Below are 57,671 nucleotides of genomic sequence, written 5' to 3'. Positions count from 1 at the left end.
AATTATACAAGCACCAACAGTAGCTGAATAGCTTTTTGCTAACTCAGCTTTTATTTTTGCATCTTTTAGCCCATGTATAATGGACTGTGTTGGATCAATCATACGCTCTGAAGGAATACCTATTTTTTGAAGCTCGTCGTAAACAGCGTGAATACTAGTTAAAGCTAAATGAGCCTCTCCAGATTGATATTTAACTACATGAAAATCGATAACTCTATTTATTTCATCTTTACTCCACAGCATATTTTCATAATCCAACACTTGCGGACTTTCTTTTATACCGATATCATGGAACACATTTGTAATAAAAGAGCGGTCTACTAAATCGATGGAAATGTTATGTGGTTGAATACTTTGATGATACATGATAGAAAGAATTGAAGATGCGACAGTTGTCTCGTCTTGCTGTAAGTATGTACTTGGAATTCGTAATTGTTCTCTTATTTCTTTTGCCATATAATAAGGTAAAGCACCTGAGAAAAAGATGACATCACAAGGCTTTAAACACTTTAATAGTTCAGAAGATTCCGCCGGATAAAGGTAAATATATGGATCAATTTCTATTCCTTCTAATTTTTGAGCAATAGGAAAAAGGTTGTCCATAAATTCCTTTGAACCGACAACTGCAATTTTTATCATCATTTTCTCTAACTCCTTATCATTAATTAACGACTATTTAACGTCAACTATATCAAATGTATAAAACTATTGTAAACAGGAAGGGGTTTCTATTTAATGAAAATTACAGCTATTCATCTTTACGCAATTCGTTTACCGCTTCGCAATCCGTTTGTTATTAGTTATGGCTCTTATTCTGATATGCCCTCTATTATCGTCAAAATGGAAACAGATGAAGGTATTATTGGTTACGGTGAAGGCGTTGCTGATGATCACGTCACAGGTGAATCGTGGGAAAGTACTTTCCATACTTTAAAACATACGCTAACCCCTGCTCTAATCGGGCAAAATCCAATGAATATCGAAAAAATACACGACATGATGGACAATACAATTTACGGTGTTCCAACAGCGAAAGCCACAATTGATATTGCTTGTTTTGATATAATGGGCAAAAAACTAAATCAACCTGTATATCAATTAATTGGCGGGCGCTACCATGAAGAATTCCCTGTCACTCACGTTTTAAGTATTGCCGATCCAGAAAACATGGCTGAAGAAGCTGCTTCTATGATTCAAAAAGGTTACCAATCTTTCAAAATGAAAGTTGGTACGAATGTAAAAGAAGATGTGAAACGTATTGAAGCTGTACGAGAACGTGTAGGAAATGACATCGCTATTCGCGTTGATGTAAACCAAGGCTGGAAAAATAGCGCAAACACATTAACAGCACTTCGTTCATTAGGACATTTAAACATTGACTGGATTGAACAACCTGTTATCGCGGACGATATTGATGCCATGGCTCATATCCGTTCTAAGACAGACCTCCCGCTTATGATTGATGAAGGATTAAAAAGTTCTCGTGAAATGCGTCAAATTATTAAATTAGAAGCTGCTGATAAAGTAAATATAAAACTAATGAAATGCGGCGGCATATATCCAGCTGTAAAGCTCGCTCATCAAGCAGAAATGGCAGGCATTGAATGCCAAGTGGGATCAATGGTCGAATCATCTGTTGCCTCTTCCGCAGGATTCCATGTCGCTTTCTCAAAAAAAATCATTACGAGCGTAGAGCTAACAGGGCCATTAAAATTCACAAAAGACATCGGAAACTTACATTACGACGTACCATTCATTCGCTTAAACGAAAAGCCTGGACTCGGCATTGAAATAAACGAAGATACACTACAAGAACTAACCGTCTTTCAAGACGTTGTACGCTAAAGGAGGACTATCATATGACGGTTCTATACGAAGGAACATTAAAACAAAATAACGAATCATTTCACGTTACATTACTATCACTAGAGCACATCGAACAAATTTTATCACTACAAAACATCGTAGTTGAAGCACTAGAAGATAAAAGTCGTTTACAACCACTCTCACAAGAAGAATTTCAATACATTCTAGAAGGAAACGGCATGATGATCGGTGCTTTTATCGAAAACGAACTCATCGCATTTCGCGCTCTACTCGTCCCTCCTATCGACGATGAACATTTAGGGCTTGATATTGGTCTATCAGAAAGTGAACTGCACCGCGTCATCTATCAAGAAATCTCAAACGTTCATCCGAACTGCCGAGGAAATGGTATGCAAAAAATATTAGCAAACGTCATCATGGACGAATTGCAAAAAGAAGACAGCAAATATGATTACGTATGCTGCACCGTTGCTCCTTTTAACATCCCGAGTTTGAAGGATAAGTTTGCGCAAGGGATGGCGATTGCTGCGCTGAAGGAGAAGTATGGTGGTAATCTGCGGTATGTTTTTGTGAAGGAATTGCGCAGAGATAAGGAAAACGATTGGACAGATGTTCAAAGTATTCTAATGAGTGATGCTAGTGGACAGCAGGCTTTGCTTTCGGAGGGGTATCTTGGGTATGAGATGGAGAAAACAGCAGATACTTTCATTGTGAAGTTTGGGCGATAATCTATATACTCGAAAAGAGGAGATGTCTGCTGTGACCTCTTCTCTTTTCGATTTGTTGAACAATCCTGTGGTAAATGAAATTATATCAACGATTTTTCGAATATATCTATCATAACTTACAATATATCAACGATTTTTAAAATATATCTATCAAAACTCACAATATATCAACGATTCGACAAGAAATATCGATTTACAGACAAAAATCGATATCCCTTCCTAAACCGTCATCTTCCAACTAGATAACGCTAACCAATTCTCCATTTCTTTATAATCAGGCATTATCTTCCCGACAAGACGCCAGAAAGATCGATCATGATTTAAATGAACCATATGACACATTTCATGAACAACTACATAGTCAATTACTCGCTGTGGTGCCATTGCTAGCTTCCAATTGAATGTTAGTTGTAAATTCGAATCGCAAGTACCCCAAGTACGACTACTATCTGTAATACGAATAGAATGTGGTTTTGTTTTGAAATTACTTTGATGCGCTTTAATACTCTTCTCTACTAAAGATTTACACTGCTTATAGTAAAATCGTTTTAAAGCTTGTTGTATTTTCTCATCCTTAAGCTCTTTCACATAAATATGTAACTTATCCCCTTCAAAAATCGCATTGTCTTGCTCAATGCTTGCATCTTGGGAAATCTGTATCGGATACGTATTCCCTAAATACAAAAAGCCCTCTCCTTGATCATAATCCTTTTCCTGTGGTCCATGCGCTCGCTCCGCCATTTCCTTACGTGTTGTCTGAATCCAATCCCACTTCTCCTCTAGCAACTGGACTAAGTATTCAACAGGTGTTCCTTTCGGAGCTTGCACTTCCACATTTCCGTATGAATCTACAAAAAGACGCACGGACTTTTTCTTCTTATAAGTTATATGAAAATTAATTGTCTCACCTAAATATGTATGTACCATTTCATCACCTAGCATAGTATTTTTACAAATAAAAAAGAGTAGGATACAAACGTCCTACTCTATCTATTATATCATTTACTGCTTTAGCAAGCTTATTACCCTCTATACTTTACACCTAATCCCTTAATGAAATTCCTTGCGTATCTATCGCCGCACTCTTTGTAATTTTTATGGCCTTTCTTTCTTAATAGAGCGCCTAACTCTCCTTTTGTTACCGTAACGCCTACGCTATCTAATATATCAAGTACATCCTCACTCGTTAAAGATAGTGCGATTTTCATTTTCTTTAGAAGAAGGTTATTGGCACTCTCCTTGCTCTGTACAGGTGCAGGCTGCCCTGGTTTCGGATCTTGCTTTCCTCTTTTTAAAGTAATAAATCCATTTAAAAATGCCTCTAACATCATCATATCGCATGTTTTTACGTACTCATCTTCAACTACCTCATCATTTTCAGCTTCATGCTGAGGAGCTCTCTTTATTTTTGTAAGCATATCAACTACGTCTTCTTTCGTTACTTCCATCCCGCCAAGTTTAAAGATTTCTACCATATCTATATCTTTTATATCTAAAGCGTATCTTACTCTTTTTAATATATCGTTGTTGCTCATTGCCATTGGGTTTCCTCCTGAAATGTTGATTATAGTAATGCTTTTAGCATGTGTAAATTAATGTCGTTAAGTTACTACTTTAACATTTTAGGCGGAGGTTTTGTAGTCTTAACCAAATTTATGATTATAGAGGCTATACTACAATCCAAGCAATAATTTGATTCTATAGAAGGGTTACAGTAACTTTTCGGTTCATTTTTTCTTAGTTCATTAGATCTACATTCTATTTTATATTTGTTAACTATAAAAGCAGTGCATTGATTCCTCAAATACACTGCTCGTCTCTTACATTGTTATATTTCTTCTATACAAACTAGAGTTTATGGGTTTCGATGAATTTTATCCATATAGGAGACTATTGCATATCATAAATTAGCCACTTTCCGTCAACTTTCTTCAAATCAATAGTAATATTGTCAGGATTAGGGCCGTATAAAGGTTTTGGAGAGATATCTATCGTAACTTTTAATTTTGCTCTATCTCCAACTTTTCTTTCTTCTATATTCAATATATCTATTGACGCATTTTTTGGAATTCCAATACGTTTTCCAGCTTCTACATCCCAAGGGAGACTCGGATGTATATACTCACCTGCTTTGTTTAAATCTCTTGATTCAAGAGCTTTAAAAAAGCCTTTTACTGTTTCTTGTGGACTATTATTTTGAATTAGAACGTTAACTAATATAACTATAAACACAATCCCAATTATCCACACGTACCAAGGAGATTTTTTTGCAATTCTTATTAATTTTATGTTTTTATCATTTCTATTTTGGGGCGTAATATCGTTATGGAATTCTCCATTATCAAATAGTTCTTCTGATTCATCCAAATTTATTCTCTCTGTACCACAACTAGTACAGTACTTATTTGTTTTCAATAATTTCTTATTACATGCTGTACAATTCATTATTTTATTTCTCCCTGCCCTATTATTAAAATCAAATCCCCAAAGTTTCACATATTAATTTTCTATTATTTTCAATTTTTTTGATGTAGTAGCATTAAAATTACCTGATGAATCCAATTCTGTATGATAAATGTACGTTTTGACTCTAAAATTTTTATGTGGAAACTTTTTATTTACAGCACTTACCACTAAATTGTTAATTTCATTTCCGATTTTCACAGCTTCTTCTACCGTAGACTTATTATCAACTCGAACTTTTATCGGAAAATCCGCTGTATAATACATATTTGGATTATCATACAGCGTTGCTTGAAATAAAAATGGGGCTAATCCGGTTTGTTCAATAAGTAAATCCTTCGTATCATAAACTTTTATATTTGCAATATTCTTTCCTACTTCCGATCCTGCCTCTGCATCAAAGGGTTCTAATTTCTCGTTAGCAACACTTGTTTCATTTCCTACCGCCTTACCCTTATAATTCATTTCAATAAATTTCACATTACCATCCCGGTCACAATCCAACCAAACAGTACCTTCTTTATTTTTGAAAGCCCCATCCACACTTACAGATATGCTACCGCCCCCAGTTCCTGAAAACTTCTCAATCTGCACACTTTCCGCATCATTTCCTCGAACATCATATTTTGCATACCCTTCCGCCTCAGTGCCTTCTGATTCAATTTTAGTACCTAACATAATATCAAGACCTAATAATTTGAAGGCATCCTTATACTTCAAATCTTTTGGCTCTAATAATTCAATCTTAATATGATTAATAATTTTCCCATCACTTTCAAATGTATATTTAGCATAATTATCTACATATAACCATCTAGTTTCCTCTTTTGTTCTTGGGGATGAAAGCGTTCTCTCTAAATCTTCAAGTCGATAAGTTTTTTTTAGGTACATTGCTATTCCACTTAAATTTGAAGTCGAAATATCATTGCTCTCATTCGTCATAATTTTCTTCTCATCTTGCTTAACATTTTGGCTTACTTCTTTTGTTGGTACTGATTCTGTTGATTTTTGACAACCCGATGTAATTAATCCTGCTGTAAGTAAAGCTATTAATACTTTCTTCATAATTTCCCTCCAATTAAAATAAAAAAATTCTGGTAGCTCCTATAAGAAAAAATCTTCAAATCAGAAGAAAATTCCACAGTACTCTAAAATTATTATCGAATATTTAAAAATAACTATTATTCAAAAGATCTTCATACCAATACTAAATAATTAACTTTATAAATTATGTCGAAAGAAGTCGAAAAACAATATTTTTATAATCGGAAATTTAGATTTAATTTTTCCGCTGTTAAATTAATTAATTTGAACATAAAATAGGACCTCCTTACATGCACTCTGCATGTAAGGAGGTCCTATTTAGATAAAAATCATACATTTTCTTAACTTGATGGCCATGCTCAAATAAAGAGATTTTTTATTTCTGTCTATTATTCAGATTACATTTCATACCTCGATAGAGCCTAATGTACTCTACTCCAGCTCTTGTCATTTTTCTCCTTACGAGTATTCGTTAGTTCATTATATTCTCAAAGACTTCTTTTTTCAGCAAGCAGACTGTATCAACAAAAAAAGTTACATTCACAAAAAACTCAAAACTAAATAAAATAACTACCCACAAATTAATACAATCCATTTCCCTCTATCTTCAAAGTATTACACCGTCTCACTATCCTGAGCCACACCAACACTATCCTCAAACTTATCCAACAAAGCACGCACCTCATCAGTCGATTTCGTACTCATCAATTGATTTCTCAATTCAGCAGCTCCTGGGAAGCCTTTTACATAAATTTTGAAGAAGCGGTGAAGCCCTGTGATTGAGCGTGGCAGTACTTCTGCATATTGATCTTGTAAATCAAGTTGTAGTCTTAAAAGATCTAGATGTTCTTTACTGCTATGTTCCCTTGGCTCTTTTTCAAACGCAAATGGATTTTTGAAGATGCCTCGTCCGATCATTACGCCATCAATGCCGTATTTTTCAGCAAGTTCCAGCCCCATTTTACGATCAAGGATGTCTCCATTGATTGTTAGTAGCGTATTTGGTGCGATACGGTCACGTAATTTTTTAATTTCCGGAATTAGTTCCCAATGCGCATCTACTTGGCTCATTTCTTCTCTTGTGCGTAAGTGAATAGAAAGGTTTGCAATATCTTGTTTGAAAATGTGCGTTAACCAATCTTCCCACTCGCTTAACTCTTTAAAGCCAAGTCGTGTTTTTACGCTGACAGGTAGTCCGCCCGCTTTTGCTGCTTGGATAAGTTCTGCCGCAACGTCTGGACGTAGAATAAGGCCACTACCTTTTCCTCTTGATGCAACGTTCGGTACTGGGCAACCCATGTTAATATCGATGCCTTTAAATCCTAGTTCTGCCATACCAATACTCATTTGACGGAAGTATTCGGGATTGTCTCCCCAAATATGTGCCACCATCGGCTGTTCGTCTTCTGTAAAAATTAAACGGCCACGTACACTTTTCATACCTTCTGGATGACAATAGCTATCCGAGTTTGTAAACTCTGTGAAGAATACGTCCGGACGACCTGCTTCACTTACTACGTGACGGAAAACAACGTCTGTCACATCTTCCATTGGTGCAAGTACGAAAAATGGTCGTGGTAATTCACGCCAAAAATTATCTATCATTTCAAATTCAAATCCTCTCACTATGAATACAATTTCAAAATCTCAATTTATAATTTGTGAAAATCAGCAATATTTATTTTAACTAAAATCGCTTATGAATGGTATTTTTGTAAACCAAAAAGCAGGTGGTATAGATTTCCCCTATATCAACTGCTTTCCTATTATACCAACTTAAGCCAAGCCACACACTCCACATGCGTCGTATGCGGGAACATATCAACAGGTTGTACTTCCTGCGTTTTATATCCGCCTTCTTCTAGTACTTTTAAATCACGTGCTAATGTTGCTGGGTTACACGATACGTATACGACGCGGTTTGGCTTCATGTCGATGATTGTATTTAGTAATGCTTCGTCACAGCCTTTACGCGGTGGGTCTACGACCATTGTGTCGGCGATTACGCCTTCTTTGTACCATTTTGGAATGACTACTTCTGCTTCTCCTACGCCAAATTCAGCGTTTGTCATGTTGTTTAGTGCTGCGTTTCGGTTTGCGTCTTCGATTGCTTCTGGGACGATTTCAACGCCGTACACTTTTTTCGCTTTTTGCGCTAGGAATAACGAGATTGATCCGATTCCGCAATAGGCATCGATTACTGTTTCGTTACCATTTAATTTTGCGTATTCTAACGTTTTATCGTAAAGCACTTTCGTTTGCTCTGGGTTTACTTGATAGAATGAACGTGCTGAAATCGCAAATTTAATGTCACCGATAAAGTCATAAATGTATTCTGATCCGTACAGTACTGTCGTTTTGTCTCCGAAAATTACATTCGTACGCTTCGTATTTACGTTTTGAACAATTGATTTTACTTCTGGGAATTTCGCTGCAATTTCTTCAATAATTGCTTTTTTGTTCGGCAATTCTGCTGTACGCGTAATGAAGACAAGCATAATTTCTCCTGTTACTTGTCCGTAACGAGCCATTACGTGACGAAGTGTTCCTTTGTTACGCTCTTCGTTGTACGCAGTGATACCGTGCTTTTCACAAATACGTTTTACTTCTTGGATTAATGTATCGTTTTCTTCTGCCTGAATTAAGCATGATTCCATATTAATGATGTCATGCGTTCCTTGGCGATAAAAACCAGCTACAAGTCCGCCTTCACGTTCTCCGATTGGTACTTGTGCTTTATTACGGTATACCCACGGATTCTTCATGCCAAGTACAGGATGAACAGGAACATCAGCTAGTCCTCCGATACGCTGCATAACGTCACGTACTTGTTTTTCTTTCGCTTGTAATTGTCCTTCATAAGTTAAGTGCTGAAGCTGACAACCGCCGCACTGATTATATACTGGGCATTCAGCATCTTTACGATATGGGCTTTCTGTATGAAGCTTCATTAAACGACCAAATGCGAAGTTTTTCTTCACTTTAATAATTTTAATTTGCGCTTCTTCACCTGGTAATCCGTTTTTAACGAAAATAGGATAGCCCTTTACTTTCGCAACACCGGCACCATCATGTGTTAAATCTTCAAATACTACATCTATAAACTCGTTTTTCTCAACTGGTGGCGTCATTTTAGTACTCATTTTCCGACCTCTCTTTTTCATAACACTGCGTTACATTTTATCATACTTATATGGTCTTTTTCTATTGGAAGAAAAAAAGCTATTGACGATACTTCTCTGTTAATGTTACGCTACTACTAATTTAATACGGACGATGTTACCTCATATATACTTGATAATATGGATCGAGAGTTTCTACCCGGCAACCTTAAATTGCTGGACTATGGGGAAAACTAATGAATATTAGCCTATGCGCAAAAAAGGACTCATATTGATTAGCTTTCTCTCATAGATGAAAGTGAATCCATATGGGTCTTTTTTTATTTTTATTTTTCTAAAAGGTCAGACATCTTACGTATGACATAAAACCTCATTCCTTTATTTTTAGTAATATAACGAGCGTTTTATGTACAAACTTTATACGAACTTCTGAAAGGGGCAACTACATGCAATATGTAATGAGCATTATCGGTATTATTGCCGTGTTAGGTTTATGTTTTGCTTTGTCAAACAACAAAAGTAAAATCAACTTCCGTGCAATTGCAATTATGATTGGTTTCCAAATTTTAATCGGTTGGTTTATGTTTGCTACAAAGATTGGTCAACAAATCATTATTTTCATTAGTAAAGTTTTCAACAAACTAATTAAACTTGGTACGACAGGTGTCGATTTTCTCTTTAATGGAATTCACAGAGATTTTGTCTTTTTCTTAAACGTATTATTAATTATCGTATTTTTCTCAGCACTACTTTCAATCTTTAGTTATTTAGGTGTTTTACCATTCATCGTTCGCGTTGTCGGCGGTGCTATTTCAAAAATTACTGGTTTACCACGTGTTGAGTCATTCCACGCAGTAAACTCTGTATTCTTCGGTTCAAGTGAAGCGTTAATCGTTATTAAAAACGATTTACAGCATTTCAATAAAAACCGTATGTTTATCATTTGTTGTTCTGCGATGAGCTCCGTTTCTGCTTCTGTTACAGCATCATACGTAATGATGTTAGATGCAAAATACGTACTGGCAGCTCTTCCGCTAAACTTATTCTCAAGCTTAATCGTTTGTTCGTTATTAACACCAGTTGATACGAAGAAAGAAGATGAAGTGATTCAGAAATTTGATAGAACTCTATTCGGAGACAGCTTTATCGGCGCAATGATTAACGGTGCGCTTGATGGTTTAAAAGTAGCTGGTATCGTTGCCGCATTAATGATCGCCTTTATCGGTGTGATGGAAGTTGTAAACTACGTAATTAGTGCAGCTTCAGGCGCAATGGGACATGCTGTTACTTTACAACAAATCTTCGGTTACGTACTTTCTCCATTCGCATTCTTAATGGGTATTCCAACTCAAGATATTATCCCAGCTGGTGGTATTATGGGTACGAAGATTGTTTTAAATGAGTTTGTAGCAATCCTTGATTTAAAAGACACAGCTACAACATTAGCTCCACGTACAGTTGGAATCGTTACAGTATTCTTAATTAGCTTCGCAAGTATTAGCCAAATTGGTGCAATCGTTGGTACAATCCGTGCCCTTTCTGAAAAGCAAGGAAGCGTTGTTTCTAAATTTGGTTGGAAAATGCTATTTGCATCAACACTTGCTTCTATTTTATCTGCGACAATCGCTGGATTGTTTATTTAATAAAAAAACACCTTACTTTAACGAGTAAGGTGTTTTTTTGATGCTTTATGAAATCGAACGGAATTCGACTACTTCCTCGTTACTAATAAGTTTTCCTTCGTGTATGCCTTTTACTGAAATAACCATAACAGATTTATCTTCTCCTTCAAGCTTTCCTAAGGAGAATAAATAGATTAAATTTTCTTTTTGCAACATCCATTGTTTTCCATTCACTCGACCTAATATTCTTTTTTCTGAAGATGGCTTTATTTCTCCCACATACTGACATTCTCCAAAAGAAGTTTTTATTATATTCTTCTCTGTATCAATTACTAGATGCTGGAATAGGTCTAGGTTTCTACTCGAAACAATTTCAATTTCATGGTTACTTTTTTGCTTAAATTGAAGTTTTCCATCACTTGTATTAGATAAACTACTATTCTCAACGGCGTTTCTAAAAAAGTTATATTCTTCTTCTGTAATACCAAAGTTAGGATGATACGGCTTCACCTGTTTATCTATATGCCCTGATATGTAATTTACGTACCACTCCTTATCATTCTTCACATAATCACTCATCTTTTTAGTAATAACCTCTACTTTTTTACGTGTATCACGATCCATCTCTAGTGTCATAATATCCGCCGTCACTTCCGCATTCATAAGATGCGATGGAATATACTCTTCCACGCTATTCGCTTTACTCACTTCACTTTGACAACCAACTATAAATAGCGATATGAAAAAGATATATATTATTTTTTTATATTTCATTTCTATTCTCCACTCCATACATTATTCTTACTTAGTTTTATAGCGGTTTTCATTATAGTATAAAATCTTTATATTTTAATAAAATGCATACCCTTATGCAAAATTGCATATTAATATGTATTCTTCTTACTTTAAAATTAGCTTAAATCACTTTCCAAATTATACAAATAACAAGTTAAAAATGTTATAATTTTCAAAAAACCATTGGAGGATATTATGAAAGCCCACGCAATTTTCGATTTCTTACATTTACTAGTCTTAACGCTGAAAAGCTATTATGTATGGGGAATGCCTATCTATGTCTTCATTATTCCTCTTATCTTTGTAGTCGGTTATATTATTATTAATTCTAATAAGAAACAAAAAAACACATCTATTCAAAGTCACTAATCTATTACCTTAATAGCCTCCTAAAAATCATATTCCCCTCATTTTCTTCAAATGATATGATGAACAAGGGTATATCCCCACCACTCTTATAGCGGTGGGGATTTTAATGTCAATATGCAACATACTACACAATAGAAGGTGATTTTTATGAGAAAATACGCAGCAATTGCTTTATGTACGTCTGCCATTCTAGCAGGCTGCAATACTAGCAATGTAAGCCAAGAACCTAAAAAAGAGAAAAAGGTTCAAGAAGTAGCTATACAAAAAGAGGCTCTACAAGAACAAGGTAAAATTTCTTATACTCCCATCACACACGAATCTACAAACACAAGTATTCATATTACAGACTTAAAAGATTCTTTAAATGAAGTACAATATAAAATTTGGCGCACAGCTGATGGAAAGGAACGTGCTAAATCTTTTTCTTCTAAAGAAAAGGAGAAACAATTTACAATTCCTTTTGACATAAAAGAATTTGAAGGAAAACGCGGTGAGTTCCAAATTGAAGCAACAGGAATGAAAGAAGATGGGAAAACAATCCCGCTTACGAAATCTACTATTACTTTCGAACAAAAGATTCCTGTTCTTATGTATCACGCAATCGATGATTATCATGGTCAAGGTATTAAAGACTTATTCGTATCACCAGCTAACTTTGAAGCACAAATGAAACATTTAAAAGACAATGGTTATACGCTTTTAACGTTTGAACGCTGGGGTGATATAAATAAAGTAAATAAGCCGATTTTCGTTACATTTGATGATGGTATGAAAAATAATATGAATGCATTTCGCGTTTTACAAAAGCTAAAAGATGATACTTTTAAACCGGCAGCAACAGAATATATGATTGTTGATAACGTTGATGTAGAAGGAGCATTGTCTACTTCTGAAATAAAAGAAATGGTTGATTCCGGCATTTTCTCGGTGCAATCTCATACTGCAACACATGCAGACTTACCGAAAATTACAAACTATGAGGAAGAGTTAAAAGGTTCAAAAGAAAAACTAGAAAAAATAACAGGTAAGCCTGTTATCGCGATTGCTTATCCATTCGGTCATGTAGATGATAAGGTTGTTACAGAAACGAAGAAGTATTATCAATTTGCGACGACGACAAAGCCTGGGCAATTCATTACGAAGGGTGAACCTGATGAATTGTTAAAGATGAAGCGCGTTCGTATACACCATACAACGACTGTAGAGCAGTTTGCTTCTTCAATTAAGTAAATATAAGGGCTCAATACATTTTGAGCTCTCTTTTTACTTTATATTTATATATATTTTTAGAATTTTCTTGTATTATATATAGTAAGAAATCTTTCAAATTAAAGGAGATTATACATATGTCATTTGAACAAACGTTAGAGAAATATGCTGCTCTTGCAGTTAATGTTGGTGTTAATATTCAACCTGGACAAACTTTATCAATTAGTGCACCTCTTGAAGCTGTACAATTTGTACGCCTCGTTACAGAAAAAGCATATAAATCTGGTGCAAAACACGTATATGTAGATTGGAATGATGAGACGTTAACACGCTTAAAGTTCGATCTAGCTCCTGAAGAAGCTTTCGCTGAATTTCCATCTTGGAAAGCACATGCTCGTGAAGAATTAGCAAAAGAAGGCGCTGCATTTATGTCTATCTATGCAGAAAACCCTGATTTATTAAAAGGTGTAGAAGCATCGCGTATTGCAACAGCTCATAAAGTAGCTGGAGAAGCAATGAAAGTATACCGTGATTACGTACAAGCAGATAAAGTAAGTTGGTGTGTCATTTCTGTTCCTACGAAAGAATGGGCTGCGAAAGTATTCCCTGACGTAGCGCCAGAAGAACAAGAAGCAAAGTTATGGGATGCTATTTTCAAAGCTACTCGTGCTGATTTAGAAAATCCTGTAGAAGCATGGAAAGAACATGATGAAACATTACATACAAAAGTGGATTACTTAAACGAAAAGCATTATAAAGCTCTTCACTATACAGGTCCTGGAACAGATTTAACAATCGAACTTCCAGAAAAACATGTATGGGCTGGTGCTGGTAGCTTAAATGAAAAGAACGTACCATTTATGGCTAATATTCCAACTGAAGAAGTATTTACAATGCCACTTAAAACAGGTGTAAACGGCCAAGTTTCTAGTACAAAACCGTTAGTATTTGCAGGTAATATTATCGAGAATTTCACGTTAACATTTGAAAACGGGCGTATCGTAGACTATAAAGCTGAAGCTGGTGAAGAAGCTTTAAAACATTTAGTAGAAACAGATGAAGGTTCTCACTTCTTAGGAGAAGTAGCTTTAGTACCTCATGACTCACCAATTTCAAACACAAATGTTTTATTCTACAATACACTATTTGACGAAAATGCATCTTGCCACCTTGCAATCGGAAATGCTTATGCATTTAACTTAGTTGGCGGAAAAACAATGTCTAAAGAAGAACTTGCTGAAAACGGCGCAAACGCTAGTATCACACACAACGACTTCATGATTGGATCAGCTGAGCTTGATATTGACGGTATTACTGCTGATGGCAGACATGAGCCTATCTTCCGTAAAGGTAACTGGGCGTTTTAAATTTATTACCATAAAGAAACACATTGGATAATCCAATGTGTTTCTTTATTTATTTGGTCTCAATTCAAATTTTATCGTTCTATTTTCATGCGTAAACTCCGGTCTATACGTAGCGATATACGTATTTTCTTTCGCTACGTCAAATAGCATGATATCTTGAATTTTTTCATCTGGTGCTAACTTTTTACTAATAAAGCTATCAGGGTTATTATATTCTTTAAATCTTGTACCTTTCTTATCGGTAATCTCAAATTCATAAAATGCAAAAGGTATTTCCTTTTTACTATTATTTTCTACTTTGAAAATAATCCCCAAAATCTCCTCTTTCTTTTTATTCTCATCATAATCCGGATATCCTAATTTAACTGAATCGATAGTTACTTGCAAACCATCTACGTCTACTGTCTCCCCTATTTTATACACTTTATCTTGAACATCTTCTTGTTTACTTTCATTACTATCTTTAGTCTCAGTGCAAGCACTTAAACTAAAAGCTATGCCAAAAATTAAAACAATTTGACTTACCTTTTTTAACATACGCTTTCCTCCACATAAGACAATATTTCATATGTATCATAACAAAACGCTTTACTCTTTCTTGTCATATTTTGTCGTATTAATTGTTAACTGCACAAATAGAAAAAAGCTATCTTCTACAAAAGATAGCTTTCATGATGCCGATGAAACCTTAAGCCCAATGACACCCAAAACAATAAAAAGAATACAAAATGCTTGAAATAAACTAATATGCTCTTTAAAAAAGTACACACTAATGATTGTAATAAGTAATGTTCCAACGCCAGACCAAATAGCATAAGCAATACTTAAATGAATCTTTTTCACAACGATGGCAAACACGCTGAAACAAATCCCATAAAACACGAAAATCAATACACTTGGAACGAGCTTTGTTAAACCATTTGATAGTTTCATCGCAATTGTTCCAGCTACTTCAAAAATAATTGTAACAAGTAATAATAGCCAATATACCATACTAGAATCTCCTTCTCTGTTACCTTATAGAGATTCTAGTATACTACTTATAATCCCAATGAAATATATTTAATTTCTAAATATTCCTCGATGCCGAAATGGCCTCCTTCACGACCGATACCACTTTCTTTAAATCCCCCAAATGGTGCTTGTGCAACTGATGGAAGACCATCGTTTAGACCGATAATACCGTACTCTAACGCTTCACTAATTTGGAATGCTTGGCTAATGTCTTTCGTGAAAATATACGCAGCTAAACCGTATGGTGTATTGTTTGCACGTTCGATTACTTCATCAACTGTTTTAAACTTCGCAACTGGTGCCACTGGCCCAAATGTTTCTTCATTCATACAAAGCATCGTATCATTTGCCAACCCAATTACAGTCGGTTGAATGAAATGTCCCTCTAACTCTGCGACCTTTTGACCACCATATAAAACTGTTCCACCTTTTTGAATAGCATCTTCAATATGTTCTTGTACTTTTGAAACTGCATTCTCATCAATAAGTGGCCCGACAGTCGTTCCGTCACCGAAACCGTCTCCTACTTTCAACTGCCCTACTGCCTTTTGGAACTTCTCTACAAATACTTCGTATACTTCTTCTTGAACGAATACTCGGTTTGTACATATACACGTTTGTCCTGCATTACGGAATTTCGAACCAATCACCGCTTCTACTGCTTTATCTAAATCTGCATCATTCATTACGATAAACGGAGCGTGACCCCCTAACTCAAGCGAAACTTTTTTCATCGTTTGCGCCGCACTAGCCATTAACTCTTTCCCGATTTCCGTTGACCCTGTAAAGGACACTTTTCGAACGCGACTATCTTCCATCCATGTATCAGCAATTGCTTTTGCACTACCTGTTACGATATTGATTACGCCCTTTGGAATATCTGCTTCATGGGCTAATTCAGCTAATTTCAATGCAGTTAATGGCGTTTGACTCGCCGGTTTCACAACGGCTGTACAGCCTGCTGCAAGCGCTGGGGCTACCTTTCTCGTAATCATCGCTGCCGGGAAGTTCCAAGGGGTAATAGCTGCCATAACGCCAACTGGTTGCTTCATAACTAAAATGCGCTTATTCGGATGAGAAGCAGGAATCATTTCACCATATACACGTTTCCCCTCTTCTGCATACCATTCAACAAAACTATTTGCATAATTTACTTCACCAAGCGCTTCTGCAAACGGCTTTCCTTGTTCCTTCGTCATAATCGCTGCGATCTCTTCTTTATTTTTATCAATAAGCATGAACCACTTTTTTAACTTCGTGGCACGATCTGCTGCCGTTAACTTAGACCACGTTTTAAAAGCTTCATGTGCAGCATCAACAGCTTGCTTTGCCTCTGTTACTCCGCCTTTTGGTACAGTTGCAAATATTTCCTTCGTCGCAGGATTATTTACTTCAATTTGTTCTTGTAGTGTAATCCACTCACCATTTATATACATCGCCTTTTTATCTATACTTACGAAAGTCGCCTTTTTATCCAATGTTTTCTTCCTCCTCTATGAACTTCTTAATTTTTCTAGTAGCAGCAGATTGACTAATTTGCAAAAACTCAGCCACTTTATAACTTGATCCATACGTTTTATACGCTTTAAGAATTATATTTCTCTCTACCTCTTCCAGCATTTTATAAAGGCTTTGCCCCGATTGTTCAACTGCAGCCTCTTGCATAGAGAGTGGCAAATCCTCTACCGTTACAACATCATCAACAGTAATAACAATTCTCTCAATTACATTCTCTATTTCTCTATTGTTCCCTTCCCACGGATATCCAACAAACATTTGTAACGTACTCGGCGCTAGTTTCACATCACGTCCGTACTTTTTATTAAAGTGCTGCAAGTAATGATAAATAAGCGGCAAAATATCTTCTGTTCTTTCCCTAAGCGGGGGAATTGCAATTGGAATGACATTCAAACGATAGTATAAATCTTTCCGAAATGTTCCTTGTTTCACCATCTCGCTTAAATCTCTATTTGTTGCCGCCACAATTCGAACATCTACTTTTTTTAATTCTCTTCCGCCTATAGGACGAAATGTTTTTTCTTGCAATACTTGCAAAAGCTTCGCTTGAATTTCAAGCGGCATTTCACCGATTTCATCTAAAAAAAGAGTTCCTTTATGCGCGGATTCTAATAGCCCCTTTTTCCCTTCACGATTCGCACCTGTAAAAGATCCACCTGAATATCCAAAAAGCTCCGATTCAATTAAATTAGTTGGTAATGCCGCACAATTAATTTCATAGAAACTTTCATGCTTACGGTGACTCACTTCATGTAAATGGCGTACTAATCGACTTTTTCCTACTCCAGTCTCGCCTAAAACGAGAACAGTACTATCCACTACAGATACTTTTTTGATTGTATCGACTATTTTTTGCATAGCTAGACTTTTAAAAATAAGTCCTTCATGCTCATATGTTTCTCTTAATTCTTTTTTATATGTTTTTAGCTGATTATCCATTTCCTCTACCTTTTGACGTAATTGATAGAGTTCAGTAAGGTCGCGAGAATAACTAATCACTCTTCTTAAATTTCCCTCATCATCAAAAACAGGCCTTGTACGAACGTGTAAATACTCTCCTGATTTTGTAGTTTGAACGAGTTCAATTGGCCTCTTTTTTTCAATCACTTCTAATGTCGCTGATGGATAAAAGATTCCATCCTTTTGTAGTTCTTTTACATGCTTACCAACTAACTCTTCTGCAGCTAGTTGGTAGTGCCTTTCACATGTACTATTTACACGTACAACGATCCCTTGCTCATCTGTAACAAAAATTTCGTCAAACGCATATTCAAATACATCTTTTAAATCCATTAACACTCGTTCCTTTTCTGCAACCATCCTAGCCACCCCTAACTTCAAATCCATCGATCCACTTCACTACCTTTATTATAAAGTGAATTTTCTGCATTTAATATAGAGTCAGCTAGAATGTTTGCTATTTATACTTCAGTTTTTACACGCGAGCGATGTTTGTTTGCTCATAACAAGCTTGCAACGATTCTTCAATTATTGTTAAACCTTCTTCAAGTTGCTCATCTGTAATAACTAAAGGCATTAACACACGGATAACATTTCCATATGTCCCTGCTGATAATAACAGTAACCCACGCTTATTTGCTTCTGCACATAGATTAGCCGTTAACGTTTTGTCAGGTGCTTTCGTCTTACGATCTTGAACGAACTCAAATGCACACATTGCGCCTAACCCACGCACATCACCGATGCAATGATATTTATTTTTCATCTCTTCGAATCGGTTCATTACGACTTTTCCTAATTCTATCGCTCTATCATTTAATTTCTCATTTTCTATTACATCGAGAACAGCTAATGCAGCCGCACATCCTAGTGGACTTCCTGCATACGTTCCACCAAGTTCACCTGGTGCAGACTCATTCATAATTTCTTTACGTCCAATGACACCACTTATCGGTACACCAGCACCTAATGATTTAGACACTGTAATTAAATCTGGAACGACATCATAGTGATCAATTGCAAAATATTTTCCTGTACGACTAAAGCCTGTTTGTATTTCATCCGCTACAAATAAGATGCCGTTCTCTGAACAAATGCGGCGTACTTCTTGAACAAATTTCTTACTTGGGACGATAAATCCACCTTCCCCTTGAACAGGTTCCATTACAACAGCTGCAATTGTTTCTGGTGCTACTTCCGATATGAAGAAGTTCTTAAACTCTTCAATAATAAAATCATCATACTGCTCTTCCGTTAATCCCTCTGGGCGACGGTATTCGTATGGAAATGGCACTTTATATACTTCTGGAGCAAAGGGACCAAACCCAAATTTATATGGCTTCACTTTACTTGTCATCGTCATTGTCATTAATGTACGCCCGTGGAAACCTTTAGAAAATGCGATAATACCAGGTCTCTTCGTATATTTACGAGCGATTTTCACCGCGTTCTCAACTGCTTCTGCACCACTATTTAAAAATAGGACTTGCTTATCGAAACTTCCTGGTGCCAATGCCGCAAGCTTTTCTGCTAATTCAATATATGGCTCATACATCATGACGTTAAATCCAGTATGAATGTATTGATCGACTTGTTTATGGAGCGCTTCTTTAACCGTTGGATGACAATGCCCTACGTTAATTGTCCCGATTGCTCCTGCAAAATCAATGTACTGATTGCCATCAACATCTGTTACAAGAGCACCATTGGCAGATTGTACAAACGTTGGGATGCCGTTACTTACTCCTTTTGGTACTATATTTTGACGGCGTTCTAATAAAGATGCCGCTTTCGGTCCTGGAATTTGTTCATTTACTTTAGCAAATTTTTTTGTGTTCATTGCGTACCCCATCCTTTTCTTTACATTGTTTTCTCTTTTTATTGCAAAATATATGCCAACTTTCTTTTCTAGCATTTATCCTATATTCTTTGTATCCAGGCATAAAAAATAAGTCTATAAAGACTCATCAAGAGTCTTTATAGACTTATTTTCCTTACACATTAGACTTTTCTTTCTCCCAGAAAAACTCACCCGATTGAGAAATAAACTCTCCAACAGAATCTAACACTAAATCAGCAAGTGGTTCTAATGTTGGACGGTCTCCTGTACCAGATAGCACCCCAATTGCATAGCAATCGCCATTTTTAGCTAAATGTAAATCAGTTGGCGTATCTCCAACAACCGCAACCTCACATGATTCTAAATTAAATTTCTCACAAAACACTTCTATAATCTTTTTATCTGGTTTTTGCGCAGGGAATGTATCCGAGGCTATAATATAATCAAAAAAGTTCTCCAACTTATATTGTTTTAAAAATAATTCTGTTGGTGCGAAATCATCCGCCGTGACAACCCCTAATATAAATCCTTTATCTTTTAATGCCTGTAACACTTTCGGTAAGTCTGCTGTCATTTTCATATGCGAACGATGCTCATACATAAGGGAAAATAACTTCTCACTTACCCACTGATGCATCTCTTCTTCTCTAGCAGACTCAATATAATTACAAAGCCCCTTCGCTACATCAAGGCTTGTTCCAGCAGCTATTGCACTCCTTGGATTAACAAATGCTCCCTCTACACCAATCTCTTCTAATAAGGTCTGCCGCATTGTACTTGGTAAATGATATAAACTTATACATTCAGCTACAAGTTCTTCAGCTACTTTTATCCAAATTGAATGAAAATCCATTAATGTCCCATCTTTATCAAATAGTATTGCTTTTACCTTCTCCATAGCATCCTACCTCTCGTTTCTTATCTCCTCCAGTGTATCAATAAAATATGGATGTAAAATAAAAGAATTGTAAAAATACCATAAAAATCAAACTAACTCCCAATTTACAATTCATTTTAACAAAGTAAAAAAGGATGCCTTTACAGGGCATCCTCTTGATGTTCAGGAACAAATAGTTCTAAACAATGATATATATTTTCGAATTCCATCGGTGCATCTCCACCATACTCACCATCTAAATTAATCATTAGTTTATCTGGTGAATGTACTTTAATTCGATTCGCTTGTGTATATAACACTTTTGGATTATTAATATGTTCACCACGTTGTGCTTGTGTTGCTGCTTTAATTAAATCAGCGATAGAACCTTTTTTCAGTACTAATAGGTCAAATAACCCATCGTTAATAGATGCATACGGTGCTACCTTTTCAAATCCACCTACTGAACGAGTATTCGTAATTAAAAACATCGTAATTTCTTCTTGTAGTAACTTTCCATCATACTCAATTTCAACATATGTCGGATGCAATGATGGTAACATCTCGATACCTTTTAGGTAATAAGCAAGCTGCCCTAATACTGTCTTTAACTTACTCGGTACTTCGTATGTTAATTCTGTAATACGACCGCCACCAGCGATGTTAATAAAATATGTATCGTTCGCTCTACCAAGGTCTAATGGCACTGTTTTTCCTTCGCAAATAATATCTGCTGCCTCTTCAATAGAACGAGGTACACCAATTGCACGTGCAAAGTCATTTGTCGTTCCAACTGGAATAATTCCAAATTTCGGACGGAATTCATGCCCAACTAAACCGTTTACTACTTCATTTAACGTACCGTCGCCACCAGCCGCAATAACAACATCAAACTTACGATCCGCAGCTTGCCTCGCCGCCACAGTAGCGTCTCCAGGACCCGTTGTCGCATGACAAGATGTCTCATAGCCAGCTTGTTCTAATTTTTGTAATACTTCTGGTAAGCTCTTCTTAAATAGCTCACGCCCAGAAGTAGGATTATAAATAATTCTTGCTCGCTTCATCATTTATTAGCACAGGAAATTTCTTTATGTATCGAAAAAGAACATACTGAACTTCTATTCAGTATTCCCATGCCTACCTCCTCTCATCTTGCTATCCTTCTTTTATCCCGCTCAAACAGGCAGTAAGAACCCGATTCGTGTAGTCCATCAAAAGTAAATATTCATTTCAATGGTTTTTTATTTGACCCCAAAATTTATCCCGCTATTTGCGGGCAGTAAATGCCCGATTGGTGAGGGCTAATAATCAGTGTTGGATGAACCTCCCACTGATTAAAGTTTCACTTTATTTCTATCCATTCTTCCATAAAAATTTACATATAACGAATAATAACTATCTATTATTTCATGAGATGAAAAAAACCTCTATGTTTAGATTTATCATTATTCCCACCTTTTTGCAACTATCATACCATAGTTGCTATACAAACATTTTTCCACTTTTGACAGTTAATCAAACGTTTGTTTAAACGATTTTGTCTCATTTAAACAAACGTTTGATTAACCTAGAAAAACACCCATGTACGGGTGTTTTTCTGCTTAATCTTTAAAAGTTACTACTATTATCGCTTATTAATCTCTTCAAGTAAGATTTTGTTAACAAGCGGTGGATTTGCTTGTCCTTTTGTAGCTTTCATAATTTGACCAACTAAGAAGCCAATTGCACGGTCTTTACCGTTTTTAAAGTCTTCGATAGATTGCTCATTATTATCAAGAATTTCTGTTACAACTTTACGAAGTGTACCCTCGTCAGAAATTTGAACAAGACCTTTCGCTTTAACGATTTCTTCTGGGTCTCCACCTTTTTCAATTAATTCATTAAATACTTTCTTCGCGATTTTAGAAGAAATTGTACCTTTTTCAATTAATTGAACCATTTTAGATAAACCAGCAGGCGTTAATGCAACGTCTTTTAATTCTTTTTGTTGTTTGTTTAAGTATGCAAGTACTTCACCCATTAACCAGTTCGATGTTAATTTCGCATCAGCACCGTCTGCAACAGTTGCTTCAAAGAAATCAGACATCTCTTTCGTTAATGTTAACACGTGTGCATCATAAGCTGGTAAGCCTAGTTCTGCAACGTAGCGAGCTTTACGTGCATCTGGAAGTTCTGGAATAGAAGCTCGAACTGCTTCTTTCCACTCATCATCAATGTAAAGTTCAACTAAGTCTGGCTCCGGGAAGTAACGGTAATCGTCAGATCCTTCTTTCACACGCATTAAGATTGTTTTCTTCGTTGCTTCATCATAACGACGTGTTTCTTGTTGGATGATACCACCAGATAACAGTTCTTTTTCTTGGCGCACTTGCTCGTGCTCAAGACCTTTTTGTACGTAAGTGAATGAGTTTAAGTTTTTCAGTTCCGCTTTTGTACCGAACTTCTCTTGTCCAACTGGACGAAGAGAAATGTTCGCATCACAACGTAAGGAACCTTCTTCCATCTTACAATCAGATACACCAGTGTATTGAATGATTGATTTTAACTTCTCTAAGTATGCATATGCTTCTTCTGGCGTACGCATATCTGGCTCAGATACGATCTCGATTAAAGGCATACCTTGACGGTTGTAGTCTACTAATGAACCATCAGCTGTATGCGTTGATTTACCAGCATCTTCTTCTAAATGAAGACGTGTAATACCGATACGTTTCTTTTTACCGTCTACTTCGATTTCAATCCAACCATTTTCACCAATTGGCTTATCAAATTGAGAGATTTGGTAAGCTTTCGGGTTATCTGGATAGAAATAGTTTTTACGGTCAAACTTCGTTTCCGTTGCGATTTCACAGTTTAATGCCATTGCAGCTTTCATCGCAAAGTTAACTGCTTCTTTATTTAAAGTAGGAAGTACCCCTGGGTATCCTAAGTCAATTACACTTGTTTGTGTATTTGGCTCCGCTCCGAATTCTGTTGGACTCGCAGAGAAAATTTTCGAATTTGTTTTTAACTCAACGTGAACCTCTAAACCAATAATTGTTTCTAAATTCATCTATGCTCGCCTCCTTACAGACTTGCTTTTTTTGTATGATAGTCTGTTGCTTGCTCAAACGCATGTGCAACGCGGTAAATTGTCGCTTCATCGAAGTGTTTACCAATGATTTGTAGACCAAGTGGCATGTTGTTAGCACCGAATCCACATGGAACTGAAATCGCTGGAACACCCGCTAAGTTTACTGGGATTGTTAAAATGTCATTTGCATACATTGTCATTGGATCGTCAACTTTTTCTCCCACTTTAAATGCCGGAGTTGGTGTTGTTGGTCCAATAATAACATCATAGTTAGCAAATACATTTTCAAAGTCGTTCTTAATTAATGTACGTACTTGTTGTGCTTTTTTGTAATATGCATCATAGTAACCAGAGCTAAGAGCAAATGTACCAAGCATAATACGACGTTTAACTTCATCACCGAAACCTTCACTACGTGTGTTTTTGTAAAGATCTAATAAGTTATTTACATTATCAGAACGAACACCGTAACGCACGCCATCAAAGCGTGAAAGGTTAGCAGATGCTTCAGAAGAAGATAGTAAGTAATACGTTGCTAGAGCGTATTTAGAGTGTGGAAGAGATACTTCCTCCCAAGTTGCGCCCATACCTTCTAATACTTTTAAAGCAGCTAGTACTGACTCACGAGCTTCTTCGCCAACACCTTCGCCTAAGTATTCTTTCGGTACAGCAATGCGTAAACCTTTAACATCGCCTGTTAAACCAGCTAAATAGTTTCCAACTTCAACGTTTGCAGAAGTTGCATCCATGCGGTCAATACCTGAAATAGCTTGTAATAAGTATGCATTGTCTTCTACTGTACGTGTAATCGGTCCGATTTGGTCAAGTGAAGATGCGAATGCTACTAATCCGTAACGAGATACGCGTCCGTAAGTTGGTTTTAAACCTACAACACCGCAATATGCAGCTGGCTGACGGATAGAACCACCCGTATCAGAACCTAGAGAGAATAGTACTTCTCCTGCTGCTACAGCTGCTGCAGAACCACCACTAGATCCGCCTGGAACGTAATCTAAGTTCCATGGGTTTTTCGTAGCGTAGAATCCTGAGTTTTCATTTGAAGAACCCATTGCGAACTCGTCCATGTTTAATTTACCGATTGTAATTGTGTCAGCAGCTTTTAGCTTTTGCACAACTGTCGCATCATAAATTGGATCGAAGTTTGCTAATATTTTGCTTGCACAAGTTGTACGAAGACCGTTAGTTACAATGTTATCTTTTACACCAATTGGCATACCGAATAATAAACCATTATCTTCAGCGCCGATTTTTGCATCTAATTCTTTCGCTTTTGCGCGTGCATTTTCTTCATCTAATGTAAGAAAGGCTTTTACGTTATCTTCAACATCCGCAATACGTTTGTAAGATTCTTCTACTAAATCCGTAACGGAAATTTCTTTGTTGTTTAACTTCTTATGTAACTCTGATACTGAATGATCAAATAATGACATCGAAATTCCCCTCCTCTATTCTAATACTGCTGGAACACGGATTTGATTATCTTTGTGATCCGGTGCATTTTTTAATACTTCTTCAACTGGTAAACCTTTTTCTGGTACATCTTCACGCATAACATTTTTCATAGTTAATACATGAGTTGTTGGTTTTACATCTGTTGTATCTAATTCATTTAACTGTTCTGCAAATGTAACAATTGCATCTAGTTGTTTTTGAAATTTTTCTGCTTCTTGATCAGTAATTGCAAGACGTGCTAAATGTGCTACGTGCTTTACATTCTCAACGGAAATTCTTGACACGGCTAGGCCACCTCCATAATATATCGTTCAATCTACAATACTATTGATGATACCAAATTTTCAGTACTTCAAGCAAGTCAACACAGAGTACTTACGCCATTTTTACATAAAAAAAGAAAGGCAAATGCCTTTCTTTACAATTTACTCTTTATCTAACGGTTTATTTTTTGGAAATCTCTCGTTATCTTCTTCATTATCACGAATTGTTTTTTGTAATACAAAACAAGACATCGTTAAAAATAATGTTCCAATTAAATAGTATCCTTTTACACTAAGCGTTTCATCTAACGTATAAATCCCAATTAGCATACCTGAAAGCGCACAAACAAATGAAGTCCATGCTAAAAATGTGAACGCTTGCGTATTACGTCTTCTCATCGTTCTCCCCCTCGTTAGCTGCATACCCATTATAGATAAGTATATTTACCATGATGGATTTTTATGTAAATTCTCGTTTTATATTTATAAATCTATCATAAAAGAATACTATTTTAAAGAAAGTTTTCTGCCTAATCTGAAAAAACAATTAAAATCATTGACAATTATTTCTATTCTACATAAAATAAAAATAAATATTACGAACCTCGAAATATACGGGAGTGGAATTAATTGTTGCAATATGAACATTTTTTAGACTTACTGCTAGATAACGCCAAGAAACTTTTCTATCCTGAAGAATGGGTAAGCCTAGATTTAACACTTTCTAAAACAGAAGTATTTTGTTTACTTTGGATGGAACGAAATACAGATATTACAATGACGAAAATTGCTGATCTTCTTGATATACCAATGAGTACAACAACGGGCGTTGTAAATCGCCTTGTAAAAAAGGGATATATTGAACGCTACCGTGATGAAAATGACCGACGTATTGTATTAATTCGGTTAACAGAAAACGGCGTAATGCTCGTTCAAGAAGTAAAACAAAATGCGGCCCATTACTTTAGCTTAGTAACAGAAGCATTATCAGAAGAAGAAAAAGCATTCTTACTACAAATCTTCCAAAAAATCATGAATCACATCGCTACGTCACAGCAAAAAACAGAAGAAAAGATTTCTACACCTAAAATGAAAAACATTCCGATTGAATAAAACCCTATCTGGGTTTTTATTCAACCATTTACTTCGACACTCGTAATATTCGACATTCGAAACAAAGGAGATATGAATGATGAGAATTATCTTGTATACAGGTAAAGGCGGCGTAGGAAAAACTAGCATTTCAGCAGCAACAGCAATTCAAAGTGCGAAACAAGGATTAAAAACATTAGTAATGAGCACAGATCCTGCTCATAGTTTAGGAGATTCATTTGGTATAAAGCTATCTTCTGAACCACTAGAAATTCGTGAAAATTTGTGGGCACAAGAAATTAATACGATTTATGAAATGGAAAAAGGATGGGGAAAATTACAGAAATATATTACACTACTCTTCACTTCTAAAGCAGCTGATGATATTACAACAGAAGAATTAACGATGTTTCCCGGTATGGAAGATTTAATTAGCCTACTTCGCGTACTCGATTATTATAAGCAAGACACATATGATGTTATCATTATTGATTGTGCCCCTACAGGAGAAACATTAGCAATGCTAAGCTTTCCAGACATGCTCGGCTGGTGGATGGAAAAATTATTTCCTATTAAAAGAAAAGTTTTAAAAGTCGTTCGTCCTGTAGCTCAACCACTCCTTGGTGTCCCTCTTCCAACCGACGATATTATGGACGAATTAACAAGTACACTTGAACAGCTCGGAGAAATGAGAGATATTTTATCAAATCGAGAAGTAACAAGTATCCGCATCGTTGTAAATCCTGAAAAAATGGTCATTAAAGAAGCCCAGCGCAGCTTTACTTATTTGAATTTATACGATTATAACGTAGATGCCATTATGATTAACCGCGTCATCCCTAACACTGTCACCGATCCTTATTTTCAGGCATGGAAAGATACACAGAAGAAATATAAAACATTAATTAAAGATAGTTTTCAACCCCTTCCTATTTACGAAGCTCCAATGTTTGAACAAGAAGTTGTTGGTTTGTCTATGTTAGAACGTGTAGGAGATTCTTTATTTAAAACTGATCATTCCCCTACAGAAGTAAAATTTAACGGGCGCACTCAATATGTAAAAAAGGATGGCGATGAGTATATTTTCGTTCTGTCCATTCCCTTCTCAAACAAAAGTGAACTTTCCTTAAATCAAAAAGGTGATGAACTTATTATTCGAGCGGGTTCTGTTAAACGGAACATCACGTTACCAAAAACATTAACACACCTTTCTATTCAAGGAGCAAAATTTGAAGAAGATGTACTAAATATTCGGTTTGGAGGTGTAGTACATGCATGAGGAATTACTACGAAGGGTAATTCGTACAAAAGTAAAAGTCGGGATGCATATATTAGAAGAGCTACCTAATCCAATCCAACAATCAGCTAAGCAAATATTAAATATTTTACAAGAGGAACTAGCTGCTTATCTGAAAGAACGAGAGCATCATGAAGTTAATTTAAAAAATATCATAATTGAATAACCATCTCTGTATAGAGGGCCTTTTTTTAGGCTTTCTATACTTTATTGGAGTGATGTAAATTGATGAAAAAACATTCCACTACTATATTCTGGATCATTCCCTTATTATTTTTCATTCATAACCTTGAAGAAGCTTTCCAAATGCCACAATACCTTGCTAATCAATTTTCAATCCGTCTTATAACTAGCCAACAATTTTTCATCGCCATTTCCGTATTAACAATCTTTGTATTACTTATCGTCTTTCTATATCAACTTAACTTCTTGTCTTCTATATGCTGGATTATTTTTATACAAGGGGCCATCTTCTTCAACTCTGTTCAACATATTATTTTTTTTTTCATTTATCGCTCTTATAACCCCGGCGTAATATCAGCATTTTTCATTACTCTCTTTTCTATTTTCTTTTTTTTATCAAAAAAACACTTAATTCATCCAAAGCAATTCGTAATTACACTCCTTTTCAGCTTATTTTCTTATCCCATTATAATTTGGATCACCTTACTGTTCGCTAGCTATTTTCATTCATAAAAAAAGACCAGGAAAACTCCTGGTCCATTACTCTACTTAACAAACATTGGATTCTACGTTATACAAAATTGGAAGGTACAGAATTAGGGTTCGTTTGTTAAGTAGATTATATGTTGAACGAACTAACAGCGGAGGGGTTCCTTCTGTTAGTCCATTAAACCCAATCATTATTTTACGATTTTTTCAAGCTCCTCAAGTGAAAGATCTACTGAAATTGAACCATCATTTGTTTCTTTCTTAATTGCATCTGTTACTTCTTTTGAATGGTATAATTCAATTACTTTTTTCAATGTTGGATCATCTTTATCTTTCGTACGAGCTGCGAAAATATTAATATAAGGCTTCGCATTTTCATTCTTTGGATCTTCTAAGAAAATAGGATCCTTCGCTGGATCTAATCCAGCTTGACCAGCAACACCGTTATTAATAACTGATGCCGCTACATCTTTTAACACACGAGGTGTTTGCTGTGCGATAACCGGTGTAATTTTTAATTTCTTCGGATTTTCAGCAATACCACTTGGATCTCCAAATAGACCAAAATCCTTTTTCAGCTTTAATAATCCAGCTGCATCAAGAAGTTTTAATGCACGTGCTTGGTTCGTTGGATCGTTTGGAATTGCAATTTCTGAACCATCTGGGATTTCATTTGATTTCTTATATTTTTCAGAGTATAAACCCATTGGTGCAATTTGTGTTGTACCAACAGCTGTAATATCTAACTTATGTTCCTTTTTAAATTGCTCTAAGAAAGCAATATGCTGAAATGAGTTTAATTCAATATCTCCATCAGCTAAAGCTTTATTTGGAGTTGTATAATCAGAGAACTCCACCAGTTTAATCTTAATCCCTTCTTTTTCAGCTTTTTTCTTCAAAATTTCCCAAGCGTCTCCATCCGTTCCAGTTACACCGACGCGAACTACTTTTTCTTTCGCTCCTGCACCCGTGTCTCCACTTGAGCAGCCGCTTAATGCTGAGACTCCTACAATCGCTGATAATGCAAATGCTAAAATTTTCTTCATTTTCTTTTCCTCTCTTCCTTTTTATGATCTGCGTAACAAGACTTTCGCAAAGTAATTCCCTAAATTTTGAGCTATCTGTACGAGAATAATAAGTAACACGACCGTTACGAACATAACTGATGTATCAAAACGTTGATAACCATATGTCATTGCTAAATCACCAAGACCGCCACCACCGACAAGCCCAGCAACTGCAGAAAATTCAATTAAACCAACTGTCATAAATGTGACACCTAAGATTAATGGTGCTAACGCTTCTGGTACAAGGATTTCAAAAACAATTCTAATTGGCGAGGCGCCCATTGCTTGCGCTGCTTCAATTACTCCTTTCGGAACGGAAACAAGGTTTGTTTCAACCATTCTAGCAATACCAATTGATGCGACTAACGTCATCGGGAAAATTGCTGCTGCTGTTCCAATCGTCGTTCCGATAACACTTCTCGTTAGTGGACTTAACGCTACTAAAAAGATAATGAATGGTACCGGACGAATTGTATTAATTATGATGTTAAGAATAGAAAAGACCCATTTATTTTCTAAAAAGTTTCCTTTTCTCGTTACATATAAAAGTAAACCTAGCGGTATACCAAGAATTGTAGCAAATATAAGGGTTACAATTACCATTAAGAGGGTATCCCCCGTCGCATCTAGTATGCGCGGCCAAAATATACTCCAATCAACTCGCATGAGCTTCTACCTCCTTCAGCTGCACTTGCAGTCTTAGATGTTGTAATGCTTTTTGAATTTCCCTCTGCTCACCTTGCAACTCTACAAGAAGATTTCCAAATAGCACATTTTGAAGTTCAATAATATTTCCGTACAGTACATTTACATCGACGTTATAGTTTTTTGCGATATATGATAGTACCGGCTGTCCTGTCTCCTCACCAGTAAATGTTAGACGATAAATTTGACCACCATTTTGAATTTTCGCTAGAACACTTTCCGGTAAATGATCATTAATGACAGAACGTACAAAGTTTTGAGTCGTCTTTGTTTTTGGTTGCGTGAAAACATCAAACAGTTTTCCTTCTTCAATAACTTTTCCCTTCTCCATTACAGCTACACGGTGACAAATTTCTTTCACAACATGCATTTCATGTGTAATAAGAAGAATTGTTAAATTGTATTCTCGATTTACTTTCTTTAATAAGTTTAGAATTTCTGTCGTTGTTTCTGGATCTAAGGCTGATGTTGCCTCATCACATATAAGAATATCTGGCGATGTCGCAAGTGCTCTAGCAATGCCCACACGCTGCTTTTGTCCACCTGATAGCTGCTCTGGGTAATAGTTTGCTTTATCTTCTAACCCTACAAACTTCAGCAGTTCATTTACTCTTTCTTTTATCTCATTCTTTGGCACTTTCGCTAACTTTAATGGATAAGCAATATTTCCAAATACTGTTCTTGAATTAAATAAATTAAAACTTTGAAAAATCATTCCAATTCTTTGTCTCAGTTTACGTAATTCTTTCGTCGATAATGATGTAATATCTTTATCATCTATTGAAATCGTTCCTGCCGTCGGTCTCTCTAACATATTTACTAGGCGTAATAACGTACTCTTTCCAGCGCCACTAAAACCGATAATGCCAAAAATTTCGCCTTTCTCAACTGATAATGTTACATCCTCTACCGCATGAACAGATTGCCCAGCTGATTCATACACTTTACTTACATTGTTAAAAGAAATCATTTTTTCCCCTCCTATATGCTGTAAAAACTTGAAGCAGAGCTTTCGAGGTAAAATAAAAAGTGCTCTCCTTCTTATCAACCATAAAGATAAGAAGGAGAGCACTTATATGTACTCATTCACATCTTCTCATCTTCCAAGCCTTTATATGGCTTGCTGGAGTTAGCACGGTATTAAAAAAACCCGTTGCTGAGGTATCGTAGGGCCAGTCCCTCCACCTCTCTGGATAAGAATGTATCGATTTAATTGTCGTTTAATTAATTCTCATTATAGAACTCAGAATAATAAGAGTCAATACATTTTTTAGAAAAATATTAATTATTCCTTTATTAAAATTTTCAGATGAAAATTCATGAGAAAATAGTAACTTTCAAGGTTATTTAAAATTCTTCTTCCTCATATTTTTAAACAGGAGAATCCTCTCTACGAATTGAATAAATTTATTTGAATATGAAACTCGGAGGAAGATAAATATATGAAAACAGCTCTTTTACTCGTCGATATTCAAAACGATTATTTTCCAAATGGAAAGATGGAATTGCGTAATCCAGTAGAAGCAAGCGAATATGCTAATCAGTTATTACAACACTTTAGAACAAACAGCGAACCTATTCTTCATATCCAACACGTAGCTATAAAAGATGACGCTACTTTTTTCCTACCTAATACAGAAGGTGTACATATTCACGAAAGCGTACGTCCACTTAGAGAAGAAACAGTTATAGTCAAACATTATCCAAATAGCTTCCGAGAAACTAATCTTCTAGAGCAATTAAAACGTTTAAATATTGAACATGTCGTTGTATGTGGGATGATGACTCATATGTGTATCGATGCTACAGTAAGGGCTGCATTCGATTTTGGTTTTCAATGTACCGTTATACATGATGCTTGTGCTACAAAAGACCTGTCTTTTAAGAACGCTACTATACCAGCTGTTTACATTCACAATACAATTTTAGCTAGTTTAAATGGCGTATATGCAAATGTAATAAGCACGCAAGAATTTTTAGCTACATAAAAAAACACTCCTTTCAGTGAGCAAAACCGAAAGGAGTGTTCCTTGTCGAACCATAGATTTTCTTTCAAATTGTATTATACAGGAAATTCTCAAAATGAATACTAAAAAATATGACTAATAAGTCAACTTTTCTCATCATTTTATTTCTGTTCACATGTTTATCCCGCTATTAATAGGTTTTAGCTCATTCCCTTCGAACGATGGTAATATATAGGATTTCAATTTTAAAAGGAGCTCTTCACATTCTGTGAAGAGCTCCTCTACTATTTCTTATAAAGTTTCAGAAGTAGTTTTTGCTTGCATGTGAAGTGCTAAGTAATCAGGTCCACCAGCTTTAGAGTCTGTACCAGACATGTTAAAGCCACCGAATGGTTGGTAACCTACGATTGCACCAGTACATCCACGGTTGAAGTATAAGTTACCAACGTGGAAGTCTTCGCGTGCTTTTTCAATATGGTCACGGTTGTTAGTAATAACAGCACCTGTTAAACCGTATTCCGTATTATTTGCAATTGCAAGTGCATGATCGAAGTCTTTCGCTTTACAGAATGCTACTACTGGTCCGAAGATTTCTTCTTTCATTAAGCGAGCATCTTCTGCAACGTCAGCAACGATTGTTGGTTGGATGAACCAGCCTTTAGAATCGTCTCCTTCACCACCTGCTAAGATTCTACCTTCTTCTTTACCAATTGCAACATAGCTCATTACTTTATCGAATGCAGCTTGGTCATTAACAGGACCCATGTTTGTACCTAATACTGCTGGGTTAGCAACTGTTAATTCTTTTGTTAATTCAACAGCACGATTTAATACATGATCATATACATCTTCATGGATTACTGCACGAGAACATGCAGAACATTTTTGTCCTGAGAATCCGAATGCTGATGCAACGATAGACTTAGCTGCTAATTCAAGATCTGCTTCTTTATCAACAACGATTGTATCTTTACCGCCCATTTCAGCGATAACGCGTTTTAACCAAATTTGTCCTGGGTTTACTTTCGCTGCACGCTCATAGATGCGGATACCTACATCACGAGATCCCGTGAAGCTTACGAAACGTGTACGAGGATGATCTACTAAGTAGTCACCAACTTCAGAACCGTTACCTGGAACGAAGTTTACTACGCCAGCTGGTAAGCCAGCTTCTTCTAATACTTCCATAAATTTCGCTGCTACTACAGGAGTTGTACTAGCTGGTTTTAGTAATACTGTGTTACCAGAAACTAAAGCAGCTGTTGTCATACCTGCCATAATTGCGAATGGGAAGTTCCAAGGAGAAATGATAACACCTACTCCTAATGGAATGTAAGAGAAACGATTATATTCAATTGGACGGCTTTCTACTGGAATACCGTCTTTTAATTTTAACATTTGACGACCATAATATTCCATAAAGTCGATTGCTTCTGCTGTATCAGCATCTGCCTCATTCCATGGCTTACCTGCTTCTTTTACAAGAATAGCAGAGAATTCATGTTTTCTGCGACGAACGATTGCTGCAGCACGGAATAAAATGTCTGCACGCATTTCTGGCTTTGATTTTCTCCAAGTTTGGAATGTTTCATCCGCTACTTGCATTGCTTTTTCAGCTAACTCACGGCTTGCTTTTGAAACACGACCAACAAGTTCCTCTTTATTTGCAGGGTTTACAGAAACAATTTTGTCTTCTGTAGTGATTTTTTCTCCCCCAATAATTAATGGATAGTCTTGTCCAAGATAAGATTCTACTTTCTTTAAACCTTCTTCAAACGCTAATTTGTTAGCCTCCACTGAAAAATCTGTAAATGGCTCATGTTTGTATGCTACTACCATTTTTTTTAGCCTCCCCTTAGAAAAACGTTTACATTTTACAACATTATTCTACACGATAATTTAGATTTATTCAAATATTCCTAGACTTATATTTTAAAAATTAATAAATTTTTAAAATATAATAAAAAAAAGAGATTCATACATGCGTATGAATCTACAAAATATGAGTATATTCCAAAACATTTTTCCCGATCAATAATATAGTAACTAATAAAAATAAAGTCCTTACATATCCAACACCTTTTTGAACCGCAAACTTCGATCCAAAATAAGCACCTAAGATCATTGATAATCCCATGATAATACCGTATTCAAAATGAATTATATCTAAAAATAAAAAAGTAATTAAAGATACAATATTACTAACAAAGTTCAAAAGTTTTCCAGATGCTGCCGCTTGAATAAAATCCAAGCCAATTAATAAAAATGCAAAAATTAAAAACGACCCTGTCCCTGGTCCAAAAAATCCATCATAAAATCCTATCATTAAAATAGCAAAGAAAAATATTAATGTTTTTCTTTGCGTCATCTTCTTATAGGTAGACACACTTCCCCAATTCTTTTTTGCAATAATATAAATAGCAATAAATACCAACATTACAAGTACTAATGGGCGTAAAATATCCGGTGGAATAAATTTTACTACTAAAGCACCTGCAACAGCTCCAACAATAGTTAACGGGATTAACTTTCCTACAATTTTAAAATCAACTTTTCCTGATCGAATAAAATACATCGCACTCGTAAACGTCCCCATTGTTGCCGCTAATTTATTCGTTGCAATTGCCGAAGCTGGCGATAAGCCAACAAACATAAGCGCAGGAAGCGAAATTAACCCTCCTCCTCCAACAACGGAATCAATAAAAGCTGCTAAAAAACCGAATGCAATTAATAAAATAATGACTTGAAAACTTAATTCTTCCATGAGATTTACCCCTTACCCCTATTTTTTACAACATTTTAAATTATAACAAAATTACATAAGAAAAAAAGCTGTTCCATAGAGGAACAGCCTTCATATTTAATCTAAAATCTTCACAAGTGGTTCATCTTGTTTTGCTTCACGTATAATAATAGCTTCTGGGCGTTCTACAGATTTAATCGTTACTTGTACTTTCATATAATTCGGGAAGTATTCCATAACAAGCCCTGCCACATATTGTGTAAAACCAACTATTTCAGCTTTTCCATTAAACTGGACAGGAATATCAAGCTTCATTTCTCTTAATTCATCATCTCTATACATACCAGTACCAATAACAGCTGTATAGTCGCCTTGGAAATAATCGCTTAGTTTTGCCTTAAAGTTGGATACTCTTGCAAGGTCTTCACGTTTATTATCTGTTTTCGCTTGCTCTGATGGGAACAAATAATATTTTTCATTAATTTGTTTCCAATCTTCAACCGTTTCACTACCTTTTTCAACATTCGCATAAGAAACAAAGTTACCTGGCACGAGCGAAGACTTTGGAGCTTGGCGATAAATCGCAAATGTTATTGGAATATTTTTGGTTTCAGGTTCTTTTTGATGTATGACTTTCAAAATTTCTTGCGCCATTTTTTTCCCTTCAGCTAACATCTTTTCATCCGGGATTGCAGCTTCACGTGGATAACCATGCTCTTCGTTAAAATATTGAACAGAATTCATTGCTAATCCAACTACCATACCAACGCGTTCCTCGCCGTTATCGCCTTTTTTCACATAATAATCATGCTCTAAAATATTTGAAATATATATTGGATTTTTTTTATTTTTCACTTCTAGTGATTCGGATCCTGTTCCTAATGCAGGGTTTAATCCTATATTAGGAAATTTAACTGCATCTTTTTTTAATTTGTCCTCTAGTTCCTTTTGTTCAGCATCTGTACGTTTTCTTTTAACAAGCATCTGTATAGTTTGAGTATCTAGAGCTTTTCCGCCTTTTAAAAAATTATCTTTCGTACTAAATGATTCTTTTGCAATTCGCATTAACCCTGTTTCAAATTCATCTATATCAAGACGACTATTTAACCCTTGCACCACTAAACCACGTGCATTTCCACCATCAAATGGAATAGTCGTCTTATAATATTCATCCGAAATAGCGTATTTTGGAACAACTGATTGTTCTTTTGCTTTCCCCGATTTCTCAGCCACTTTTTCATCTTTGTCGGCACCTGCACTACACCCACTTACAAGTAGGCCAAGGCTTAATACCGCTAATGCTATTTTTTTCATGGTAAGTTTGCACCTCTTACTTATTTAGCTCTTGTAAGAACCTCTCTTCATTCCAAACCTCAACATTATGTTTCTCCGCTTGTGCTAATTTCGAACCAGCCGCTTCACCTGCAACAACTAAATCCGTACTCTTACTAACACTTCCCGTTACTTTTCCACCTAATGCCTCAATCTTCTTCTTCGCTTCACTTCGCCCCATAACTTCTAGCTTACCTGTTAAAACAACCGTTTTTCCTGCGAAGTAAGATTCAACATTTTGTAAATCTGCAATTTTTATACCTTTGTATGTCATATTCACGCCATACTCTTTAAACTGCTGTAATAACTCTAATACATCTTCATTATCAAAATATGTCACAACAGATTGAGCCATTTTTTCGCCAATTTCATTAATTGCTTTTAGTTCTTCTTCCGTTGCTTTTACAAGCTCATCCATCGTTTCAAAGTGCTCTGCAAATGTACGTGCTGCTTTCGCTCCAACGTGGCGAATTCCAAGACCAAATAATAATCGCTCTAACGAGTTTTCTTTAGAATTTTCAATTGCTTGTATTAAGTTTGTTGCTGATTTTTCACCAAAACGTTCTAACTGTAATAATTGCTCTTTCGTCAATGCATATAAATCAGCAAATGTACGAATGTAATCAGCATCAAAGAGTTGTGTAATGACACGTTCTCCAAGTCCATCAATATTCATTGCATTTCTTGAAACGAAATGGATTAACCCTTCTCGAATTTGAGCAGGACAAGTTGGATTTATACAACGAAGTGCTACTTCTTCTTCTAAACGAACAAGTTCACTCTCACATGCTGGACAATGAGTTGGCATGCGGTATTCTTCTTCCTCACCAGTACGCTTATCAAAAATAACGTTCACAACTTCAGGAATAATATCTCCAGCCTTCTTCACAACAACGTAGTCACCAATTCGAATGTCTTTTTCACGAATTAAATCCTCGTTATGTAAAGAAGCACGACGAACAATCGTACCAGCAACTCTCACTGGCTCTAGTTCTGCAGTCGGTGTTACAACTCCTGTTCGGCCAACACTTAATTCAATGCCTGTTAATCTCGTTACAACTTCTTCAGCCGGGAATTTATAAGCAATCGCCCATCTTGGACTCTTCGCTGTAGTTCCTAGACTTTCTTGAAGGGCAACATCATCTACTTTTATAACGATTCCATCAATCTCATAATCAAGATGCGGACGTTTTTCTTGCCATTCTTCTACATAAGCTATAACTTCTTCAATTGTTTCACATGTACGGCGATTTGGATTTGTCTTAAATCCAAGTTCACCTAAGAAATCAAGCGATTCACTATGTGATGGAATTGTTTTTTCTTCTACATTCGCAAGACCATACACAAACATAGATAAGTTACGCTTCGCTGCAATTTTCGGATCAAGTTGACGTATTGAACCTGCTGCTGCATTACGCGGATTCGCAAATACATCTTCTCCATTTTGCTCTTTTTCTTCATTTAGTTTAACGAATGAACGCTTCGGCATATAAGCTTCGCCTCGTGCTTCTAACGTTACTTCTTCATTTAAACGAAGTGGGATAGCTTTAATCGTTTTTAAATTTTGAGTAATATCTTCACCCGTTACACCATCACCACGTGTCGCCCCTTGAATGAAGCGTCCTTTTTCATAATGAAGCGAAACGGCAAGCCCGTCAATTTTTAATTCACATATATATCTTACATTCGCACCATCAATTCCTTGACATACTCTTCTGTCGAAATCACGTAAATCTCCTTCGTTAAATGCATTTCCTAAACTTAACATTGGTGACTTATGTGTTACTTTTTCAAATATATCAAGAACAGTCCCCCCAACGCGAACGGAGGGAGAATCTTCACTCATAAACTCTGGGTTCTCTGCTTCTAATTTTATAAGCTCCTGCATATTACGGTCATATTCCGCATCAGAAACAGAAGGATTGTCTAATACGTGATATTGATAGTTAAATGTATTTAATAAATCACGCAGTTCTTCTATACGTTTTTTTGCTATCTCTTTTGACATATCCTCATTCCTTTCTATTGTTTCGTCACAGGTGCAAATTTTGCTAACAAACGTTTAACACCAATTGGGCTTGGGAATGCAATATCTAATTCTTTTGCATCACCTTCACCTTTTACACTTACAACTGTACCGACTCCCCATTTTTGGTGGGAAGCTTTATCTCCTACTGCCCAGCCAATTTGTTCGCCGCCTGTCGTCTTAGCTGCAGGGCGCGCGAAAGCTGAACGAGAGCGTGTTGTCGTTGTGATTGTCGTTTTGCCGCTACTTGCCGTTCTGCCTTTTGCACCAAACGATGTTTCACGCTTTGGCGCTGTTTCATTTAATGATTCCACTAGTTCTGTCGGGATTTCTGTAATGAATCGAGACGCAGCGTTCATACTTGTTCTACCAAATAAAGTACGCATTTGCGCGTTAGATAAATATAGCTCTTCTTCTGCACGGGTAATACCTACATAAGCAAGACGACGTTCTTCTTGCATTTCATCCTCTTCCATAAGAGAACGAGTATGAGGGAATATCCCTTCCTCTAAGCCAACAATAAACACAACCGGGAACTCTAATCCTTTCGCTGAGTGCATCGTCATTAAAATAACTTCTTCACCAGCAGTTGGGTCTTCATCTACACGATCAATATCAGCAACAAGTGCTAAATCTGTTAAGAATGCAACAAGGCTCTTATCTTCGCTTTGAGATTCAAATGTTTGCGTAACAGATAAGAACTCGTCTAAGTTTTCTAAACGACCTTCCGCTTCTAAAGAACGTTCATTTTTCAACATATCGCGATAGCCTGTTTTTTCAATAACTTCTTCTACTAATTCTGTAACAGATAAATACTCTTGCATATTTACCCAGTTATTTAATAAATTCGCAAATTCTTTTACTGCCTTTGTAATTTTTGCACTTACTCCAACATGCTCAATTTCATCAAATACAGCAGTTAATGAAATTCCGTTTTGCACACCGTAATTAATAATTTTATCGATAGAAGTCGCACCAATACCACGCTTTGGCATGTTAATAATACGTGCAAAACTAATTTCATCATCTGGATTACCGATTAAACGTAAGTACGCCAAAATATCTTTAATCTCTTTACGGTCGTAGAACTTCGTACCCCCGACAATTTTGTACGGAATGTTAGATTTAAGGAAAATCTCCTCGACCATACGAGACTGAGCATTCGTACGATATAACACTGCAAAATCAGTATATTTTCGTTTCCCCATTTGAATATCGTCACGAATTTTTTTCGCAACAAAATACGCTTCGTCCTTTTCAGTTGCAGCACGATAATACGAGATTTTACTTCCAACTTGATTGTCTGTCCATAATTTCTTCGGCTTACGATTCGTATTTTTTTCAATAACAGCATTCGCTGCATTTAAAATATTTTGTGACGAACGATAGTTTTGTTCTAACAAAATTACTTGTGCATTCTCATAGTCTTTTTCGAACGACAAAATGTTAGAAATATCTGCACCACGCCAGCGATAAATAGACTGGTCAGAGTCACCTACAACGCAAAGATTTTTAAAACGCGCTGCCAAATGTTTAACAAGAAGATATTGCGCTTTGTTCGTATCTTGATACTCATCAACGTGAATATATTGGAACTTACGCTGATAAAACTCTAATACTTCTGGAACACGTTCAAATAACTGAATCGTGGTCATAATTAAATCATCAAAGTCTAATGAATTATTTTTCAAAAGACGTTTTTGATACTCTGTGTATACATCGCTCGTTAATTTTTCATATGGATCAGCCATTGTAATTTTTTTTGCATATTTATCCGCAGATAACAGTTCATTTTTCGCATTACTAATACCCGCTAAAATAGAGCGCGGCTCAAATTTCTTCGGATCAATATTGCGCTCTTTCATAATTTTTTTGACTACAGTTAGCTGATCGCCTGAATCTAAGATTGTAAAGTTACGATTAATACCAATACGATCGATATCCCGTCGTAAAATACGTACACACATAGAGTGGAACGTCGAAATCCAAATATCTTCTGCTTCTGGTCCCACAAGTGTATCAATACGCTCACGCATTTCACGAGCTGCTTTATTTGTGAAGGTAATAGCCAGTACATTCCATGGTGCTACACCTTTTTCACCAAGTAAATACGCAATACGATGTGTTAACACACGTGTCTTACCACTACCTGCACCTGCCATTAATAGAAGTGGTCCATTCGTTGTTTGGACTGCTTTTTGTTGCTGTGGATTTAAACCGTTTAATAATCTATCTGTCATACTCATATACGCCTGCACCTACTCTCCTTTTACTGCTTTAACTGTTTTTAACGCCGATTTTATATCATCATAAATAATATTTCCAACAACTACTGTATCAGCATATTGTGCCATTTCTTTCGCCTGTTCTGCATTAGAAATACCACCGCCATAGTATAACTTAGCTTGTTTCAATTCTGCTTTTACATTTTTAACAAGTTCAACATCTCCATACGTACCGCTATATTCTAAATAAAATATCGGTAAATGTAATAACTTGTCTGCTAAACGAGCATATGCAATAACATCATCTTCTGTTAAATCACATTTCGCTTCTGTAAGCTGGGCTACTTTCGCTTCTGGATTTAAAACACAATACCCTTCCATAAAAATTTCGTCCCAGTCCATAATATCCCCAAATTCTTTCAATGCCTCATGATGAACACCTGTTACCCATTCTACTTTTCGGCTATTTAAAACACTTGGGATGTAATAAAAATCAAATCCTGGTGTAATTGCTTCTACATCAGAAACCTCTAATACACAAGGAACTGCATATCTACGAATGCTAACTAGCATGTGTAATACGTTATCAATTGTAACTCCATCACTTCCGCCTACAATAACCGCATCAGTTCCAGACTCACAAATCATTTCTAAATGTTCATCGCTTAACTCCTTATTTGGATCAAGCTTAAATACATGTTTCCATCCGGAAATATCGTACATGAAAACACCCTTCCTTTTCTCTAGTTATATATATTTCTGTTCAAAATAACAGTTTATTTTCATCATTATTGTTTTAACTTCATCTTAAATATTTGTTTAAAACGGAGAATTAAGTTTGGAATTACCTCTTCCATATTTTTTAAACTAGAGGATTTAATTTTGAAGTTCCTTTTATGCATTCTTTCATTATAACAAAAAAAGTTACTTACACACACGCACATTCCAACATCTTTTTCCACGTCAAATGTTGGATTACATATCCCAAAAATCAAACGGGATACTAATAAAAGAAATAGTATTATCTATTTCAACTTTCATAAAAAGGAGTGTTTTTCTAATGAAGCAAAATATCGGGACAATAAACGCTCTAATTCGAATTACACTTGGGCTTGTCCTCTTCGGATGTAGTGCAACTAAACTTGTACGCAAGCCGTGGTGCACTTGGTCTAACATTTTTCTATGGATTGGTGCAATGAAAGTTGCAGAAGGAATTGTTCGTTTCTGCCCTGTTGTTGAAATGTGGAAATTCGGAAAATACATGAATATGGGGGCATTTAAAATGCCTAGCATGAATTTTGCTGAAAAAGGACATGCTAAAGAAGAAGTGAATCAAACTTCCACTCATGACAAGCCAAAGTCAAAAGGAAGTTATGACGCTTCTGACAAAGAGATTGAGTCAGCGATTGAAAATATAATCCTGGCAAAACCGCTTTGAATCATTTGTCACGATGCAAGATGCTCTCAAAGGGACTTAGCTGCTGCAGTGGGCGGTTAAGTCTTCTTTATTTTACCATAAAACAGAACGTACATTCTCTTTTTCAGCCTTAAAATGTATATAAAAGATATCAATCAATAAAATTCAGAAAATTAGGTGCATACCTCTTGCTTAAAATGATATAAAAGTGATATCATTTTTATATCAGGAGGCGATCATATGAAAGAAAAACAAGTATTTTATGTAAATGGTTTTCTCGGTATTATTGGAATTTTGATTTTAGCTGCTATCGGTGTATTTTTCCTTGCACAAGAAATTTTCATAGGAGCGGCACTAACTATTATATTAGCCGCAGTTCTCGCTACAGGTATCGGTATTGTTCAACCGAATCAAGCGAAGGTTATTACGTTCTTCGGTAATTATTTAGGAACAATTCGTCAAAACGGTTTATTTTTAACGATTCCGTTCGCATTCCGTCAAACTGTATCTTTACGTGTTGAAAACTTTAACAGTAAAAAATTAAAAGTAAATGACGTTGATGGAAATCCAATTGAAATTGCAGCTGTTATCGTATATAAAGTTGTTGATTCTGCAAAAGCAATGTTTGGTGTTGAACATTATGATCGATTTGTAGAAATTCAAAGCGAAACGGCAATCCGCCATGTTGCAACAAAATATCCTTATGACAATTTCCAAGATGAAACCTGTGTTACGTTACGCGGAAATACTGAAGAAATCTCTGAAGAATTAAAACGTGAGTTAGAGGCGCGTCTTGAAATTGCTGGTGTAGAAGTATTAGAAACTCGTTTAACGCACTTAGCTTACGCAACAGAAATTGCCCATGCAATGCTACAACGCCAGCAAGCAAAAGCAGTATTAGCTGCTAGAAAAGAAATTGTTGAAGGTGCTGTGAAGATGGCGAAAGATTCCATCCATATGTTAGATGAAGAAGGCGTACTAGAACTCGATGACGAGCGTAAAGCAAATATGGTAAACAACTTATTAGTTGCCATCGTTTCAGATAAAGGTGCGCAACCAGTTATTAATACAGGAAGCCTATACTAAGGGCTATAAGTAATTATGGCTAAAAAGAAAAGCTTTCCATTACGTATTGATCCTGAATTACACGCAGTCATCGAAAAATGGGCAAATGATGAATTTCGTAGCGTCAATGCACACATCGAGTATTTACTTCGAGAAATGGCAAAGCAAAAAGGGAAATTAAAAAAAGATAAAGATGCATAAAAAATCCCGCTGATTCCTCAGCGGGATTTTTACATATTAACTTTTCGTCATCTCATGCCCAATTGCACGATATCCTATATCACTTCGATAAAATAGACCATCACTCTCAATTTTACCGATTTCTTTATATACTTTATCTTTTGCTTCTTGTAAACTATTTGCCTTACAAGCAACAAATAATACACGGCCACCGTTCGTTACAAAGTCCCCATGTTTCATTGCTGTACCTGCATGGAAAACAATCACATCTTGCAGTGCATCTAGTCCACTAATAATATCACCTTTTTTATATGCTTCTGGATATCCTTTAGAAGCAAGTACAACACCGATTACAGCTTCTTCTGACCATTGTAACGTTAGTTCACTTTCATCTAATACAGCGTTACATACGTCAACTAAATCATTTTCTAAGCGAGGTAATACAACTTCTGTTTCAGGATCACCGAAGCGTGCATTAAATTCAATTACCTTTGGACCATCATTTGTTAAAATAAGACCTGCGTATAAAATACCTGTAAACGAACGGTTTTCTGCAATCATCGCCTTAGCAGTTGGATGTAATACGGTTTGAATCGCTTCTTGAACTGCTGATTCTGGAATTTGTGGTACTGGAGAATATGCACCCATTCCGCCCGTATTTGGACCTTTATCACCATCAAAAGCTCTTTTATGATCTTGGGCGATTACCATTGGATGTACAGTTGTTCCATTCACGAATGCCATTAATGAAAATTCTTGTCCATCTAAAAACTCTTCAATAACGATCTTCTTACTTGCCGCGCCGAATTTCACATCTTGTAGCATTTCTTTCACAGCTTGTAATGCCTCTTCAAGCGTCATTGCTACCGTTACCCCTTTACCCGCAGCTAGGCCGTCAGCTTTAATAACGATTGGTGCACCAACTTTTTGAATGTACTGTACTGCTTCTTCATAATCTGTAAAAGTTTCGTACGCCGCAGTTGGAATATCATACTTTTTCATAAGCTCTTTTGTAAAAGCTTTACTACCTTCAATAACAGCAGCCGCTTTATTCGGACCAAATACGCGAAGTCCCTCTTCTTTAAAACAATCAACAATTCCATTCATAAGCGGAATTTCTGGTCCAACGAAAGTTAACTCAACATTATTCTCTTTTGCAAATAAAACTAATGCATCAAAATCATTTTCATCAATATCAACTGGTGTTGCAACATCTCTCATACCTTCATTACCTGGTGCTACATATACCTTTTCTACTTTTTCAGATTGTGCAAACTTCCAAGCTAAAGCATGCTCACGCCCACCGCGGCCAATTACTAAAACATTCATATTTCATCCCCCAATAATTAAATAAGTACAAACTAGAAGCTATGCTCCTAGTTTGCTTTTTCATATCAATAAAAGGTTATCTTGACCGGACTTTTTAAACATCCATATCAATAAAGGTTTAAAAAGGAGGATTAAGAGAACCGAGCAGGTCTAGGCGCATTTGCCAGGAGGACACGGAGTGTAGTTTTCCTACATGAGTACCGCACTGGCGATGCAACGACGACATGTAAAGGTTATCTCGACCGGACTTTTTAAACATCCATATCAATAAAAGTTTAAAAAGGAGGATTAAGAGAACCGAGCAGGTCTAGGCGCATTTGCCAGGAGGACACGGAGTGTAGCTTTCCTACATGAGTACCGCACTGGCGATGCAACGACGACATGTAAAGGTTATCTCGACCGGACTTTTTAAACATCCATCTCAATAAAGGTTTAAAAAGGAGGATTAAGAGAACCGAGCAGGTCTAGGCGCATTTGCCAGGAGGACACGGAGTGTAGTTTTCCTACATGAGTACCGCACTGGCGATGCAACGACGACATGCGAAGGTTATCTTAACCGGACTTTTTAAACATCCTCTATTAGTGTTTGAAATGACGTACGCCAGTGAACACCATAGCAATCCCATACGTATCTGCCACTTTAATAGAATCTTCATCACGGATTGATCCGCCTGGTTGAATGATTGCTGTAATTCCTGCTTTTGCTGCTTCTTCTAATGTATCTGGCATTGGGAAGAAAGCATCAGATGCAAGTGCGCTACCTTGTGCTTTTTCACCAGCTTGTGTAATTGCGATTTTTGCAGAACCTACACGGTTCATCTGTCCCGCACCGACGCCAATTGTCATGTCATCTTTCGCTAAAACAATTGCGTTTGATTTCACATGTTTTACAACTTTCCAAGCTAGTTTTAAATCTTTCCATTCTTGCTCTGAAGGTTCACGTTTCGTTGGAATTGAAATTGTACTTTCATCTAATGATAACGTATCTTCTTCTTGAACGAGAAGTCCACCTTGTACAGAAGTTAGTTTTTTGCTTGCACTTGTCGCTTTTTCAATATTTATAGTTAATAAACGTAAGTTCTTCTTACTTTGCAACACTTCTAAAGCTTCTTGCGAGAACGAAGGTGCGATAACAATTTCTAAGAAAATTTCATGTAACTTTTCTGCTGTAGCTTTATCAATTTCACGATTTGCTGCAATAATACCGCCGAAAATTGATACTGGATCTGCTTCATAAGCGCGAGTATATGCTTCGTGAATATCAGTTCCTACTCCAACACCACATGGATTCATATGTTTTACTGCTACTACTGCTGGTTCTGTAAATTCTTTTACTATGCTAAGTGCTGCGTCTGCATCATTAATATTGTTATACGATAATTCTTTACCGTGTAATTGTTCTGCGTATGCAACAGAAGAAGTTGCTGCGAATGGCGCTTTATAGAAAGTTGCCTTTTGATGTGGGTTCTCGCCATAACGTAAGTCTTGCTTTTTCTCAAATGTCACAGTTAATGTTTCTGGACTTTCTTCACCCATTTGCTCTGTTAAGTAGTTAGAAATTAACGCATCATACGCTGCTGTATGACGGAATACTTTCGCTGCTAGTTTACGTTTTGTTTCCTCTGCTACTTCACCGTTCTCTTTCAGTTCTGCTAACACAATATCATAATCTACTGGATCTACAATTACAGATACGAATTTATGATTTTTCGCAGCAGAGCGAATCATTGTCGGGCCACCGATATCAATATTTTCAATTGCATCAGCAAATGTTACATCAGGCTTAGCGATTGTTTCTTTAAATGGATATAAGTTAACAACAACAAAGTCAATTGGCTCCATACCTAATTCATTCATTTGTGTTACATGTGTTTCATTATCACGAACTGCTAATAGACCACCATGAATATTTGGATGTAACGTTTTCACACGGCCATCCATAATTTCAGGGAAACCAGTTACTTCAGAAATACCAATTACTTGTAAACCGTTTTCTTCTAATAACTTTTTCGTACCACCTGTTGAAATAACTTCAATCCCTTGTTCTAGTAACCCTTTAACAAATTCTACTACTCCTGTTTTATCTGAAACACTTACTAATGCACGCTTTTTCATTTATCCTTCACCCCTGGTTGTATGTTAGTTAACAGTTGATTCTTTCACAGACTGAACAATTTGATTCACTGTATTTACGTATAATTTATGTTCAACTTGTTGAATTTTCTTTTGTAAACTTTCTCTCGTATCCCCTTCAGAAACAACCACTGCTTCTTGCGCAATAATTGGCCCTGTATCCATACCTGCATCTACATAATGAATTGTTACTCCAGTTACTTTCACACCTGCTTCTAACGCTTGACCGACAGCATCTTTACCCGGAAAGCTCGGTAGTAATGATGGATGAATATTAATAATCTTCCCGCCGTATGCTTCTAGTAACGTCGGCCCGATTAACCGCATATATCCAGCTAAAATAACATAATCAATTTCATATTCTTCTAGCTTCTTTAATATCTCTTTTTCAAATGCTTCTTTTGACTCATATGCTTTCGCTGAAAAAGCAAAACACGGAATATGATGATAATTTGCCCGTCCAACAGCGCGTGCTTCTGGTTTATCACATACTAATAAACTAATTTCTGCATCCAATCTTTTTTCTTCTACCGCATTAACGAGAGATTGAAAGTTAGATCCGCTTCCAGAAGCAAAAACTGCTAATCTACTCATAGTGCTGTGCCCCCATTAAAAGTAACGCCAGCTCCTTGTATAGTACGTCCAATAATACGAGCCATTTCTCCTTGCTCTTCAAGAAGACGAACAACATCTTTTGCATCTTCTTCCTTCACTGCTACTACCATACCAATACCCATGTTAAAAATATTGAACATTTCTTTTTCTTCCAGTTTTCCAACTTCTTGAAGCAAACTAAAGATCGGCTGAATTTCCCAAGATCCTAGTTCAATCTCGGCACCGATTCCTTCTGGCAACATGCGTGGAATATTTTCAATAAATCCACCACCTGTAATATGCGCCATACCGTATACTTCATGTTTCTTCAATAGTTCTAAAATAGGTTTGACATAAATTTTCGTTGGTTTTAATAATTCTTCACCAAGAGGTAGTTCTAAGCGGCCATAAATACGCTCTAAAGATAGTTCCCCATCTTCTAGTAACACTTTTCGTACTAAAGAGTAACCATTGCTATGAATACCGCTAGATGCTAAGCCAATTAGCACGTGACCAGCTTCAATCTTTTCACCTGTTACAATTTTCTTTTTATCAACAATCCCAACTGTAAAACCAGCTAAATCATATTCTTCCGTAGAATACATTCCTGGCATTTCAGCTGTTTCTCCACCGATTAATGCACAACCAGCTTGGCGACAGCCCTCTGATATACCTTTGACGATGTTTTCAATTTTACTAGGTTCAGCTTTACCACAAGCAATATAATCAAGGAAGAAAAGCGGCTCTGCTCCTTGGACAACAATATCATTTACACACATTGCTACTGCATCAATACCAATTGTGTCATGTTTATCTGCCATAAAAGCGAGCATCAATTTCGTTCCCACGCCATCTGTTCCAGATACTAATACAGGTTCTTCTAATGCAAATTTTGATAGATCAAACATACCTCCAAAACCGCCTAAACCGCCTAGTACTTCTTTTCTCATAGTTGTTTGTACGTGTTTTTTCATGCGAGATACCGCTTCATATCCAGCTTCAATATCTACTCCTGCTTGCTTATATGCATTCGCCATCGTTATTTACACCTCGTCTTTTAATTTCTCCCCATCCAGGGCGGGCTATTTTAAGAAAGGAGCTAGCTTCTACATCAAAAGAAGTAGAAGCTTGTTTCACTTTTCTTATTTCATACTTTCTAAAAGCTCTTGCTCATAATCATAAAGAGCTGTTGGATAGTCCCCATTAAAGTAAGCCATGCATAGGCCACCATATTTCCCTTCATATGGACGTCCAATTGCATCTACTAATCCATCTTCGCTTAAAAATGTTAAAGAATCTGCTCCGATCATTTCACGGATTTCTTCTACTGTATGATTTGCTGCAATTAATTCTTTTCTCGTTTGAATATCAATGCCATAGAAACATGGATATTTCAGAGGTGGTGAAGCAATTCTTACGTGAACTTCTGTCGCTCCAGCTTCACGAAGCATACGAACAATTCGTTTACTTGTCGTTCCTCTTACGATAGAGTCATCAATCATAACAACTCGTTTCCCTTCAACTACACCTCTTACTGCGGAAAGCTTCATCTTAACCCCTTGCTCTCGCAGTTCCTGAGAAGGTTGAATAAACGTACGTCCAACGTAACGATTTTTAATTAATCCTAACTCATATGGAATACCTGTTGCCTCCGCATAGCCAATCGCAGCTGAAATACTAGAGTCTGGTACACCAGTAACAACATCTGCTTCAATAGGAGCTTCTGCCGCTAAACGTTTCCCCATATTCTTACGTGCTGCATGAACGTTAACGCCTGCAATATTAGAATCTGGTCGTGCAAAGTAAATGTATTCCATACTACAAATTGCATGTTCTACATCGTTTGTGAAACGATCTACGTGAATTCCTTCATCATTAATGATAAGTAATTCACCCGGTTCTACATCACGAATGTATGTTGCACCTACTACATCAAAAGCACATGTTTCAGATGCTACAACGTAAGCATCCCCCATCTTTCCAATTGAAAGCGGACGGAACCCATTCGGATCTAATGCAACGATCATTTCATTTCCAGTTAGTAAAAGATACGCAAACGCACCTTTCACTTTGTTTAAAGCTTCTTTTACACTTTCAATTAAAGAATCTTTCGTACTACGTTTAATAAGATGTAAAAGTACTTCTGTATCTGAACTAGTTTGAAAAATACTGCCCTCTGCTTCTAATTCACGACGAAGCATTTTTGCGTTAATTAAATTTCCGTTATGAGCTAACGCCATACTATGATCGGAAAAACGGAACAACAATGGTTGAACGTTAGCAACTTCACTTCCACCAGCTGTTGCATATCGTACATGTCCGATCGCTGATTTTCCATTTAACCCTTCTAGCTCACCTCTTGAAAACACTTCTGATATTAAACCTAACCCCTTGTGACCGACGATTTTTTCCCCATTATTTACGACAATGCCTGCGCCTTCTTGCCCACGGTGCTGTAAACTGTGCAATCCGTAGTATGAAACTTGTGCTGCATTTTCATGCCCCCAAATTCCGAAAACGCCACATTCTTCGTTTAACCCCTTTATTTCAGCAAGCATGGGATTGCCCCTTTCCAAGCCTTTCTCATTTCATCTACATTTGCTGTAAGTAATACTTCATTTTCTTCATTATGAATTGTTACTTCATTTGTACTTGTTACTTCTCCAACTTGGATTGCTTCTACCACTTTCTCAAACGCCTCTTTATTTTCACGTTTTACAGTTATCACGAAGCGAGACTGTGATTCAGCGAATAATGCTGCTGTTGCTTCTCCATCTAATTTCACAGTAGCACCTAAGCCTTTAGCACCAATTGCACTTTCTGAAATCGCAACTGCTAAACCACCTTCAGCAACATCATGTGCAGATTGAACAAGACCAGCTTGAATTGCTCCTAATACTTGTTTTTGGCGTTTTAATTCTACATCTAAATCGATACTTGGTGATTGACCGAAAATTTTGCCGTGAATCATTTTCTGTAATTCACTTCCGCCAAACTCAGCTTTCGTCTCACCAATTACATACACTAAATCACCAGCTTGCTTAAACTCTTGTGTTGTTACATGTTTTAAGTCATGCACAAGTCCGACCATCCCAACAGTTGGTGTTGGATATACAGCTTCACCACTACGCTCGTTATACATCGATACGTTTCCGCCGATAACTGGTGTTTGTAATGTGCGACAAGCTTCACTCATACCGTCTACTGATTTCTCAATTTGCCAGAAGATTTCTGGTTTTTCTGGGTTACCGAAGTTTAAGCAATCTGTAATTGCAAGTGGCTCTCCGCCAGAACATACGATATTACGCGCTGCCTCTGCTACTGCAATTTTACCGCCCATCTCTGGGTCTAGATAAATGTAGCGAGAGTTACAATCTGTCGTCATTGCTAATCCTTTTTCTGTACCGCGTACACGTACAACTGCAGCATCTGAACCTGGCGTAACAACTGTGCTTGTGCGAACTTGGTAATCGTATTGATCGTATACCCACTCTTTACTTGCAATTGTTGGTTGCTGTAATAAAGCGAATAACGTTTCTTTATAATTTTCTACTTTTGGCGTTTCCATTTTCATTGCTTGGAATTCAGCAAAGTATGCTGCTTCTTTTGATGGCTTATGATAAATTGGTGCTTCTTCTGCTAAAGCATCTGCTGGAACTTCAGCTACCTTTTCACCTTTATGGAATAAACGAAGCATTTTATCTTCTGTTACTTTCCCCATCGTAACCGCTGCAAGACCATACTTCTCAAATAAATCTACTATTTCTTGTTCTCTACCTTTTTTCACGACAATTAACATACGCTCTTGTGATTCAGATAGCATCATTTCATATGGTGTCATTCCTGTTTCACGCTGTGGTACATCATCTAAGTACATTTCAATACCCATTCCTGCTTTACTTGCCATTTCTGCAGATGATGATGTTAAACCAGCCGCACCCATATCTTGAATTCCAACAAGTGCATCAGATTGAATTAATTCTAAACACGCTTCAATAAGAAGTTTTTCCATAAATGGATCCCCTACTTGAACCGCTGGACGTTTCGCTTCTGAGCTTTCAGATAGTTCTTCCGACGCGAATGTTGCACCGTGAATACCGTCACGACCAGTTGATGCTCCTACGTACATTACTGTGTTACCAGCACCATGTGCTTGCCCTTTTTTAATGTCTTCGTGGTTAATCAAACCTACGCACATTGCATTTACAAGTGGATTTCCTTCATAACATGGATCAAATTGTACTTCGCCGCCAACAGTCGGAATACCGATGCAGTTACCGTATCCTGCAATTCCTGCTACTACTTCTTCGAATAAATATTTCACACGTGGTGACTGTAATTCACCGAAACGAAGTGAGTTTAATAGAGCTACCGGACGTGCTCCCATAGAGAATACGTCACGAATAATACCACCAACACCTGTTGCAGCTCCTTGATATGGTTCAATAGCTGAAGGATGGTTATGACTTTCCATTTTAAATACAACTGCTTGATTATCACCGATATCTACAATTCCAGCACCTTCCCCAGGCCCTTGTAGAACACGCTCACCTGTTGTTGGGAATTTTCGAAGCACTGGTTTTGAATTTTTATAACTACAATGTTCAGACCACATTACAGAGAATAACCCTGTTTCTGTATAATTTGGCAGACGACCTAAAATCTTTTCAACCATGGCAAACTCTTCGTCTGTTAACCCCATTTCCGCATATATACGCTCTTCTTTAATTTGTGTTGGATTTGGTTCAAGCATTAACGACATATGTTTCCCTCCACTGTTTTAAGATAGATTGAAAGACTTTTAACCCTTCAGCACCGCCAAGTAATTCATCTACAGCACGCTCTGGGTGCGGCATCATACCAAGTACATTTCCTTTTTCATTTACAATACCAGCAATATCTGAAACGCTACCGTTAGGGTTTTCTACGTAACGGAATGCGATTTGATTGTTCTCTTCTAATTGTTTAAGAGTCGCTTCATCACAATAGTAATTCCCCTCACCATGCGCAATTGGAATATTAATTATTTCATCTTTTTCATATTGTGATGTAAACATCGTTTCATTATTTTCAACACGTAACTGAACAGTGCGACACATAAATTTTAAGTTTTCGTTTCTCATTAACGCTCCTGGTAGTAATCCTGATTCAACAAGAATCTGGAATCCATTACATACACCTAAAATCGGCTTTCCTTGCTCAGCAGCTTTTTGCACTGCTTTCATTGCATTAGCAAAGCGAGAGATAGCACCGCAGCGTAAGTAGTCACCATAAGAAAATCCACCTGGTAGTAGAATTGCATCATATTCATCTAAATTCTCTGTATCGTGCCAAACGTAATCTACTTCTTCGCCAAGCTCATCTTTAATTGCATGGAACATATCGACATCACAGTTCGAACCCGGAAATACTATTACGGCAAATTTCACTGTGCGACAACCTCCTCAACTTCATAACGGAAGTCTTCCATTACAACGTTCGCTAATAGTTTTTCACACATTTCTTTTACCTTGCTATCTAAATCAGATACAGATTTATCAATTGTTAGTTCCATGTACTTTCCGATTCGAACGTCTTGTACTTCTGTAAATGAAAGACTATGAAGTGCTCCTTTTACTGCTGTTCCTTGTGGATCTAATACGCTTTCTCTTAATGTTACATATACCTTAACTTTATACATGTGAAATTCCCCCTAAACGTTTTAAAATCTCTTCATAAGCATCTGTTAAATTTCCAAGATCACGACGGAATACGTCTTTATCAAACTTTTCATTGCTCGTTTCATCCCATAAACGGCAAGTATCTGGTGAAATTTCATCCGCTAAAATGATTTCTCCTTCTTCCGTTACACCAAACTCTAATTTGAAATCTACTAATCTTACACGACAGCTTGCGAAATGATCAATCAACACTTGATTGATTTGTAGAGCCATATCTCGTAATACACTTACTTGCTCTGGCGATGCAACGTTTAATACACGAATATGATCTTCCGTTACAAGCGGATCTCCTAAATCATCATCTTTGAAGTAAAATTCTACGATTGGTTCTGCAAGTACAGTTCCCTCTTCCATTCCTAATCGTTTTGAAAGACTTCCTGCAATTACATTTCTTGTGACAACTTCTAAAGGAATAATACTCACTTTTTTAACAAGTTGTTCTGTCTCAGATAACTTCTCAACAAAATGTGTTTTAATTCCCACTTCTTGTAACTTTCTGAACAATAAAGTTGTAATTTCATTGTTCAAACGACCTTTTCCTGTAATCGTCTCTTTTTTCTCCCCATTGAAAGCAGTCGCACTATCTTTGTACTCTACCCAAACCATATCTGCTGATTCTGTACGATAAATTCTTTTTGCCTTACCTTCATACAGCAATTCTAGCTTTTGCATTTCGCAAGCCCCCTGTAGTTTGAAAAATGTGAATAATATTTTTATAAAGAATGGCACAGAATGACTCTATTCTGTGCCATATGAAATTTTACGCTTCGTTTAATCCAAGGCGTTCAAAGATTGTATCAACGTGTTGCATATGATGCTCATAGTTGAAGCATTCATTAATTTCTTCTTGTGTTAACTTGCTTGTAATACGCTCATCAGCTTCTACAAGCTCTTTAAATTGTACTTGTGTTTCCCAAGCTTCCATCGCTTTAGGCTGTACGATATCATAAGCTTCTTCACGTACCATACCTTTGTCGATTAGTGTAAGCATTACGCGCTGAGAATAAATTAAGCCGTATGTTCTTGTCATATTACGTTTCATATTCTCTGGGTATACAGTTAAGTTTTTAACAATATTACCAAAGCGATTTAACATGTAATTTAATGCGATTGTAGCATCTGGTAAAATTACGCGTTCTGCCGAAGAGTGAGAAATGTCACGCTCATGCCATAATGGAACATTTTCGTAAGCTGTCATCATATAACCGCGGATAACACGAGCTAAACCAGTCATATTTTCAGAACCAATTGGATTACGTTTATGTGGCATTGCAGAAGAACCCTTTTGCCCTTTTGCGAAAGCTTCTTCAACTTCACGTGTTTCACTCTTTTGTAAACCACGAATCTCAACTGCCATCTTTTCGATAGATGTTGCAATTAGTGCAAGTGTTGACATGTAGTGTGCGTGACGATCACGTTGCAATGTTTGTGTTGAAATTGGTGCTGCTTCTAATCCTAAATTTTCACAAACATATTTTTCTACGAATGGATCGATATTTGCATATGTACCAACCGCACCAGATAGTTTACCAACACGAACTGTATCAGCAGCTTGTTTGAAACGCTCTACGTTACGCTTCATCTCTTCATACCAAAGACCAAGTTTTAAACCAAATGTCGTTGGTTCTGCATGAACACCGTGTGTTCTTCCCATCATGATTGTGTATTTATGCTCTTTCGCTTTGTTAGCTAAAATGCTTACAAAGTTCTCTAAGTCTTTTAATATAATTTCATTCGCTTGTTTTAAGATGTAAGATAATGCTGTATCTACTACATCTGTAGATGTTAAACCGTAATGAACCCATTTACGTTCTTCGCCTAATGCTGGCGTTTCTGATACAGCACGAGTGAATGCAACTACGTCATGACGTGTTTCTTTTTCAATTTCATAAATACGATCAATATCAAATGATGCATGTTCACGAATTTTTTTAACATCTTCTTTTGGAATATCGCCAAGCTCAGCCCATGCTTCACAAGCTAAAATCTCAACTTCTAACCACGCTTTAAATTTGTTCTCTTCCGTCCAAATCGCACCCATTTCAGGGCGTGTATAACGACTAATCATCTTTTTCCCTCCAACAGTTGTTCTTGATGGTCCCAAATATGCAAACTCTTCGCTTTTTCTAGAGCGACTTCAATATTATCATTTAAAATATTAACATGCCCCATTTTTCGCTGTGCTTTTGCTTCTTCTTTTCCATACAAGTGTAAATAGCACCCGGTTAATCTATTCACTTGTCTTAGGACCCCTTCTATATGTTCGCCTAAAATGTTTACCATGACAACTGGTTTTAACAAATTTGTTTCTCCTAGAGGTAAATTACAGATTGCTCGAATATGTTGACCAAATTGACTCGTTTCACATGCATCCTGTGTATAGTGTCCTGAATTGTGAGGTCTTGGCGCTAATTCATTAATATAAATCTCACCATTATCTGTAGCAAACATCTCTACAGCTAGTGTTCCCACAAGTTCTAATTCATCCGCAAGTACCTTTGCATACGCAATTGCTTTTTGAGAAAGCTCTTCTGTAATGCGAGCTGGAACGATAGATTCATGTAAAATGTTATTTACATGAATATTTTCTGCTACTGGAAACACTTTTGTTTCACCACTTACACTACGAATCACAATAACTGATACTTCTTTTTCAAAAGGCACCCATTTCTCTAAAATACATTCTGCTTTATCCACAAGATTTCTTGCTGCCTCAACATCAGCTTCACTTCTTAAAACAACTTGCCCTTTCCCATCATATCCACCTGTCGTCGTTTTTAAGACGGAAGGGAATGATAACCCAGCAATTGCTTCTGTAAGCTGATTTTGATTTTGAACTAATCTATACGTTGCTACTGGTAACCCAGCCTTCTCAATCGCATTCTTTTCTGTAAAACGATTTTGCGTTGTATTTAACAACTGACTACCTTGTGGTAAGTACGCATGTTTTTCAAGCCATTGTAAACATCTATAATCAATATTCTCAAATTCATATGTGACAACATCACTTATCTCTGCTAAATGCTGAATTGCTTTTAAATCATCATATGGTGCAACAATTTCAATATCAGCAACTTGTGCACATGGCGAATGCTTTGTAGGATCTAAAACAGCAATTTTATATCCCATCTCCTTAGCTGCCAATGCCATCATTCTTCCTAGCTGGCCGCCTCCAATAATACCGATTGTTTTTCCAGGTAAAATGATTCTCGTCATACTAGCTCACTACCTTCACGCACATCTTTTTCAATCGCTTCTCGTCTCAATTCTAATGCATCATGTATATCATCATGAAATGATCCAAGTATTTGTGCGGCAAGTAATCCAGCATTCGTTGAACCGGCTTTACCAATTGCAACAGTTGCAACTGGAACACCTCCTGGCATTTGGGCGATGGATAATAATGAATCTAAGCCGTTTAATGCTTTTGATTGAACTGGCACTCCAATTACAGGAAGATTTGTCTTCGCTGCAACCATTCCTGGTAAATGTGCTGCTCCACCAGCTCCAGCAATAATAACTTTCAATCCACGTTCACGAGCCGTCTCTGCATATTCAAACATATAATCCGGAGTCCGATGAGCGGATACAACTTTTTTCTCATACGGTATATTTAATTCATCTAAAATGTCACAAGCATATTTCATTGTTTCCCAGTCTGACGTACTTCCCATTATGACTCCAACTAGTGATTTCATATTAGAATCCCCCCGATTCAAATAAAAAAAGCCTGAAATAGAACAGTTTCTCTTTTACTATGAGAGAAAGCGCTCTACTCAGGCATACGTATCCCTTGTGAATAGAAAAATACCGAGTGACTTTCCCTCATAGTCTAACGAATAACGGTCGTTAGGTAGAGACTTGCAGGCCATATCCCCGCGATTATATGAGGTCTTATATTATTGTTTCTATGGCTATATTAACAATATTTCATAAACAATGTCAATAAATAATCGAATGTTTTTTTATTAGCAGTCAATAACGTTCGTGTTTTAGTTATATTCAAAAGAAGAATTGCAACTATATACAAGAAGAAAAGGGAATTAGAATATATATTTCTAGAGATCTATTTTATGTATTTATCGTTTAAATAGCACTTCAGTATGTTTTTAATCAAAATATATACACTCTTGTATTATTATAAAGATTTAATTTCTAAGGAGGATAACTGTTAAAGAAAGAACTTTGCTATTATCCTATTTATTTTTCTCTATTGCAGTAATTTCTGTAATTATTAAATATTTATTTATAGCATCTCATTATTTAAAATATATACTTATGATAGAAATAATGTGTCCTATTTTAAGTATTACTTTAGCGACATTAGGAAAATCAGGAACACAAAAAATCATTACTATTATTTTAAAGAGTCTCTACTTCATTCTTTTTTCGTCTGTAGCTTTATTAAATTTACGGATTATAGCATTCGGTAAATAAAAATAAACACAAAAAAACCTAAGTCAAAATAACTTAGGTTCTTGCTTGGCGACGTCCTACTCTCACAGGGACAAGGTCCCAACTACCATCGGCGCTAGAGAGCTTA

The 57,671-nt window shown here is 36.5% G+C and carries 54 protein-coding genes, 1 pseudogene and 3 riboswitches (1 of these 58 running past the window's edge); of the genes and pseudogenes, 15 read left to right on the top strand and 40 right to left on the bottom strand.

What is annotated here, in order from left to right; genetic code table 11:
- Positions 1-642: the 5' portion of a transcriptional regulator gene (locus MR136_RS26110; RefSeq protein ID WP_242259676.1), read on the bottom strand. 630 nt of this gene lie to the left of the window's left edge; the window shows 642 of its 1,272 coding nt (coding positions 1-642); its start codon is at positions 640-642; its stop codon lies off the left edge, out of view.
- Between the two features lie 93 nt (positions 643-735).
- Here MR136_RS26110 and MR136_RS26105 point away from each other — a divergent pair, with 93 nt between their 5' ends.
- Both MR136_RS26105 and MR136_RS26100 read left to right on the top strand, forming a co-directional pair.
- Positions 736-1,845 carry a mandelate racemase/muconate lactonizing enzyme family protein gene (locus tag MR136_RS26105; RefSeq protein WP_000704495.1) on the top strand — a complete coding sequence of 370 codons (1,110 nt, stop codon included), beginning with the start codon at positions 736-738 and terminating at the stop codon, positions 1,843-1,845.
- A gap of 14 nt (positions 1,846-1,859) precedes the next feature.
- Complete coding sequence (locus MR136_RS26100) at positions 1,860-2,555, top strand: hypothetical protein (RefSeq protein WP_000217553.1); 696 nt, start codon at positions 1,860-1,862, stop codon at positions 2,553-2,555.
- A gap of 219 nt (positions 2,556-2,774) precedes the next feature.
- Here the strand turns inward: MR136_RS26100 and MR136_RS26095 are convergent, their stop codons facing one another.
- The 6 genes from MR136_RS26095 to rlmD all read right to left on the bottom strand — a co-directional run bounded on the left by MR136_RS26095 (position 2,775) and on the right by rlmD (position 9,205).
- Positions 2,775-3,482 carry a M48 family metallopeptidase gene (locus MR136_RS26095; protein WP_242259675.1) on the bottom strand — a complete coding sequence of 236 codons (708 nt, stop codon included), beginning with the start codon at positions 3,480-3,482 and terminating at the stop codon, positions 2,775-2,777.
- Positions 3,483-3,577: 95 nt separating this feature from the next.
- Positions 3,578-4,096 (bottom strand): YehS family protein, encoded by a 519-nt coding sequence (locus tag MR136_RS26090; RefSeq protein ID WP_001251705.1) that lies wholly within the window; start codon positions 4,094-4,096, stop codon positions 3,578-3,580.
- Between the two features lie 349 nt (positions 4,097-4,445).
- On the bottom strand, positions 4,446-5,000 hold the full coding sequence (locus tag MR136_RS26085; RefSeq protein WP_000995851.1) for a zinc ribbon domain-containing protein: 555 nt from the start codon (positions 4,998-5,000) through the stop codon (positions 4,446-4,448).
- A 54-nt stretch (positions 5,001-5,054) separates the two neighbouring features.
- Positions 5,055-6,083: a hypothetical protein gene (locus tag MR136_RS26080; RefSeq protein WP_000756602.1), complete on the bottom strand. Its 1,029-nt coding sequence runs from the start codon at positions 6,081-6,083 to the stop codon at positions 5,055-5,057.
- Positions 6,084-6,677: 594 nt separating this feature from the next.
- A complete protein-coding gene (locus tag MR136_RS26075) occupies positions 6,678-7,667 on the bottom strand; it encodes a tRNA dihydrouridine synthase (protein ID WP_017674252.1) in 990 nt (329 codons plus the stop codon).
- A 161-nt stretch (positions 7,668-7,828) separates the two neighbouring features.
- Positions 7,829-9,205 (bottom strand): 23S rRNA (uracil(1939)-C(5))-methyltransferase RlmD, encoded by a 1,377-nt coding sequence (gene rlmD / locus MR136_RS26070; protein ID WP_000105019.1) that lies wholly within the window; start codon positions 9,203-9,205, stop codon positions 7,829-7,831.
- Between the two features lie 121 nt (positions 9,206-9,326).
- Positions 9,327-9,428, top strand: a riboswitch (purine riboswitch).
- Positions 9,429-9,630: 202 nt separating this feature from the next.
- Between rlmD and MR136_RS26065 the strand changes: the two genes are divergently transcribed.
- A complete protein-coding gene (locus MR136_RS26065; RefSeq protein WP_001200484.1) occupies positions 9,631-10,827 on the top strand; it encodes a NupC/NupG family nucleoside CNT transporter in 1,197 nt (398 codons plus the stop codon).
- 45 nt (positions 10,828-10,872) lie between these two features.
- Here MR136_RS26065 and MR136_RS26060 read toward each other — a convergent pair whose 3' ends face one another.
- On the bottom strand, positions 10,873-11,580 hold the full coding sequence (locus tag MR136_RS26060; RefSeq protein ID WP_000875606.1) for a hypothetical protein: 708 nt from the start codon (positions 11,578-11,580) through the stop codon (positions 10,873-10,875).
- A 216-nt stretch (positions 11,581-11,796) separates the two neighbouring features.
- On the opposite strand from MR136_RS26060, the gene MR136_RS26055 reads away from it, so the two are divergent.
- From MR136_RS26055 to MR136_RS26045, 3 genes are all read left to right on the top strand, one after another.
- Entirely contained in the window at positions 11,797-11,970 is a 174-nt protein-coding gene (locus tag MR136_RS26055) for a hypothetical protein (protein ID WP_000643592.1), read from the top strand.
- A gap of 147 nt (positions 11,971-12,117) precedes the next feature.
- The gene (locus tag MR136_RS26050; protein WP_242259674.1) at positions 12,118-13,200 is read left to right on the top strand and encodes a polysaccharide deacetylase family protein; all 1,083 of its coding nucleotides are present in this window, start codon (positions 12,118-12,120) and stop codon (positions 13,198-13,200) included.
- Positions 13,201-13,316: 116 nt separating this feature from the next.
- Complete coding sequence (locus MR136_RS26045; RefSeq protein WP_017674254.1) at positions 13,317-14,546, top strand: aminopeptidase; 1,230 nt, start codon at positions 13,317-13,319, stop codon at positions 14,544-14,546.
- 45 nt (positions 14,547-14,591) lie between these two features.
- Here MR136_RS26045 and MR136_RS26040 read toward each other — a convergent pair whose 3' ends face one another.
- The 11 genes from MR136_RS26040 to MR136_RS25990 form a co-directional block, all read right to left on the bottom strand.
- Positions 14,592-15,083 (bottom strand): DUF4352 domain-containing protein, encoded by a 492-nt coding sequence (locus tag MR136_RS26040; RefSeq protein ID WP_000915110.1) that lies wholly within the window; start codon positions 15,081-15,083, stop codon positions 14,592-14,594.
- A 132-nt stretch (positions 15,084-15,215) separates the two neighbouring features.
- The gene (locus MR136_RS26035) at positions 15,216-15,539 is read right to left on the bottom strand and encodes a DMT family transporter (protein ID WP_000263262.1); all 324 of its coding nucleotides are present in this window, start codon (positions 15,537-15,539) and stop codon (positions 15,216-15,218) included.
- A 47-nt stretch (positions 15,540-15,586) separates the two neighbouring features.
- On the bottom strand, positions 15,587-17,038 hold the full coding sequence (gabD, locus tag MR136_RS26030) for an NADP-dependent succinate-semialdehyde dehydrogenase (protein WP_000358127.1): 1,452 nt from the start codon (positions 17,036-17,038) through the stop codon (positions 15,587-15,589).
- Entirely contained in the window at positions 17,031-18,398 is a 1,368-nt protein-coding gene (locus MR136_RS26025; protein ID WP_000225136.1) for a sigma-54 interaction domain-containing protein, read from the bottom strand. Before MR136_RS26025 ends, gabD begins: the two co-directional genes overlap by 8 nt.
- 115 nt (positions 18,399-18,513) lie before the next feature.
- Positions 18,514-19,878, bottom strand: a complete 1,365-nt coding sequence (gene gabT, locus MR136_RS26020; protein WP_242259673.1) for a 4-aminobutyrate--2-oxoglutarate transaminase — start codon at positions 19,876-19,878, stop codon at positions 18,514-18,516.
- A 154-nt stretch (positions 19,879-20,032) separates the two neighbouring features.
- On the bottom strand, positions 20,033-20,776 hold the full coding sequence (locus MR136_RS26015; protein WP_000416672.1) for an HAD family hydrolase: 744 nt from the start codon (positions 20,774-20,776) through the stop codon (positions 20,033-20,035).
- Positions 20,777-20,916: 140 nt separating this feature from the next.
- Positions 20,917-21,822: a diacylglycerol kinase gene (locus tag MR136_RS26010; RefSeq protein ID WP_000977679.1), complete on the bottom strand. Its 906-nt coding sequence runs from the start codon at positions 21,820-21,822 to the stop codon at positions 20,917-20,919.
- Positions 21,823-22,379: 557 nt separating this feature from the next.
- A complete protein-coding gene (gene gatB / locus MR136_RS26005; protein ID WP_001047685.1) occupies positions 22,380-23,807 on the bottom strand; it encodes an Asp-tRNA(Asn)/Glu-tRNA(Gln) amidotransferase subunit GatB in 1,428 nt (475 codons plus the stop codon).
- A 14-nt stretch (positions 23,808-23,821) separates the two neighbouring features.
- On the bottom strand, positions 23,822-25,279 hold the full coding sequence (gene gatA, locus MR136_RS26000) for an Asp-tRNA(Asn)/Glu-tRNA(Gln) amidotransferase subunit GatA (RefSeq protein WP_000051433.1): 1,458 nt from the start codon (positions 25,277-25,279) through the stop codon (positions 23,822-23,824).
- A 15-nt stretch (positions 25,280-25,294) separates the two neighbouring features.
- Complete coding sequence (gene gatC, locus MR136_RS25995) at positions 25,295-25,585, bottom strand: Asp-tRNA(Asn)/Glu-tRNA(Gln) amidotransferase subunit GatC (RefSeq protein WP_000086999.1); 291 nt, start codon at positions 25,583-25,585, stop codon at positions 25,295-25,297.
- A 141-nt stretch (positions 25,586-25,726) separates the two neighbouring features.
- Positions 25,727-25,963, bottom strand: a complete 237-nt coding sequence (locus tag MR136_RS25990; protein WP_001254393.1) for a YiaA/YiaB family inner membrane protein — start codon at positions 25,961-25,963, stop codon at positions 25,727-25,729.
- Positions 25,964-26,194: 231 nt separating this feature from the next.
- Between MR136_RS25990 and MR136_RS25985 the strand changes: the two genes are divergently transcribed.
- The 4 genes from MR136_RS25985 to MR136_RS25970 all read left to right on the top strand — a co-directional run bounded on the left by MR136_RS25985 (position 26,195) and on the right by MR136_RS25970 (position 28,649).
- The gene (locus MR136_RS25985; protein WP_000942481.1) at positions 26,195-26,677 is read left to right on the top strand and encodes a MarR family winged helix-turn-helix transcriptional regulator; all 483 of its coding nucleotides are present in this window, start codon (positions 26,195-26,197) and stop codon (positions 26,675-26,677) included.
- A 76-nt stretch (positions 26,678-26,753) separates the two neighbouring features.
- Positions 26,754-27,935: an ArsA family ATPase gene (locus MR136_RS25980; RefSeq protein WP_002100673.1), complete on the top strand. Its 1,182-nt coding sequence runs from the start codon at positions 26,754-26,756 to the stop codon at positions 27,933-27,935.
- Complete coding sequence (locus MR136_RS25975) at positions 27,928-28,119, top strand: DUF3926 domain-containing protein (protein ID WP_000544105.1); 192 nt, start codon at positions 27,928-27,930, stop codon at positions 28,117-28,119. The genes MR136_RS25980 and MR136_RS25975 overlap by 8 nt, the downstream gene beginning before the upstream one ends.
- A 62-nt stretch (positions 28,120-28,181) precedes the next feature.
- Complete coding sequence (locus MR136_RS25970) at positions 28,182-28,649, top strand: HXXEE domain-containing protein (RefSeq protein WP_242259678.1); 468 nt, start codon at positions 28,182-28,184, stop codon at positions 28,647-28,649.
- A 167-nt stretch (positions 28,650-28,816) separates the two neighbouring features.
- On the opposite strand, the gene MR136_RS25965 is transcribed toward MR136_RS25970, so the two are convergent.
- Genes MR136_RS25965 through MR136_RS25955 form a run of 3 tightly spaced genes read right to left on the bottom strand, consistent with a single transcriptional unit; the run spans position 28,817 to position 31,367 of the window.
- A complete protein-coding gene (locus MR136_RS25965) occupies positions 28,817-29,671 on the bottom strand; it encodes a MetQ/NlpA family ABC transporter substrate-binding protein (RefSeq protein ID WP_000721599.1) in 855 nt (284 codons plus the stop codon).
- Between the two features lie 21 nt (positions 29,672-29,692).
- On the bottom strand, positions 29,693-30,358 hold the full coding sequence (locus tag MR136_RS25960; protein ID WP_001261865.1) for a methionine ABC transporter permease: 666 nt from the start codon (positions 30,356-30,358) through the stop codon (positions 29,693-29,695).
- On the bottom strand, positions 30,348-31,367 hold the full coding sequence (locus MR136_RS25955; protein WP_000622969.1) for a methionine ABC transporter ATP-binding protein: 1,020 nt from the start codon (positions 31,365-31,367) through the stop codon (positions 30,348-30,350). The genes MR136_RS25960 and MR136_RS25955 overlap by 11 nt, the downstream gene beginning before the upstream one ends.
- 123 nt (positions 31,368-31,490) lie before the next feature.
- A riboswitch (SAM riboswitch) is annotated at positions 31,491-31,597 on the bottom strand.
- A 242-nt stretch (positions 31,598-31,839) separates the two neighbouring features.
- Between MR136_RS25955 and MR136_RS25950 the strand changes: the two are divergent.
- Positions 31,840-32,405: pseudogene (locus tag MR136_RS25950) on the top strand (cysteine hydrolase family protein).
- A gap of 250 nt (positions 32,406-32,655) precedes the next feature.
- Here MR136_RS25950 and pruA read toward each other — a convergent pair.
- From pruA to pcrB, 6 genes are all read right to left on the bottom strand, one after another.
- Positions 32,656-34,203: an L-glutamate gamma-semialdehyde dehydrogenase gene (pruA, locus tag MR136_RS25945; RefSeq protein WP_000259555.1), complete on the bottom strand. Its 1,548-nt coding sequence runs from the start codon at positions 34,201-34,203 to the stop codon at positions 32,656-32,658.
- Positions 34,204-34,357: 154 nt separating this feature from the next.
- Positions 34,358-35,128 (bottom strand): TSUP family transporter, encoded by a 771-nt coding sequence (locus MR136_RS25940; protein ID WP_000391974.1) that lies wholly within the window; start codon positions 35,126-35,128, stop codon positions 34,358-34,360.
- A gap of 96 nt (positions 35,129-35,224) precedes the next feature.
- Positions 35,225-36,421: a CamS family sex pheromone protein gene (locus MR136_RS25935; RefSeq protein WP_242259672.1), complete on the bottom strand. Its 1,197-nt coding sequence runs from the start codon at positions 36,419-36,421 to the stop codon at positions 35,225-35,227.
- A 16-nt stretch (positions 36,422-36,437) separates the two neighbouring features.
- On the bottom strand, positions 36,438-38,447 hold the full coding sequence (ligA, locus tag MR136_RS25930; RefSeq protein ID WP_017674259.1) for an NAD-dependent DNA ligase LigA: 2,010 nt from the start codon (positions 38,445-38,447) through the stop codon (positions 36,438-36,440).
- Positions 38,448-38,461: 14 nt separating this feature from the next.
- Positions 38,462-40,711: a DNA helicase PcrA gene (pcrA, locus tag MR136_RS25925; protein ID WP_002164784.1), complete on the bottom strand. Its 2,250-nt coding sequence runs from the start codon at positions 40,709-40,711 to the stop codon at positions 38,462-38,464.
- A gap of 12 nt (positions 40,712-40,723) precedes the next feature.
- The gene (gene pcrB / locus MR136_RS25920; protein ID WP_000272099.1) at positions 40,724-41,413 is read right to left on the bottom strand and encodes a heptaprenylglyceryl phosphate synthase; all 690 of its coding nucleotides are present in this window, start codon (positions 41,411-41,413) and stop codon (positions 40,724-40,726) included.
- Between the two features lie 337 nt (positions 41,414-41,750).
- Here pcrB and MR136_RS25915 point away from each other — a divergent pair, with 337 nt between their 5' ends.
- The 3 genes from MR136_RS25915 to MR136_RS25905 all read left to right on the top strand — a co-directional run bounded on the left by MR136_RS25915 (position 41,751) and on the right by MR136_RS25905 (position 43,373).
- Positions 41,751-42,128 (top strand): YgaP family membrane protein, encoded by a 378-nt coding sequence (locus tag MR136_RS25915; RefSeq protein ID WP_000812346.1) that lies wholly within the window; start codon positions 41,751-41,753, stop codon positions 42,126-42,128.
- A gap of 219 nt (positions 42,129-42,347) precedes the next feature.
- Positions 42,348-43,193: an SPFH domain-containing protein gene (locus MR136_RS25910; protein ID WP_000660669.1), complete on the top strand. Its 846-nt coding sequence runs from the start codon at positions 42,348-42,350 to the stop codon at positions 43,191-43,193.
- 15 nt (positions 43,194-43,208) lie between these two features.
- Positions 43,209-43,373, top strand: a complete 165-nt coding sequence (locus MR136_RS25905) for a type II toxin-antitoxin system antitoxin (RefSeq protein ID WP_001085171.1) — start codon at positions 43,209-43,211, stop codon at positions 43,371-43,373.
- Between the two features lie 36 nt (positions 43,374-43,409).
- On the opposite strand, the gene purD is transcribed toward MR136_RS25905, so the two are convergent.
- From purD to purE, 12 genes are all read right to left on the bottom strand, one after another.
- Entirely contained in the window at positions 43,410-44,681 is a 1,272-nt protein-coding gene (purD, locus tag MR136_RS25900) for a phosphoribosylamine--glycine ligase (protein ID WP_001101962.1), read from the bottom strand.
- Between the two features lie 579 nt (positions 44,682-45,260).
- On the bottom strand, positions 45,261-46,796 hold the full coding sequence (purH, locus tag MR136_RS25895; RefSeq protein WP_000745439.1) for a bifunctional phosphoribosylaminoimidazolecarboxamide formyltransferase/IMP cyclohydrolase: 1,536 nt from the start codon (positions 46,794-46,796) through the stop codon (positions 45,261-45,263).
- Positions 46,797-46,820: 24 nt separating this feature from the next.
- Positions 46,821-47,408, bottom strand: a complete 588-nt coding sequence (purN, locus tag MR136_RS25890; protein WP_000088589.1) for a phosphoribosylglycinamide formyltransferase — start codon at positions 47,406-47,408, stop codon at positions 46,821-46,823.
- Entirely contained in the window at positions 47,405-48,445 is a 1,041-nt protein-coding gene (gene purM / locus MR136_RS25885) for a phosphoribosylformylglycinamidine cyclo-ligase (protein WP_001262439.1), read from the bottom strand. The genes purN and purM overlap by 4 nt, the downstream gene beginning before the upstream one ends.
- Positions 48,446-48,550: 105 nt before the next feature.
- The gene (gene purF / locus MR136_RS25880; protein ID WP_000879025.1) at positions 48,551-49,966 is read right to left on the bottom strand and encodes an amidophosphoribosyltransferase; all 1,416 of its coding nucleotides are present in this window, start codon (positions 49,964-49,966) and stop codon (positions 48,551-48,553) included.
- On the bottom strand, positions 49,951-52,170 hold the full coding sequence (purL, locus tag MR136_RS25875; RefSeq protein WP_017674262.1) for a phosphoribosylformylglycinamidine synthase II: 2,220 nt from the start codon (positions 52,168-52,170) through the stop codon (positions 49,951-49,953). Before purL ends, purF begins: the two co-directional genes overlap by 16 nt.
- A complete protein-coding gene (gene purQ, locus MR136_RS25870) occupies positions 52,154-52,837 on the bottom strand; it encodes a phosphoribosylformylglycinamidine synthase subunit PurQ (RefSeq protein ID WP_017674263.1) in 684 nt (227 codons plus the stop codon). Before purQ ends, purL begins: the two co-directional genes overlap by 17 nt.
- Positions 52,834-53,088: a phosphoribosylformylglycinamidine synthase subunit PurS gene (gene purS / locus MR136_RS25865; RefSeq protein WP_000278823.1), complete on the bottom strand. Its 255-nt coding sequence runs from the start codon at positions 53,086-53,088 to the stop codon at positions 52,834-52,836. Before purS ends, purQ begins: the two co-directional genes overlap by 4 nt.
- Positions 53,081-53,800, bottom strand: coding sequence for a phosphoribosylaminoimidazolesuccinocarboxamide synthase (purC, locus tag MR136_RS25860; RefSeq protein WP_001170544.1), 720 nt, complete (start codon positions 53,798-53,800; stop codon positions 53,081-53,083). The genes purS and purC overlap by 8 nt, the downstream gene beginning before the upstream one ends.
- Positions 53,801-53,888: 88 nt before the next feature.
- A complete protein-coding gene (gene purB / locus MR136_RS25855; protein ID WP_000625682.1) occupies positions 53,889-55,196 on the bottom strand; it encodes an adenylosuccinate lyase in 1,308 nt (435 codons plus the stop codon).
- Positions 55,193-56,344, bottom strand: a complete 1,152-nt coding sequence (purK, locus tag MR136_RS25850; RefSeq protein ID WP_017674264.1) for a 5-(carboxyamino)imidazole ribonucleotide synthase — start codon at positions 56,342-56,344, stop codon at positions 55,193-55,195. The genes purB and purK overlap by 4 nt, the downstream gene beginning before the upstream one ends.
- Positions 56,341-56,826: a 5-(carboxyamino)imidazole ribonucleotide mutase gene (gene purE / locus MR136_RS25845; RefSeq protein WP_000839365.1), complete on the bottom strand. Its 486-nt coding sequence runs from the start codon at positions 56,824-56,826 to the stop codon at positions 56,341-56,343. The genes purK and purE overlap by 4 nt, the downstream gene beginning before the upstream one ends.
- Positions 56,827-56,936: 110 nt before the next feature.
- Positions 56,937-57,038, bottom strand: a riboswitch (purine riboswitch).
- 275 nt (positions 57,039-57,313) lie between these two features.
- Here purE and MR136_RS25840 point away from each other — a divergent pair.
- Positions 57,314-57,565 carry a hypothetical protein gene (locus MR136_RS25840; RefSeq protein WP_000927500.1) on the top strand — a complete coding sequence of 84 codons (252 nt, stop codon included), beginning with the start codon at positions 57,314-57,316 and terminating at the stop codon, positions 57,563-57,565.
- Positions 57,566-57,671: the final 106 nt, after the last annotated feature.

This window comes from Bacillus cereus group sp. BfR-BA-01311 (genome assembly GCF_022664295.1).
GTDB classification, from domain to species: Bacteria; Bacillota; Bacilli; order Bacillales; family Bacillaceae_G; genus Bacillus_A; species Bacillus_A cereus.
The sequence above is the reverse complement of the archived record's forward strand: the minus strand, read 5'-3'. Positions and strand labels throughout refer to the sequence as shown.

Coding starts and splice junctions, on each gene's coding strand:
- purD (WP_001101962.1), bottom strand. CDS start 44,681: ATGAATGTTTTAGTAATTGGCCGCGGTGGGCGTGAGCATGCTTTAGCT.
- MR136_RS25970 (WP_242259678.1), top strand. CDS start 28,182: ATGAAAAAACATTCCACTACTATATTCTGGATCATTCCCTTATTATTT.
- MR136_RS26055 (WP_000643592.1), top strand. CDS start 11,797: ATGAAAGCCCACGCAATTTTCGATTTCTTACATTTACTAGTCTTAACG.
- purL (WP_017674262.1), bottom strand. CDS start 52,170: ATGTCGTTAATGCTTGAACCAAATCCAACACAAATTAAAGAAGAGCGT.
- MR136_RS25960 (WP_001261865.1), bottom strand. CDS start 30,358: ATGCGAGTTGATTGGAGTATATTTTGGCCGCGCATACTAGATGCGACG.
- purH (WP_000745439.1), bottom strand. CDS start 46,796: ATGAAAAAGCGTGCATTAGTAAGTGTTTCAGATAAAACAGGAGTAGTA.
- MR136_RS25915 (WP_000812346.1), top strand. CDS start 41,751: ATGAAGCAAAATATCGGGACAATAAACGCTCTAATTCGAATTACACTT.
- MR136_RS26035 (WP_000263262.1), bottom strand. CDS start 15,539: ATGGTATATTGGCTATTATTACTTGTTACAATTATTTTTGAAGTAGCT.
- rlmD (WP_000105019.1), bottom strand. CDS start 9,205: ATGAGTACTAAAATGACGCCACCAGTTGAGAAAAACGAGTTTATAGAT.
- purN (WP_000088589.1), bottom strand. CDS start 47,408: ATGAGTAGATTAGCAGTTTTTGCTTCTGGAAGCGGATCTAACTTTCAA.
- MR136_RS26105 (WP_000704495.1), top strand. CDS start 736: ATGAAAATTACAGCTATTCATCTTTACGCAATTCGTTTACCGCTTCGC.
- purE (WP_000839365.1), bottom strand. CDS start 56,826: ATGAAATCACTAGTTGGAGTCATAATGGGAAGTACGTCAGACTGGGAA.
- MR136_RS25910 (WP_000660669.1), top strand. CDS start 42,348: ATGAAAGAAAAACAAGTATTTTATGTAAATGGTTTTCTCGGTATTATT.
- purF (WP_000879025.1), bottom strand. CDS start 49,966: ATGCTTGCTGAAATAAAGGGGTTAAACGAAGAATGTGGCGTTTTCGGA.
- gabT (WP_242259673.1), bottom strand. CDS start 19,878: ATGAACACAAAAAAATTTGCTAAAGTAAATGAACAAATTCCAGGACCG.
- MR136_RS26015 (WP_000416672.1), bottom strand. CDS start 20,776: ATGGAGAAGGTAAAAGCAATACTATTTGATAAAGATGGGACATTAATG.
- pcrA (WP_002164784.1), bottom strand. CDS start 40,711: ATGAGTATGACAGATAGATTATTAAACGGTTTAAATCCACAGCAACAA.
- purS (WP_000278823.1), bottom strand. CDS start 53,088: ATGTATAAAGTTAAGGTATATGTAACATTAAGAGAAAGCGTATTAGAT.
- MR136_RS25975 (WP_000544105.1), top strand. CDS start 27,928: ATGCATGAGGAATTACTACGAAGGGTAATTCGTACAAAAGTAAAAGTC.
- MR136_RS25940 (WP_000391974.1), bottom strand. CDS start 35,128: ATGGAAGAATTAAGTTTTCAAGTCATTATTTTATTAATTGCATTCGGT.
- MR136_RS25980 (WP_002100673.1), top strand. CDS start 26,754: ATGATGAGAATTATCTTGTATACAGGTAAAGGCGGCGTAGGAAAAACT.
- MR136_RS26090 (WP_001251705.1), bottom strand. CDS start 4,096: ATGGCAATGAGCAACAACGATATATTAAAAAGAGTAAGATACGCTTTA.
- MR136_RS26010 (WP_000977679.1), bottom strand. CDS start 21,822: ATGATGAAGCGAGCAAGAATTATTTATAATCCTACTTCTGGGCGTGAG.
- MR136_RS26095 (WP_242259675.1), bottom strand. CDS start 3,482: ATGGTACATACATATTTAGGTGAGACAATTAATTTTCATATAACTTAT.
- ligA (WP_017674259.1), bottom strand. CDS start 38,447: ATGTCAAAAGAGATAGCAAAAAAACGTATAGAAGAACTGCGTGATTTA.
- MR136_RS25990 (WP_001254393.1), bottom strand. CDS start 25,963: ATGAGAAGACGTAATACGCAAGCGTTCACATTTTTAGCATGGACTTCA.
- MR136_RS26085 (WP_000995851.1), bottom strand. CDS start 5,000: ATGAATTGTACAGCATGTAATAAGAAATTATTGAAAACAAATAAGTAC.
- pruA (WP_000259555.1), bottom strand. CDS start 34,203: ATGGTAGTAGCATACAAACATGAGCCATTTACAGATTTTTCAGTGGAG.
- MR136_RS25905 (WP_001085171.1), top strand. CDS start 43,209: ATGGCTAAAAAGAAAAGCTTTCCATTACGTATTGATCCTGAATTACAC.
- MR136_RS26025 (WP_000225136.1), bottom strand. CDS start 18,398: ATGGTTGCAGAAAAGGAACGAGTGTTAATGGATTTAAAAGATGTATTT.
- MR136_RS25965 (WP_000721599.1), bottom strand. CDS start 29,671: ATGAAGAAAATTTTAGCATTTGCATTATCAGCGATTGTAGGAGTCTCA.
- MR136_RS26080 (WP_000756602.1), bottom strand. CDS start 6,083: ATGAAGAAAGTATTAATAGCTTTACTTACAGCAGGATTAATTACATCG.
- gatB (WP_001047685.1), bottom strand. CDS start 23,807: ATGAATTTAGAAACAATTATTGGTTTAGAGGTTCACGTTGAGTTAAAA.
- MR136_RS26040 (WP_000915110.1), bottom strand. CDS start 15,083: ATGTTAAAAAAGGTAAGTCAAATTGTTTTAATTTTTGGCATAGCTTTT.
- purM (WP_001262439.1), bottom strand. CDS start 48,445: ATGGCGAATGCATATAAGCAAGCAGGAGTAGATATTGAAGCTGGATAT.
- MR136_RS25955 (WP_000622969.1), bottom strand. CDS start 31,367: ATGATTTCTTTTAACAATGTAAGTAAAGTGTATGAATCAGCTGGGCAA.
- MR136_RS26065 (WP_001200484.1), top strand. CDS start 9,631: ATGCAATATGTAATGAGCATTATCGGTATTATTGCCGTGTTAGGTTTA.
- pcrB (WP_000272099.1), bottom strand. CDS start 41,413: ATGTACGATATTTCCGGATGGAAACATGTATTTAAGCTTGATCCAAAT.
- MR136_RS26050 (WP_242259674.1), top strand. CDS start 12,118: ATGAGAAAATACGCAGCAATTGCTTTATGTACGTCTGCCATTCTAGCA.
- purK (WP_017674264.1), bottom strand. CDS start 56,344: ATGACGAGAATCATTTTACCTGGAAAAACAATCGGTATTATTGGAGGC.
- purC (WP_001170544.1), bottom strand. CDS start 53,800: ATGCAAAAGCTAGAATTGCTGTATGAAGGTAAGGCAAAAAGAATTTAT.
- MR136_RS26060 (WP_000875606.1), bottom strand. CDS start 11,580: ATGAAATATAAAAAAATAATATATATCTTTTTCATATCGCTATTTATA.
- MR136_RS25935 (WP_242259672.1), bottom strand. CDS start 36,421: ATGAAAAAAATAGCATTAGCGGTATTAAGCCTTGGCCTACTTGTAAGT.
- gatA (WP_000051433.1), bottom strand. CDS start 25,279: ATGTCATTATTTGATCATTCAGTATCAGAGTTACATAAGAAGTTAAAC.
- MR136_RS26075 (WP_017674252.1), bottom strand. CDS start 7,667: ATGATAGATAATTTTTGGCGTGAATTACCACGACCATTTTTCGTACTT.
- MR136_RS26045 (WP_017674254.1), top strand. CDS start 13,317: ATGTCATTTGAACAAACGTTAGAGAAATATGCTGCTCTTGCAGTTAAT.
- purB (WP_000625682.1), bottom strand. CDS start 55,196: ATGATTAGTCGTTATACACGCCCTGAAATGGGTGCGATTTGGACGGAA.
- MR136_RS26100 (WP_000217553.1), top strand. CDS start 1,860: ATGACGGTTCTATACGAAGGAACATTAAAACAAAATAACGAATCATTT.